The organism is Pseudarthrobacter sp. TE3704, from assembly GCF_056279405.1.
Genome location: NZ_JBWCCJ010000014.1, coordinates 1 through 44,873 on the forward strand (window position 1 = coordinate 1; position 44,873 = coordinate 44,873).

21 protein-coding genes and 1 pseudogene are annotated in these 44,873 nt (G+C 60.8%); 15 read left to right on the top strand and 7 right to left on the bottom strand.

Going from position 1 to position 44,873, the window contains the following annotated elements; genetic code table 11:
• Positions 1 to 67 precede the first annotated feature (67 nt).
• The 3 genes from ACZ9BC_RS22135 to ACZ9BC_RS22145 all read right to left on the bottom strand — a co-directional run bounded on the left by ACZ9BC_RS22135 (position 68) and on the right by ACZ9BC_RS22145 (position 5,893).
• Entirely contained in the window at positions 68 to 2,953 is a 2,886-nt protein-coding gene (locus tag ACZ9BC_RS22135) for a helicase-related protein (protein WP_476247836.1), read from the bottom strand.
• Between the two features lie 534 nt (positions 2,954 to 3,487).
• Entirely contained in the window at positions 3,488 to 5,203 is a 1,716-nt protein-coding gene (locus ACZ9BC_RS22140; protein WP_476247837.1) for a GmrSD restriction endonuclease domain-containing protein, read from the bottom strand.
• Between the two features lie 237 nt (positions 5,204 to 5,440).
• Complete coding sequence (locus ACZ9BC_RS22145; RefSeq protein ID WP_476247838.1) at positions 5,441 to 5,893, bottom strand: DUF1643 domain-containing protein; 453 nt, start codon at positions 5,891 to 5,893, stop codon at positions 5,441 to 5,443.
• Positions 5,894 to 6,196: 303 nt separating this feature from the next.
• On the opposite strand from ACZ9BC_RS22145, the gene pglW reads away from it, so the two are divergent.
• From pglW to ACZ9BC_RS22185, 8 genes are all read left to right on the top strand, one after another.
• Positions 6,197 to 10,363 carry a BREX system serine/threonine kinase PglW gene (pglW, locus tag ACZ9BC_RS22150; RefSeq protein WP_476247839.1) on the top strand — a complete coding sequence of 1,389 codons (4,167 nt, stop codon included), beginning with the start codon at positions 6,197 to 6,199 and terminating at the stop codon, positions 10,361 to 10,363.
• Positions 10,360 to 13,923: a BREX-2 system adenine-specific DNA-methyltransferase PglX gene (gene pglX / locus ACZ9BC_RS22155; RefSeq protein ID WP_476247840.1), complete on the top strand. Its 3,564-nt coding sequence runs from the start codon at positions 10,360 to 10,362 to the stop codon at positions 13,921 to 13,923. Before pglW ends, pglX (ACZ9BC_RS22155) begins: the two co-directional genes overlap by 4 nt.
• Before the next feature lie 72 nt (positions 13,924 to 13,995).
• Positions 13,996 to 17,598 (top strand): BREX-2 system adenine-specific DNA-methyltransferase PglX, encoded by a 3,603-nt coding sequence (gene pglX, locus ACZ9BC_RS22160; RefSeq protein WP_476247841.1) that lies wholly within the window; start codon positions 13,996 to 13,998, stop codon positions 17,596 to 17,598.
• Between the two features lie 64 nt (positions 17,599 to 17,662).
• Positions 17,663 to 21,532, top strand: a complete 3,870-nt coding sequence (locus ACZ9BC_RS22165) for a DUF6079 family protein (RefSeq protein WP_476247842.1) — start codon at positions 17,663 to 17,665, stop codon at positions 21,530 to 21,532.
• Positions 21,529 to 24,216 (top strand): BREX-2 system phosphatase PglZ, encoded by a 2,688-nt coding sequence (gene pglZ / locus ACZ9BC_RS22170; RefSeq protein ID WP_476247843.1) that lies wholly within the window; start codon positions 21,529 to 21,531, stop codon positions 24,214 to 24,216. Before ACZ9BC_RS22165 ends, pglZ begins: the two co-directional genes overlap by 4 nt.
• Positions 24,213 to 25,547 (top strand): BREX system ATP-binding protein BrxD, encoded by a 1,335-nt coding sequence (brxD, locus tag ACZ9BC_RS22175; protein WP_476247844.1) that lies wholly within the window; start codon positions 24,213 to 24,215, stop codon positions 25,545 to 25,547. Before pglZ ends, brxD begins: the two co-directional genes overlap by 4 nt.
• A 5-nt stretch (positions 25,548 to 25,552) precedes the next feature.
• Entirely contained in the window at positions 25,553 to 27,670 is a 2,118-nt protein-coding gene (locus tag ACZ9BC_RS22180) for a DEAD/DEAH box helicase (protein WP_476247845.1), read from the top strand.
• The gene (locus tag ACZ9BC_RS22185) at positions 27,663 to 27,803 is read left to right on the top strand and encodes a hypothetical protein (protein ID WP_476247846.1); all 141 of its coding nucleotides are present in this window, start codon (positions 27,663 to 27,665) and stop codon (positions 27,801 to 27,803) included. The genes ACZ9BC_RS22180 and ACZ9BC_RS22185 overlap by 8 nt, the downstream gene beginning before the upstream one ends.
• 67 nt (positions 27,804 to 27,870) lie before the next feature.
• On the opposite strand, the gene ACZ9BC_RS22190 is transcribed toward ACZ9BC_RS22185, so the two are convergent.
• The 3 genes from ACZ9BC_RS22190 to ACZ9BC_RS22200 form a co-directional block, all read right to left on the bottom strand.
• Positions 27,871 to 28,182, bottom strand: coding sequence for a hypothetical protein (locus tag ACZ9BC_RS22190; RefSeq protein ID WP_476247847.1), 312 nt, complete (start codon positions 28,180 to 28,182; stop codon positions 27,871 to 27,873).
• A 292-nt stretch (positions 28,183 to 28,474) separates the two neighbouring features.
• Positions 28,475 to 28,855: a hypothetical protein gene (locus ACZ9BC_RS22195; RefSeq protein WP_476247848.1), complete on the bottom strand. Its 381-nt coding sequence runs from the start codon at positions 28,853 to 28,855 to the stop codon at positions 28,475 to 28,477.
• Positions 28,856 to 29,189: 334 nt separating this feature from the next.
• Positions 29,190 to 29,861 (bottom strand): DUF6308 family protein, encoded by a 672-nt coding sequence (locus ACZ9BC_RS22200; protein WP_476247849.1) that lies wholly within the window; start codon positions 29,859 to 29,861, stop codon positions 29,190 to 29,192.
• 197 nt (positions 29,862 to 30,058) lie between these two features.
• Here ACZ9BC_RS22200 and ACZ9BC_RS22205 point away from each other — a divergent pair, with 197 nt between their 5' ends.
• A complete protein-coding gene (locus ACZ9BC_RS22205) occupies positions 30,059 to 30,607 on the top strand; it encodes a hypothetical protein (RefSeq protein WP_476247850.1) in 549 nt (182 codons plus the stop codon).
• A gap of 208 nt (positions 30,608 to 30,815) precedes the next feature.
• Here the strand turns inward: ACZ9BC_RS22205 and ACZ9BC_RS22210 are convergent, their stop codons facing one another.
• Positions 30,816 to 31,385 carry a hypothetical protein gene (locus ACZ9BC_RS22210; RefSeq protein ID WP_476247851.1) on the bottom strand — a complete coding sequence of 190 codons (570 nt, stop codon included), beginning with the start codon at positions 31,383 to 31,385 and terminating at the stop codon, positions 30,816 to 30,818.
• A 71-nt stretch (positions 31,386 to 31,456) separates the two neighbouring features.
• Here ACZ9BC_RS22210 and ACZ9BC_RS22215 point away from each other — a divergent pair, with 71 nt between their 5' ends.
• The 6 genes and pseudogenes from ACZ9BC_RS22215 (at position 31,457) to ACZ9BC_RS22240 (ending at position 44,776) form a co-directional block, all read left to right on the top strand.
• Entirely contained in the window at positions 31,457 to 31,618 is a 162-nt protein-coding gene (locus ACZ9BC_RS22215) for a hypothetical protein (protein ID WP_476247852.1), read from the top strand.
• Between the two features lie 349 nt (positions 31,619 to 31,967).
• Positions 31,968 to 32,656, top strand: a pseudogene (locus ACZ9BC_RS22220) (DUF6994 family protein).
• Between the two features lie 158 nt (positions 32,657 to 32,814).
• Entirely contained in the window at positions 32,815 to 39,294 is a 6,480-nt protein-coding gene (locus tag ACZ9BC_RS22225; RefSeq protein ID WP_476247853.1) for a DUF3320 domain-containing protein, read from the top strand.
• 125 nt (positions 39,295 to 39,419) lie between these two features.
• On the top strand, positions 39,420 to 41,273 hold the full coding sequence (locus ACZ9BC_RS22230) for a hypothetical protein (RefSeq protein ID WP_476247854.1): 1,854 nt from the start codon (positions 39,420 to 39,422) through the stop codon (positions 41,271 to 41,273).
• Between the two features lie 197 nt (positions 41,274 to 41,470).
• Positions 41,471 to 42,103: a hypothetical protein gene (locus ACZ9BC_RS22235; protein WP_476247855.1), complete on the top strand. Its 633-nt coding sequence runs from the start codon at positions 41,471 to 41,473 to the stop codon at positions 42,101 to 42,103.
• Positions 42,104 to 43,069: 966 nt separating this feature from the next.
• A complete protein-coding gene (locus ACZ9BC_RS22240) occupies positions 43,070 to 44,776 on the top strand; it encodes an ATP-dependent nuclease (RefSeq protein WP_476247856.1) in 1,707 nt (568 codons plus the stop codon).
• Positions 44,777 to 44,873: the final 97 nt, after the last annotated feature.

A 44,873-nucleotide genomic window follows, 5' to 3' on the forward strand; every position in this document is an offset into this window, starting at 1 on the left:
CACTCGATACGACAAACTCGCCATCACCTATCGGGCAGGCGTCGCACTCTACGCTTCCCTGATCTGGCTACGACAATAAGGAGACACGCCCTAGGGCCAACAAGTAGGTGCCTGGCCGCAACACTGGATCGGCCGTCGTGTTCAGCACGGCAAATCGTGGAACGTGATGGGGAGCGAAGTCATGGGCGGCCACTCGGACTAATGGGTGGTGCCCGTTCAGGAGCGAGCCGCCCTCGACCCGGGCTTCCTCGGCGTCCAGGCACATGATGAGTGGAATCTTCCCTTGCCCTGCCCTTTCGACGCGCGAGACCTCGGCTGACGTCAGGCCTTCCTTCCTCCGCCACTCCACGATCTTGATTAGCATCTCTTGGCTGACATCCACCCGTAGCTTCTTGGTCTTGGTGTCCACTTTGACAGAACCTCCGCGGAGGCGCGCCCAATCTGCAACGAGATGGGCAAGCTCGATCTGACCCAGATATCGACCACGGCTGATCCGCTCCTCAACTGACTTGATGCCGAACTGGTCCTCCGCCTGAAGTTTGGAGGACGACTCCTCCAGCTCGGCTGCGTCAGCCTTGCCCTGCTCGACGGCAGCGATGGCCTCGTTGATCCTGCGGTCCCGTTCGCTCGCGGTTAACCGGAAGTCCACAACGATCTCGCTTAGGCTGTCAAACTTTTCGGCGAGGATCGGCTCGAGTTCACCAATGGAATGCTCAAACACGCCGACACGCTTCATCAATTTTTCGAGAATTTCAGATTCAATCGTCCCCGGTGTGGAGAAGTTCAGGATGAAAATCTTGTCGGACTTTTGACCGATGCGGTCCAGACGCCCAATTCGCTGCTCGACTTCCATAGGATTCCAGGGAAGATCGTAATTGACGATAAGGGAGCAGAACTCGAAGTCCAAGCCTTCGCTCGCGACCCGAGTGGCGAGGACAATATCGAACTCCCCCGCCCGGAACCGCCGCATTATCGATTCCCGTTCTTCCGGCGGCACTCCTCCGTGGAGCGCTGCCACGCGATGAGTGCGGAACAGCTTGCTGTAGAGGTAGCTGAGGGTATTGCGTGAGAAAGTGAAGACCAGGGCAGAGCGCCCCGCCATGTCTGGGCTCTCGAGAGCCTTGAGGAACGCATCGAACTTTGTGTCCACCCGTGTGATCTTACGGGCGAGCGACTGAACGTTGGCCGGTGGGATTTCAGCTGCCATCAACTTACTTCCCCTGTTTGCAGATGGCGGCCCGTCGCCGTCGTTCGCTTGATCGCTTTCGAGCCGGAGGACCTGCCGTGCAGCCGCAGGAAGGCAGGAACTGGCAAGTCGAAGCGGCATCTGGAGAGCAAAACCGGGAGGCAGGTTTCGCTCTAGTGCAATCTGCCTTAGCCAGTCGACGTACGCGTCGTAGAAAGCCTTTTCCTCGTCGGTCCACTCGACAGCGGCATTCGTCGCCTCGCGCACTGAGCGGTCCGCGTGGACCTCCGTCTTTCGAGTCCGTGTGATGGCGGACGACAGGCCATGGAGCTGGTTGCAGGCGTCGCGGATAATTGGTGCCGATGCCACCGAGTACTCGTCGTTGTTGAGTAATTCTTCGAGTCGCTTGAACGCGGCTCTCTCGCGAAGGGCACGCCCCATGCGAGCGCCGGCAATTTCGGCGAGCCAGTCTCTACGCAATTTGTTAGAGATCTTGGGATCAGTTGCACTCTTACGTAGGGCCTGGAGTGCTTCGTGATGATCGATGCGGAGTTCGAGGTCCGCTTTGCTCTCAACTTCGCCGGGCATGATGAGGCGCATCATTGATAGCAGGTCGTTATTGCCGAGATTGAGCGGAGTGGCGCTGAGCAGCACCAATGAACCAGATACGTCTCGGAGGAAGAACCCAAGCCTGAGGCTGGCCGTGCCCTGATTACGCATCTGATGGGCCTCGTCGATGATGCACAGGTCCAGCGCGAAGTTGAGCTCTTCCATCTGCTGAAGACGGTCAAACGTACGGAACGTTTGGATGGAAACCACAGCAGCAAAGTTCTGGGGAAGTGTCCCTGCTTCAAGCCTTTCGACCACCCGGCGGAGGTCCGCGGTTTTGTAGAGTTCCAGCTCGAAGCCGAAGCGCTCGCTCATCTCACGTTGCCACTTGGGCACGAGTGCTGCCGGACAGACCACTATTACTCGGTTTGCTTGACCTCGCGCGGCCATCTCGGTCCAGAGGAGGCCGGCTTCGATGGTCTTGCCAAGACCAACCTCGTCAGCAATCAACATCCTTTCCATCGCCGAGTCCAGGTACTTCAGGACTGGCTTGAACTGGAAGGGGTTGATGATGGTCTTCGTAACACCGTAGGAGAAGATCGCGTCGGTGACGCCTCGGTTGAGCTTGGCTCTGGTAACCATGGCCGAGAACGCCTCCGGGGAAGCAGGCTCCTCATGAAGCCACGATACAGTGGCCATTATCTCTGGAATGGGTTCGAGTTCTGATTCGGAAACCGTCACCGTCCGCCCGTCCTGGCGGATCACGTAGGACCAGCGAGGCCCGGTCAGCTGCCGGCGCATGATGACGACATCACGGCCAGTGCTGCGGGAGACTGCCCCACCCGATGCTGGAAACTTGGGCGCCTTGACCTCAATGGCTTCGTCCCACCAGGAGTCGAGCCAGTCCATCCCAACTACTCCAAGTGAGCTGTCTTCTGCATCCGCAAGGGTGACCTGCTCGGCGGGAAGCGGCGTTCGACCAGGCACAGCTTGTCCCTCGACGACAAGGGCATCCATTTCACCGTTTACCTTTGCCCAGTAGATACCGGGACGAAGCGGAATCTCCTGACTTTGGCTATGCAGAACGCGATACTCGTGGTCTACGTTCAAGTCTTTCGGTTGCGGGGCCACGAGCAGGATTCTGCCGGCCCTTCCGTCATCAAGCACCCCGAGATCTGAAACCTGAGGGTGATATCCACAGCTATTGTCGGCGGCCACAAAAACCGCTTTCGCTCGTGGCCGCGTTGGTCCTACTGCAGATCAAAAGAAACACCCCCAAATCGACAACGCAGCGTGACTGAGTGGCGCACGGCGAAGTTGATTTTGATTGTAGGTTGAAGTCTCCAACTTCAACTGGAATGTTCAGCGTGTTACGGCCGCAACTTTTGCAACTTTGACTTTGCCCTGACGCTAATCAACCCCAGCAAATCGTCCTGCCGGGTCTGCTTTAGAGTCAGCCGGTACTTCGCCAGCCCATCGAGCAGCTGTCTGGTCCGGCGCATCTTGGCTTAACGGGTAGTACAGCAGCCGGCGCCGATTCTGAAACAGCATTGGTAGTCCCAGAGCGGGGTAGTCATGGAGCCTTGTGGCTTCGCCGCAAGGCGAGCTGCAGCAATGGAGAGCGATTTCGCCAGGGAATCGGGAGCCGGGTCTTTATTACCAACATCGGATTGCAGTCCCAACTGCTATTCACGGGCTGATGAACGGTTTCGGCGTTTTTCACTGGCGGCATCGTAGCCACAGGGCACCAGCCTATGGGTGGTCTCCAACGCACAACGACTGAATGACGGGCATCATCATGGAAGCGCGGGCCTGGAGGAATTGCTCGTAGTCCTCTCCGATCTGTCCTGAATCGTCCGGGCTGTAAGGCCCCGCTACAGCCAGTTCCTCGAAAGGAATCAGATGCGAGGCCAGCCGGGACTCTATTGCTTCCCGTCCAAGATCTGCGCGATCCGTGCGCTCCTCCAAATACTTCAGCGGAGGCTTGTTTGCAATATTCCGATTCGTACTCCAAGTGATTAGGGCACAGTTGAGAGCCCGCATTGATCGGTTGCCACTCACCTGACTTTCAACATTTAGGAGAGAGTCGGGGAAGAGATGGTGGTACTCCCGGAACTCCAGGTGCTCAGCAGTTACCGGGTGGTCATCAGCAATGTCGCGTGCACCGAGTCGAAGCGACACAGCGAGGATTCCCCGTGCGACAACCTCCCTGGTTTTCGGCCAGCCAGCAGTCGTTAAATCGAACTCCGTGGGGAGCGGGGTGACAGATTCGTCAAATATTGGTGCAGCAGATGCCCAATCAGATATGTCCCCACTAAGGATTTTCTTCAGCCCCCGGAAGTCCTGGTGTGCTCTTGAGCCGGCCGACTGATCATAACGGCGCGTAAGAAATGAACGCCATAAATAAGACCTGACGAGCTTCCTTGCGTTTCCCGCAGCGTCCAGCGACTTCGGCATGGATTGGTGTATCGCGGCTAGAACCGGCAGAACGACGACGGATGGCAGACGTTTAGCATCGAATACTTTTTCCGACTCCAAGAAGCCAATGGCCCAAGCGATACCTTCGACGATGTCGTCCCATTCCTGGGCGACCTCGGACAGGTCTAGTTTTTCATAGCTTCTCTGGCCCGCGGGACGACCAGATCGAAGTGAGGCAACATCCAGGGCCAAGTTTCCTGCGTCCGCGTAACGGTGGAGTGCCGGAACCTGGGCGCGAAGGTCATCGACAAGTTCATGCAGGGATTGGCCCACGGCTTCCTCGAGCTGAGCAACCACAATGTCGAAGGCGCTCAATCTCACGGAGGAGGTATTCATTTTGATGAAGACATCCAAGGCAACGTCCTTGGGCGTTGTCATGGGGAGGCTCAGATGCGGGATGTTGTAGTTTCTGACCTTGTTTCTGAGGTCGGCAATGTTCGTCTCGATGTCCCTGCTGATTCGAAGGTCATCTCCGGCGGCGGCGTCTGCCCAGGTCCGCACATCTTCATTGCTTTCGGGGTTGAGCAGGCGCAAGGGGGTATAACCCCGTTCGCGGCAGTCGATAGCACTATCGCACCATAATGGGTATCGGGTCTCACCTCGCCGCCAACGGTTTTGCGCGAGAACACGCGGGATTTTTTCACCCGTTGACTCGTCCTCTTCGTACCTGAGGAAGTACGTCCGATCTGGGTAGTTGTCGTGGAGAGACCGCCAGAGGGCTGTCAGTCGTTGCTGCCCATCTAAAAGGTGCTCGTGGACACGCTCTGAAGGAGCAGGGGCGCTCTCCAGCACCCGGGAAATAAATGGCTCCGTGTCCCCGACTTCGAGGATGAGCGTGGCCCCGGCGGGAAGTCCGCGGAGGACCGTTTCCATAAGGCCAGCGACTTCATTGTGGCTCCAAGCCTCGTGTCGCTGGAAACGCGGCAATCGAAGTTGGCCTGTTCTGACGCGTGTAAACCAGTCAGACAACGATCGATTACGTGCATCCATGCAAGCTTCCCCATTTTCTTCTCTTGTATTGACTAGAGCCTAACCACCTAGGTCCCCGGGACAATGAATCGACGTGCCAGTTCCCCGGGGGCAAACGGGGGAATCACGGCGTCCCGCAATACCGAAGGCAGCAAAGCTGGCCACCAGAATTGACTGCGCATGAGGGAAACCGGCTGGCCACTCTGGGTAGCGGAGCTCGTAGCCGTTCCTCGGGCGTCTCCCAGGGTCCCGCTCTGATCAGCCGTTGGGCGCCCGGATTGCCAGTGCAGTCGTTAGCGCATCCCGGAAAGGGGTTTCAGGATGCACTCGGTAGGTGTAACGGTGCCAGCGAGAAGGATGACGCGGGGCTTCACCGACCCACCAAACCGGAAGACCTCTCTCACCAATTTCGCTTTCCAGCCACTGCACCTGCGCTTCATGATGTTTGGCGGCTTCGCCGGATGGCTTACTGATTCCATAGGCCAAGAGGACGGCTGACGCGCGGTTGAGCGCCTCGGCAAGGCATGGCCGCGCGTCTAACCAGCCGCCGGGGGAGATCCCGGCAGTGGAGACGCCGGAGGTGCGATAGGTGGGCAAACTGAAGAGATTCACAATTTCACAGCGTTCGAAATTAAGAATATGGCGCGCCTGCTCCGCGCGTGCGACTGTGCGTTGCCCGCTGGTCGTAGGGGGGTTGCTTCCAATGATCAAGAGAGTTCCGGGGGAGGCAGGACGCGGTGCGGGAACTTCCGAAGGCATAGGAACAAACGTAGTGGATGCCGGAGACCGCCCGGCGTCGGGTGTTGGCGGAAGGGCCACCGAGAGGCCGGCCGTGGCGGGAGACCGGAGCTCAGGCTCCAGATGCACAGTCCTCAGCAGTCATTTTGCGACCTCCTTATAACGCAACTCGGGCCTGCTGAACTGCGCGCCCCAATACGCGCTCTATGATGTTGGTGCAGGACACTGACTTGCAGCAACATGGGACAGGCAATATGGGGGAGTACCGATAATCCGATGAAGGCTGATTCGCCCCACTGGAACGTGATGGGACCGGCTGCGACGCCCGAAGAGGCGGCTGCCCTCGAGGCGTTCCGTAAGGTTCTGCCGGACGACGGACGCACGACTGCCTGGGTCAACCTGACCTTCATCGACGCCAACAACCGCACAGCGGAAATTGACGTCCTGCTGCTAACTCCGGTTGGTCTCTTCTGTGTGGAGCTCAAGGGCTGGCATGGAACCATCACCGGCGACTCACAGCGTTGGTACCAGCCCGGGAGGACCCACCCCAACCCGTTCTTGGTAACGGACCGGAAGGGGAAGCGCCTCGCGTCGCTTCTGAAGTCTTATGCGCCGTCCCACGTCGAGCGGTCAGTTCCGTGGGTCACGGCTCTCGTTGTGCTGCACGGAGAGGGCTCCATTTTCGCGGTCGACCCTTCTGGCCGAGCCAATGTGGTCAAGCTTGATGGATACAACGTCACCTCCAGGCCTCCGCTGCAGCGGTTGAGCGAGTTCCTGGCGACGCCGCCGGAGAACCCACGGGACCTCATCGATCCCCAGCGTGCACGCATGGTGCGACAGCTCTGCGAAAGGGCAAACTTCCGTCCAACACCCAAAACTCGGATGGTGGGCGACTACGCTGTCGCTGAATCGGATCCAGTTGCAGAAGGTGTCGACTGGCAGGACGTTGTCGTTACTCACCCGAACTTGTCGAAAATTAAGCAGCGGTTGCGCCTGTACGACGTACCTCCCAAAGCGTCCGCGCTGGAACGCAAGCGCATTGAGCAGCTCGCCCAGAGGGAGTACCAACTTACCTTCGGCATCCGCCACGAGGGCATCGCCGTGCCGCATCAGTACTTGACAACCGATGATGGGCCGGCGCTCGTCTTCGAATATCAAGATAACGAACGTCCACTCGACGCATACCTCGTAGACGAGGGCGCAGTCCTGACATTGGACGATCGCGTAGCGATGACCGAGCAACTCGGGAACATCCTCCGGTTCGCCCATAACCGTCATTTGTTTCACCGCGCCTTGTCACCACAGCGGGTATGGGTGCGGCCATCACCGGACGGGCCCCGCCTTGAAGTACGGGACTGGTACTCCGCTCAGAAAAACAGCGAAACGGCCACTTCAACAAACTGGACAGTCATCAGCCGCGGTGTGACGGACCTGCTCGGTGTGGCAGGTGCTGTGGACCTGGTTTGGCTTGCGCCGGAAGCACGTCTTTCGGTGACTGACGTGCCTGGCACACCTCTGGACGTCTTCGGCTTCGGCGCATTGGCGTTCTTGATCCTGACCGGCAAGGCGCCGGGTACCACTATCGTCGAGGTTCAAGAGATTCAGCAGCAGGCTGGGCGATTCGATCCTCGTGCGGTCACAGCCGGTCTTCCGGACACCCTGGCCGAGGTTGTGGCGGAGTTGACCAGTGTTGACGAAACTGTCCGGCCCTCGTCCTTGGAAGACGCACTGGAACTTATCCGCATGGCATGGGACGAAGCGCGTCGGCCGGACACTCAAGCCCCGCCGGTCGAAGTTAAGGATCCGCTGGACGCACAGACTGCTGACATGATTGAGGGACGCTTCCTCGTGGTCAACCGCCGCGGTGAGGGGTCTTCCGGCATTGCCCTTGCAGTACTGGATGACAACTCGGGCGACGACAAGGAGGTCATCCTCAAGATCGCCCGGGACGACGCGGCAGGTCGAAGGCTCGACGTCGAGGCTGAGGTGCTCAAGGGTCTGGAACATCCGCGTGTCGTCCGGCTGGTAGAGACGCTCGAGCTCGGTGCCCGACGCGTGTTGCTCATGTCGGACGCAGGTAAGGAGACTCTCGCCACGCGTCTGGCTAAGGAAGGTCAGGCGACCTTGGAGCAGTTGCAGCGCTGGGGCACCGACCTCTTGGAAGCCATGGCCTACCTGGTCGATGCCAAGGGCGTCTTCCACCGGGACATCAAGCCTGCAAATTTGGGCATTGCCCCGGATCCTAAATACCGCAAGCCACACCTGACCCTATTCGATTTTTCGCTTGCTCGTGAGCCGCTGGACAACATCACGTCCGGCACGCCCGGGTATCTCGATCCCTATCTGGGCAGGGGGCGCCGCACCCGCTATGACCGGGCGGCTGAGCTATGGGCAGTATCCGCGACGCTGTTTGAAATGGCGACAGGTGTACTGCCTTGGTGGCCCAACGGTGCGAGCGCACCTGCAAGCGCAGCCGACCGGGCGGTCGTAGAGCCGACTTCATTCGATCCGGCTGTAGGAGCGCCTCTTGCCGAGCTGTTCCGCAAGGCGTTGTCGCCCGACGTAGAACAGCGTTTCGGCAACGTCGAAGACCTGCTGCGTGCTTGGAGCGGCGTCTTCGCAAGTCTTGACCTGAACGAAGACGCCCTGCAAAAGGACGAGGAGCTGGCATCCAAAGCGACCCTGGAGACGCCGCTTGAGCAGTCCGGCCTGTCGGCCCAAGCACTCTCCGCGCTGCGCCGTCTAGACGGCGTGGTCACTGTTGGCGATGTCCTCGGGGTCCACCCCGTCAAGATAAACGGCATCCGCGGCTTGGGTGAAACCTACCGCAAGGAAATCCAGAGACGCATCAAGCAGTGGCGCATCGCTTTGCGGCCTACCGAATCTGCTCCTGGGCTCAACGTAGCCCTTGGTGTCGACCGGGTAGTCGACAACCTCCTCGAGCGGCTTCCCGCGGCGGACAAGCCGCTCGCGCAAGGCCTGCTCGGCCTGGGCGACGGCCCTTCTTGGCCCACGGCGGCCGAGGTTGCAAGCAGTTTCCAGACCGCTCGGGAACGCGTTACCGGCATGGTCGATGACGCTGTCGCTGAGTGGTCGAAGGACAAATCATTCCTTGCCGCATGCAGCGAGCTGAGTAATATCGTGGCGAATGCCGGGCGCGTTATGACCATACCGGAGGTCGTCAGCGCTCTCCTGACTCTTCGTGGCTCTACGCTCGACGGCGCCGAACGTTTGGCCTATGGCACCGCATTAGTGCGGGCGATCATCGAGCTGGATGCGCGGAGCGGCCATCCGGTTTTCATGTTGCGCCGCCGTGCCGGTGCCAAGGTCGACCTGCTTGCATTGAGTGAGGACGACGACGTCTCCGAGGACAGCCCGGTGGCCCCGCCGGCCGACCTGCTCACCGACCTTGCCAGTGAGCTCGGCAGTAAAGCCGACGACCTGGTGATCGGTGGCGTCGTCGTCGCAAGTACAGCGATCGCTGAACTGCGCAGCGTGCTCGGTGATCTTGACGGCGTGGGCCAGTGGCAGGTGACCGACGCCCGCCTCCTGCGTTTGGCCGCGGCCGCAAGCCAATCGGCGGCCGTGTCGGGCTTCCATGAGCTGTACCCCCGGGGAATGCCTGTCAAGGAGGCATTGGAGCACGCGATGCGCGGCAAGCCCGGCCGTTCTATTAGCCAAATGGCGGTGCAGCGTACGCTCAGTGCGCGGTTCCCCCACCTGACCGAACCGCTGCCGACTGCCAATCGGCTCACCGCGCTCATGCGTGAGCTCTACCCCGAGCTTGTGTACCAGAACGGGGTGTTTGAGCCCAAGAGCACGGCTTTGTACACCACGGGCACGGTCTCGACGACGCAGTTTGCTGCTACACCCGCAGCCGAAATTTCGCGCAAGCTCGCGGAGTCGTTCCAAAGGCATGCAGCACTCACTCTGACTGTGGCACCGAAGCGATATGTTTTGGCCGAAAGGGTGTTGGCCACAAAGTTCGACATCGAGGTGCTCGACATAGCCGAGCTCGTCGTTAGGGCTACCAAAGAGCAGATTGAAAAGGCCGGCGGGATCTGGAGCGGCCTGCTCACCTATGACGCTTTGGACCGTGACAGCAAGCAGTGGAAGGCGCTCGCGGGGGTCGTCCAAAGGGCCGTCCAACCTGCGTGGGAAGAACGGCTCAGCTCAGACCGCCCCCTTCTGCTGACGAACGCCGGCCCGCTGGTCCGCTACGGGATGACCCCGCTTCTTGCGACCTTGCTGGACACGGGCTCCAAGCGGCAGGCCGCCCGCTGGCTACTGGTTGCCAAGGCTGGCGACGCCCGCGCCCCGCTTCTGGAGGGCCGTTCAGTTCCGCTCGGCCCCAGCGGCTGGATAGACCTTCCGCCTGACCTGACGCAGCTTGCTAACCACGAGACCACCGAATTTATGCAGTATTCCGGAGACCTTTCATGATTGACTCTTCCGCCCTCCTTACCGATCTCAAGGCCCAGTTGCGGGGGCTGCAGGCTGACTTGAAATCGCGGGCCGATGACCGGGGCACCGCGTGGGGGGCTGCCCTGCAGCGTGAGCATGCGGAGGCGCTGCGGCGTGAGCGCACCGGTTTGTCCTGGTCAGTGTGGCGGGACAACGAGGTTGACCAGGCGGCTGTCGCGTGGATCCTTGCCACGACGTTTGTCCGGTTCTGTGAGGACAACGACCTGCTCATGGGGGCCGTCATCGACGGCGTGCCCGTCCCGGTCAGCTGGATCGCCGGGCCCGGTGACCGGGTCCTTCGGGCACGGGAGAACCAGACGGCGTATTTTCGGGTCAATACCAGTCATCATGACCGTGACTGGCTGCAGCAGTCCTTCCGGGTGCTGGCGGCTCAGCCTGCCGGAGCATCGCTTGTTGATCCCCGGCATAATCCGGTCTGGACTGCGGAGATCAGTGCCGAGGCCGCCAAGGGGCTCGTTGACTTCTGGCGCCGCACCCGCGAGGACGGGGCACTGGTGCATGACTTCACCGACCGCGACCTGGACACCCGTTTCCTGGGTGACCTGTACCACGACCTGTCGGATCATGCGAAAAAAACCTACGCGCTGCTGCAGACGCCGGTGTTTGTTGAAGAATTCATTCTTGACCGGACCCTGACCCCCGCGATCGCCGAGTTCGGCGTCGACGGGCTGAAGGTTATCGACCCTACCTGCGGTTCAGGTCACTTTCTGCTCGGGGCCTTCGAGCGCCTGAACCGGCAGTGGGCCACTGAGGCCCCGGGGCTGGATCCTAGGCAGCGTGTCCGCAGGGCGATGGACTCCATCCATGGCGTGGACCTCAACCCGTTTGCCGTCGCCATCGCGCGTTTCCGCCTCACCGTCGCGGGGCTCCTGGCCGCGGGGGAGAAGTCTTTGGTCGGGCTGGAGGAGTGGGGATTCCATCTGGCAATCGGGGACTCACTCCTTGGGGAACAAGGCGTCACCAATGCCCTGTTCGGCGAGGAAGCCTACACCTACTCCACTGAGGACCTTGGTGAATACACCGACATCCTCAAACCGGGGCGGTACCACGTCGTCGTCGGAAACCCGCCCTACATCACGGTCAAGGACAAAGTCCTCAACCAGGCCTATCGGGAGGCTTACACCACGGCGGCCGGCAAATATGCGCTGTCGGTGCCATTCATGGAGCTGTTCTTCCGCCTCGCGGTCAAGGGCGGAGCAGGACAGGGCGCCGGGCACGTCGGGCAGATCACGTCCAACTCGTTCATGAAACGCGAGTTCGGCAAGAAGGTCATCGAGGACCTCTTCGCCGGATACCATATCGACAATCCGGTCGACCTCACCCACGTCATCGACACCTCGGGAGCCTACATCCCCGGCCACGGCACGCCGACCGTCATCCTCATCGGACGACGGCGCCGGCCCGTCGCCGACAACGTTCGGGCCGTCCTGGGCATCCGCGGCGAACCCGGCACACCAGAAGACGCCTCGAAGGGCCTCGTATGGACCGAAATCACCACAAATATCGACAACCCCGGATTCGACGGCTCCTACGTCAGCATCGTTGACCTAGCGCGGAGTACGTTGGCGACTTTTCCCTGGTCACTCAGCGGGGGTGGTGCGGGCGGCCTGATGACCGTTCTTCAAGGTGCCGGTCAGTCCTTGCTCAAGGACTCCGTTGAGTCGATCGGCTTCGGCGCTATCACGGGTGACGACGAGGTATTTATCCGGCGGGTACGTACCGCTGCTGCTAGGCAGGACGGCGTTCCGATGCGGCGGTTCGTCGCAGGGGATACCGTCCGCGACTTCCAGATTCGCGGCCACGATCTCGCCGTCTTCCCGTATCCCCTGGAGAAAGCGCAGGCAGCGGAGCGCGTTTTCTGGCCATTTCGCAACGTTCTCCGGAACGGCCTGGCATTCGGCAAGACGCGCGAGGATAAGGGCGCGTGGTGGGGGGAGTACATCCTCCCGAACTGGCCAAGGCTTCGCGCCGACATGCTCATCACCTTTGCGTTCGTTGCTACGCATAGCCACTTCGTGCTCGACCGGGGTGGAAAGGTCTTCAACAGAACTGCGCCGGTGATCAAGCTGCCGGAGGGATCTACCGAGGAACAGCACCTCGTGCTCCTTGGTTTGCTTAATAGTTCAGCGGGTTGTTTCTGGCTCAAGCAGGTCTGCTTCAATAAGGGCGGTCCTGGTGGTGGCAGTTCCAAGGACGAGAAGTGGCGTGACTTTTACGAGTTCACCGGTACGAAGCTGCAGGACTTCCCGCTGCCGGCCAACTTGCCCCATGACCGAGCAGCGGTGCTGGATTCGCTTGCGATGGAATTGAATGAGCATTCCCCTGAAGGAGTGCTCGCAAAGTGGAAAGACACGGCAGAGACCGGAGCTCTTGGGTCCCAATTGACGGTGGCCCAGAAACGATGGAAGTCCATCAGTCGCCAAATGATCTTTCATCAGGAAGAACTTGACTGGGAGGTGTACGCTCTTTTCAACATCGGGACGCCGGACCTCGTCTATAGCGGGAAATTCGACGAGCTCTCAGTCGGTGAGCGGGCATTTGAGATATTACTCGCGCGAAACGTGTTTAGTGGCGCCTTGAAGACGCGGTGGTTTAGTGATTTTGCTGAAGTCGAGACCACGACCATCCCAGACCTGTGGCCCTCGGACTACCGTGAACTAGTGCGGCAGCGTATAAAACTAATGGAAAATGATCGGGCGATACGGATCCTTGAAGGTCCAGACTTCAAGCGCCCATGGGACTTCGTGCCATGGGAAAAGCAGCTCCGTACGGCCCTGGCGGCGGCGGTTCTTGACCGTCTCGAGGACGCGGAACTGTGGCGCGACCATCAGGGACCTAGCACCCGTTCGGTGGCCCAGCTGGCCGACCTGTTGCGCAGCGACGAGGTCCTGCTTGAACTGGCACGAGAGCTGACGGGCAACTCTGAACCAGATCTTGGGGCGGTTATTGGCTCCTTGGCACTTACCGAAGCAGTTCCATATCTAGCAGCGTACCGGTACCAGCCCTCAGGCTTCGAGAAATTCTACGAGTGGCAGGGGGTCTGGGATCTCCAGCGGCGTGAGGACGCGGGGGAAAGGGTCACGATCCCGCTTCCGCCAAAGTACTCGCCGGCTGACTTCCAAAAGGTTGAGTACTGGAAGGCCCGCGGCAAGCTGGACGTGCCGAAGGAACGGTTCGTACTGTACCCCGGCGTCGGACGCGAGGGAGATAGCAGCCTCGTGCTCGGCTGGGCCGGTTGGAGCCACCGGGACCAGGCGGTCGCACTGGTGCGCGAAATCATGAACCAGCAGGCCCTTGGTGCGGCGAACGAAGCCTTGGTACCCATGGTTGCCGGGCTGGTCGAGCTGGAGCCGTGGCTGCACCAGTGGCACACCGAGCTGGAACCGGAATTCGGGTCCAGTGCGGCCCAAGCGGTCACCAGCCAGATCGACCAGCTCCTGGCACAGTTGCAAAGGACCCGCGACGACGTCAACGCGTGGCGACCGCCAGCGCTTGTCCGGGGCCGTAAACGTGCCTAGTGCCAACACCGCGGCGGCGCAGCTTGCTAACCACGAGACCACCGAATTTATGCAGTATTCCGGAGACCTTTCATGATTGACTCTTCCGCCCTCCTTACCGATCTCAAGGCCCAGTTGCGGGGGCTGCAGGCTGACTTGAAATCGCGGGCCGATGACCGGGGCACCGCGTGGGGGGCTGCCCTGCAGCGTGAGCATGCGGAGGCGCTGCGGCGTGAGCGCACCGGTTTGTCCTGGTCAGTGTGGCGGGACAACGAGGTTGACCAGGCGGCTGTCGCGTGGATCCTTGCCACGACGTTTGTCCGGTTCTGTGAGGACAACGACCTGCTCATGGGGGCCGTCATCGACGGCGTGCCCGTCCCGGTCAGCTGGATCGCCGGGCCCGGTGACCGGGTCCTTCGGGCACGGGAGAACCAGACGGCGTATTTTCGGGTCAATACCAGTCATCATGACCGTGACTGGCTGCAGCAGTCCTTCCGGGTGCTGGCGGCTCAGCCTGCCGGAGCATCGCTTGTTGATCCCCGGCATAATCCGGTCTGGACTGCGGAGATCAGTGCCGAGGCCGCCAAGGGGCTCGTTGACTTCTGGCGCCGCACCCGCGAGGACGGGGCACTGGTGCATGACTTCACCGACCGCGACCTGGACACCCGTTTCCTGGGTGACCTGTACCAGGACCTGTCGGATCATGCGAAAAAAACCTACGCGCTGCTGCAGACGCCGGTGTTTGTTGAAGAATTCATTGTTGACCGGACCCTGACCCCCGCGATCGCCGAGTTCGGCGTCGACGGGCTGAAGGTTATCGACCCTACCTGCGGTTCGGGTCCCTTTCTGCTCGGGGCCTTCGAGCGCCTGAACCGGCAGTGGGCCACTGAGGCCCCGGGGCTGGATCCTAGGCAGCGTGTCCGCAGGGCGATGGACTCCATCCATGGCGTGGACCTCAACCCGTTTGCCGTCGCCATCGCGCGTTTCCGCCTCACCGTCGCGGGGCTCCTGGCCGCGGGGGAGAAGTCTTTGGTCGGGCTGGAGGAGTGGGGATTCCATCTGGCAATCGGGGACTCACTCCTTGGGGAACAAGGCGTCACCAATGCCCTGTTCGGCGAGGAAGCCTACACCTACTCCACTGAGGACCTTGGTGAATACACCGACATCCTCAAACCGGGGCGGTACCACGTCGTCGTCGGAAACCCGCCCTACATCACGGTCAAGGACAAAGTCCTCAACCAGGCCTATCGGGAGGCTTACACCACGGCGGCCGGCAAATATGCGCTGTCGGTGCCATTCATGGAGCTGTTCTTCCGCCTCGCGGTCAAGGGCGGAGCAGGACAGGGCGCCGGGCACGTCGGGCAGATCACGTCCAACTCGTTCATGAAACGCGAGTTCGGCAAGAAGGTCATCGAGGACCTCTTCGCCGGATACCATATCGACAATCCGGTCGACCTCACCCACGTCATCGACACCTCGGGAGCCTACATCCCCGGCCACGGCACGCCGACCGTCATCCTCATCGGACGGCGCCGCCGGCCCGTCGCGGGCGAGCTCCGGGCAGTCCTCGGCATCCGCGGCGAACCGGGCGCGCCGGAAGACGCTTCGAAGGGCCTGGTCTGGACCGAACTCGTTAGAAACATTGACAACCCGGGGTTCGAGGGAAGTTACGTTAGCGTCGCCGATCTTGCACGCGAGACATTGTCGACCTTTCCCTGGTCACTCAGCGGCGGCGGCGCCAGCGGTCTGAAAAAAGCCCTCGACGACGGGGCCGCTCAAAAGCTTACGGCGGCAATCCGACTCGTCGGAGTGATGGGGATGACCAATATTGACGACGCATTTCTGGCGCCGCCTGAGGCGTTCGCCAGGAGGCAGGTCGAGAACGACCTCGTCCGTTATCTGGTGACGGGAGACGTAGTCCGCGACTATGGCATCAAGCGTGGCGACCACGTCTTCTTTCCGTACACCTCACGGGGGTTGCTCGACATTCATAAATTCCCCGGCGCGTACAGGTGGGTGTGGCCCGTGCGTACTGAAGCTTGGAACCGAGCGACATTCTCCAAGAACACGTACCGTCAAGAAGGGCGCACTTGGTGGGAGTGGCATCAAATCGGCCTTGATCGTGTCGATGGACCAGTTATCTCTTTCGCGTTTGTGGCGACTCACAACCACTTCGTCCTGGACCGTGGCGGGAAGGTCTTCAAGCAGTCCGCGCCGGTGATCAAGTTGCCGGAAGGCGCAACCGAGGAACAGCACCTTGAGCTGCTCGGCGTGCTAAATAGCTCGGTGGCGTGTTTTTGGCTCAAACAGGTTAGCTATCCGAAGGGCGGCGACCCAGTCGGCGATGATGGTGCACGGGTCAGCGCCGAGGGCTGGAGTGATCGCTTCGAGTTCACAGGAACCAAGCTTCAAGAGTTTCCGCTTCCTACGAAGCTACCGGGAGATCGGGGACGACTCCTTGACCAGCTAGCTCAGCTGCTCGATGCCGTTTCGCCTCAAGCTGTCATTTCTGCATGGTTGGCCGACACCGGAGGACCTGATCTGGGAGAACGCATCGCTGCGGCCCGACAAGAATGGGCCGAACTGTACCGTCGCATTGTGTTCGAACAGGAAGAGCTTGACTGGGATACATATAGACTTTACGGCCTCGCCGCAGAGGAAATGACGTATGGCGGATCGGCCATGGATCAGATCGTCCCCGGGCAGCGGTCCTTCGAAATCGCGCTTGCTCGCCGTGTGGAGCAAGGCACAGAGCTGAGCTCCTGGTTCTCTCGGCATAGTTCCCCGGCGCTGACCACGTTGCCGACCGTATGGCCGGAAGAATATCGCGACGTCGTGGAGAAGCGTCTTGAGCTGATCGAGGTAGATCGAAGCATACGCCTGCTCGAGCGCCCGGAGTACAAGCGTCGGTGGGCGACTGTTGCATGGGACAAACGGCTCAAGGATGCACTGGAAGCTTCTGTTCTCCAATGCCTCGAGCGCGTAGAACTTTGGCGCGATCATCAGGGTCCGAGCACTCGTTCGGTCGCTCAGCTGGCGGATTTATCACGAAACGACGACGTCCTGCTCAAACTCGCACGAGCACTGACCGGCAGTGCCGAGCCTGATCTAGCGGCGGTCATCGGTTTACTTGCTCCGATGGAAGCCGTTCCCTACCTCGCTGCGTATCGGTACAAGCCTTCCGGCCTCGAAAAGTTTAGAGAGTGGCAGGCTGTTTGGGACTTGCAGCGGCGCGAGGACGGGGGGGAGAAGGTGACGATCCCGGTTCCGCCAAAGTACTCGACACCTGACTTCCAAAAAGTCGAGTACTGGAAGGCCCGTGGCAAGTTAGATGTCCCCAAGGAGCGCTTTGTACTGTATCCCGGCGTCGGACGCGAAGGAGACAACAGCCCCGTGCTCGGCTGGGCCGGCTGGGACCACCGAGACCAGGCGGTCGCGCTGGTCCGCGAAATCATGAACCAGCAGGCCCTCGGCGCGTCCAACGAAGCTTTGGTGCCGATGGTTGCGGGGCTCGTTGAGCTGGAGCCCTGGCTGCACCAGTGGCACACCGAGCTCGAACCGGAGTTCGGCTCCAGCGCGGCGCAAGCGGTCACCAGCCAGATCGACCAGCTCCTGGCCCAGCTGCAGCTGACCCGCGCCGACGTAAACGCGTGGCGACCGCCGACGGCGGCACGCGGGCGGCGTCGCAGCACCTGAGAACCTTGGATTCACACCCCGTAGTAGACGAGAAAAGTATCTTGATGAACGGAAATCTTGACCAATGAGCACTCCAACCGCAGGCGCCTTGACGATGATGCTGCGTGACGCAATCCACGTACCGGAGGCAGTTCATGACGACGACTTCGTCATGCGCATCCACGAGGGCGTGCCGGCCGCCGAGCAAACCCTCAAGGACTACGTCGTCACGGAGAAAATCGCCGAGGCGTTCGGAGAGGGCCTCACCCTCGTGAAGTCCGCGCTTACCCGGGGCAACGCCAAGGGGGCGTTTATCCATGGCTCGTTCGGTGCCGGTAAGTCCCACTACATGGCCGTGATGCACTTGCTCCTAAGTGGAAACCCGCAAGCGCGGGCGCTGCAGGGGTTGCAACAAATCGTGGCCGAACACACGGACGTCCTTGCAAGGAAGTTCCTAGCGGTCGACTATCACCTCATTGGGGCCAATTCCTTTGAGGGTGCTCTGTTCTCTGGGTACATCAACACCGTAAAGGCTAAACACCCCACGGCGACCGTGCCTGTGCTGCACCAGAGCGACCTGCTGTTTCAGAACGCCCAGGCTCTCCGGGCACAGATGGGCGACGAGCTGTTCTTTTCGAAGTTTGCTTCTGACGTCGACCCGGTGCTGGGCTCCCTGAGCGGGGGAGGACTGACCGCGGCGGAGCTCGACGCGGCTGCCGATGGCACCGCGAGTGAGCGTGACCGTCAGGCGTTGGCGGCCACGTTGGTAGAAACTTATTTCGAGGCCTACACCTCCACCTCGGCCTGGCTTCCAATCGACCAGGGTCTTCGGATCATGACGGAGCACGCAAAGGGGCTCGGATATGACGGCATAGTCCTGTTTCTCGATGAGCTGGTGCTTTGGCTGGCCAACCACCTGCGCGACTCGGCCTTCATCCAAAACGAGACCTCCAAGGTAGCCAAGCTTGTCGAGACCGGTTCGGGCCAGATGGCGATCCCGATGATCTCCTTTGTCGCGCGGCAGCGGGCACTGAAGGAGTTCCTGGGCGGCGGCAACGTCGGCGCAGAACAAGTCGCACTGGAGGACTCGTTTCAGTGGTGGGAAGACCGATTCGACAAAATCACGCTTGCCGCCGCTGACCTTCCAGAAATCGTCAACAAACGCCTGCTGTCGCCGGCGTCCGAGAGCGGCAAGATGTCGATTGCTGCTGCCGTTGCCCGTGTGCGTGCAAATCCGACAGACTGGAAGCACCTGCTGACGGATTCAGTCGGCTCGGGAGCCGTGGACTTTGAAAAGGTGTACCCGTTCTCCCCGGCGCTCGTGGATGCCATGGTCGCGCTGTCGGCGATCATGCAACGCGAACGCACCGCGTTGAAGATCATGAGCGAGCTGCTGTACCGCGGGCGCGATGAGCTGACCGTCGGAGACGTGATTCCGGTCGGCGACCTGTTCGACGCCGTCGTGCTCGGTGACGCCAAACCCCTGACCGACGATATGGTCAAGGTCTTTGAGGCAGCATCATCCTTCTACCGTGGAAAAATGCGTCCGTACCTGCTGGACAAGCACCAAGTCGGCGACGCGGACGCCCGCAACCTCGATCGCAACCACCCGTTCCGCCGCGAGGACCGCCTCGCCAAGACCCTTCTTGTTGCGGCCATCGCTCCTGGGGCCACATCCTTGAAGGACCTGACAGCGTCCAAGCTTGCTGCGCTCAACTTCGGCAGCGTCGTGTCAATGTTCGGCGGCAATGTGTCCGGGCAGGTCGTGACCCTGGCCACTGAGTGGCAGGCCAAGTTTTCTGAAATTACGGTTGGCTCGACGGCGGACCCGGTGATCAGCCTTCAGCTGACGGGCGTAGACTTCGACGCGATCCTCGCACATGTCACGCAGGAGGACTCCCACGCGAACCGCCGGCGCCTTATCCGTGACACGGTAATCGCTGAAATCAATGCGGTTACCACGGGCTCGTACGCGGGCGAGTACGCGCTCGACCACATCTGGCGGGGCCAGAAACGTACGGTGGACGTCGTTTTCGGGAACGTCCGGGACAAAGCCGCGCTTCCCGTCGAGGCGCTCAAGGCGTCGGACGGTCGATGGAAGCTCGTGATTGACTTCCCCTTTGACGACGTGGATGACCGCGGCCCGTCGGATGATGTCGAGCGTATTTACACGCTTCGGCAGGACGGCGTCGTCAGCGACACGATCGCGTGGATTCCGCACTTCCTGACGGCACAGCGGATGGAGGACGTGGGCAAACTCGTCCAGCTCGAGTACTTGCTGACCGGTGACCGGTTCGACCAGTACGCCGCTAACCTGCCGGTCGGCGACCGGGAGCCGGCCCGCCGGCTTCTGACAGGTCAGCGCGACTCGCTACGCAGTCAGCTTGCCGCGCTGCTGCGCCAGGCCTACGGAGTGGACGCCAGAAACGAGGAGAACCTTGGAACCTTCGTTTCTGGGCCCAACTTTGCGACCCTTGCTGATGGGTTCACACCAACTCAGCCCTCGGTAGCCACCTTGCGGGATGCCGTTGCGAGCGTGCTCGGCTCGGCGTTGACCGCCCGGTACCCCAAGCACCCCGAGATCGAGCGTGGCATGGAGGAGGTCCGCAGAGCGGAGCTGAACGCTGTTCTGGAACTGGCACGCAAGGCCGTGGACGCCGGAGGTCGGCTGGCTAATGTTGACCGGGCCGCTGGAACCCGCGTGCGCCGCCTGGTGTCCGCTTATGGCGTAGGTGCACTGCGCGAGACCACTTATGCGCTTGATGCACAACACTTTGCGTTCTTTGACGAGTTCACCCGCGCCGCGGGCACTGGCGATGTGACCGTCGGGACTCTGCGCGGTGTGCTGGCCGAGCGCGGCATGACGACGGACACCATGGACCTCCTTATCCTGGCGTGGGCCAAGATCACCGACCGCGAGTGGCACCGCGCCGGTGCTCGCACAGCCGAGCCTGGCATCGGCGGACTGGCTCCGGACATGCTGCTGCGTGAGCCCCTGCTGCCGTCGGAGGAGGAGTGGCAAATCGCCCTGACGCGGGCCAAAACGCTCTTCGGCGTGGGCGCAAACGAGTATCACCTGTCGACAGCAGCCTTGGAGCGCTTGAGCGACGGGCTGGTGAGCAAGGTCCGTCCGGCGGTCCAGGCTACCGAGAACGCGGCGACGGAGCTGACTGCGCACTTTGAAATTCTCGGGCTCAATGAGACTGCGCCGCGATGGCAGAGCGTCACGCGCGCGCGGGACTTAATCGCTGTCCTTTCGGCGGCCGATGGCCCGGTGGCGAGGATCGAAGCCCTTGCACAATTCGACATTCCAGCCGAGCCTCAAACAATTGCCAAGTCGATCAGCGCGGCTGGCGACATTGTGGCTGCCATCCGTGGTGCGAACTGGTCACTCATCGAGAAGCTGCCGTCACTGGCTGGCGAGCGCGCCGCTCAGGGTCTGGCTCAGCTACGCGAGGCGGCGCCGCAAGCTGAGCTGCATGCCCCACTGAAAGCGGCCCTTGACGCTGCAGCGCAGGCAGCGACCGAGGCTCTCCTTGAGGACCCCGACGAGATTGCGCGGAGCCTACGTGACGAAGCTGAGCGGCGCCGTCGGGAGGAAGCAGAACGGCATGCTCGGGAGGAAGCAGAAAAGCTCCGCAAAGCGGAGGAGTCCGAACGCAAGCGAAGGGCGGACGAGGAGCGCGCAGCTCAAGAAGCTGCGTTGCAGAAAGAGAAAGAGCGGCTCGAGGAGCAGCGGCGGGAGCAGGAGGAGCGAGAGGCGGAGATCGCTCGTCGGATCGCTGAGCTGGACCGAGTCCGCCTGGAGGAGGAGCGCAAGCGGCGGGAGGAGGCTGAGGGTAGCCAAGTCATCGCGGGAGAAGCCGAAGTTCAACAGATACGGCAAAAGATCAGCGCTGCGCTGGCCAATCCAGTTGAGGGCAAGAAACTGCGGGTGAGCTGGAGGTGGGAGTGATCAGCACTGCAAACGAAGCGACCCGCGCCGTTGCCGTTTCTGAAGCGCTAGTGCGCTCGCGTGCTACTGAGCTGGTGAGCAAGGGCGGCGAGGCGCGGGTGCTCGTCATGCGTGCTCAACCGCGCTGGCACGGTGGTACCTTGACAGTCGATGGCCAAAGCGTCCGGGTCATCGAGGGTATTTCCCAGCTCGCTATTCTTGACGCTTACGCTGCACAGGCCGGCGACGAGTACTTGGTAGTGCTCACCGACCGGCCGCGGACCGACCTTGGCGACACGGTGCTGACCCGAGCTTACCGGCAGCAAATCGAAGACCCTGATGAGTGGGGGAGTATCCCGGCCTTGTTCGGTGGAGCGCGTGAAGTAAGCCGCGAGCTGCGCCGGCTCGAATGGGCTGCTACTGCTCTGCTCGACCACGAGCCTGTAGGGGGATGGTCGCCGTCGCCTGACCTGGCAGTGACGGCCGAGCACGCGATCGGCGGCCTGTTCGCGCACCTGCTGGAGATCAGCTCAAGTGATCTCGACGGGGTCATCATCCTCAGCGTGTTGAGCAGTGAGTCCCGGCTATCCTGGGCTGCCGTTGATCAGAAGCTGCAGAGCCATCTGATTGAGTGGGCTGAGCAGGAGTACGGCACCGCCGCCGGGTTCGCGCTGCGCACCGCCGCAGCGCCCTCTGGGCTCGTTAAGCCCCTTGCGCTTGGGCTGGCCATCGATGTGCTGTGGCCTCAGCCTGCGGGGGATCTTACCGAGGAACAGGTTGCAGCCCGCACGAGGTTGCTCGAGCGCTACGCGGGCGGCAGATCTATTACCCCACTGCAGGCACGGGAGATTGCCAACACTTCAGCTTCTGCTGTTCTGCGTCTGTCGCGAGAGGGGGACCCTGAAGGGCGGCTGGGAGTGGTCCTTGATCAAGCCGAGGCCCTGCTGCGTGAAAATCTCGGCTGGCCCGGCGGGGCCGACCGCTCCGCGATCCTGCGTCCGGGATTCACCAGCCGGTTACGGGCGCTTGTCAAGGCACTTGACGACGGTTCCGGTGCTGAGGAAGCTTTGGCCGCGGTACTTGACCACCGGGAGGCCGCCCTAGCCGGTCAGGATATTGCGCCGCGGATGGCCGTGCGGCTTTCCCGCTGGTTGGCATCGCCGGAGGCCGAACCGCACAGTCTCGCCGCCGATCTGCAGAGGCAACTCGATGATGGTGCGTGGGTTGACGCCGCGCTCGGCGTGTTGTGGAGCGGCTCGACAGACGCCGAGGTGGGTGCTGCTTATGGGAGGCTGATTGAGCGAGTTCGCGCCCGGCGCCGTCGGCGTGATGAGGTAGCCGTGGCACACCTGGCGGATTCGCCCGCCGAGCATTCCATCGCCGAAGCCTTGAGCAATGGACCAGCGCTCGGAATCGAAAATGTTCTTCGCGCCGTCGTTGGCCCCTGGAAGTCCCACGGCGGGGTGCTTCTAGTGGTACTGGACGGGATGAGCGCCGCAGTGGCCATCGATCTCGCCACCGAGGTAGGTCGTTCGGGTCTCGTGGAATGGGTACCCTCGTCTAAGCGCCGACTTGCTGCCGTGGCCGCACTGCCGTCGATGACGGGGGTCTCGCGCACAAGCCTGTTGTGCGGCGAAATTCGCAACGGAAATTCGGCAACGGAGAAGGCCGGCATCGCAACGGCATTCCCTGGCGCGAGGATGTTCCATAAGGGCGAGTTGCGCGCTGCCGGGGGATCCCAATTAGAGGAAGGTGTCGCCTCGGCGATTGCAGACCCAAGCGTTCCTGTAGTCGGCGTGGTCATCAATGCGATAGACGACGCGACGCATAAGAACGACACCGCCGGCCGGGCCTGGGTAATGGCAGACCTGGAACCCTTGCGTGCACTGCTGAATGCCGCATCAATCGCTGGACGCGCCGTAGTGCTCACTTCCGACCATGGCCACGTCGTGGAGCGGCGGACCGAAATGCTTCCCACTGTTACTGGGGGTGACGCTCGTTGGCGACCCGCAGCGTCAGGTCCGCCTCAAAATGGCGAGGTGCTGGTCAGCGGACCGCGTGTTGCGCTCGACGCCGGCGAAGCAATACTGCTGTGGCGTGATGACGCCCGGTACGGGCCTGCCAGGGCCGGCTACCATGGCGGTGCGTCACTGGCGGAGCTGACCGTGCCAGTACTGGTGTACCAGCGGTCGCTGGCGCAGACCGCACCAGACGGCTGGGAGCCGGCACCACCTCAGGCGCCGGCGTGGTGGAATGATCCGGTCGTGGAAACATTGTCAGCGCCTACGGTCGCTCCGGCGAAGAAGTCCCGCAAAAAGCCTGCAGTTAAGGTGCCAGCGTCAACGTTATTCGAATTAGAGGAGCCAAAAGCTCCCGGTGTGGCGCCTGCGAATGACCTCCTTACTCGAGTACTTGCTTCGACGGTCTATACCGCCCAAATGAGGCTCGCCGGGCGCGCAGCCGCGGGAGCCGCGCCGCTCGTGGAGGCGGTGCTGCGAACCTTAATTGATCGCGGTGGGCGAGCGCACCAGGAGACAGTAGCATCCGCCGCCGGGCTACCCTACGCCTCAATAGGACAAGGGCTGGCCGTCGTTAAACGTTTGTTGAACGTTGAGGGCTACGACATTCTGTCCTACGACAGTGACGGTGAAACGCTGCGGCTCGACGTCGATCTGCTCAAGGATCAGTTCGGAGTGGCGGGATGACGGATGTGGCGATCAGTCCCCGGCGGCGTCGGGAAATCATAGACGCACTACGTCGCGGCACCGTGCCCCAACAAGGGCTTGAGGTCATGGCCGTAGGGCTCGGCAGTTTCCAGACTGCCATTGACGAAGAGCTGAGTACAGTCAAGCAAGGTGCAGCGCAGTTCAAAGCGGTGCGCGGTGAATACGGCTCCGGCAAGACGTTCTTTTCCCGCTGGCTCACCGAGCGCGCCAAGAAGATGAACTTCGCTACTGCCGAGATTCAAATTTCAGAGACCGAGACCCCGCTGTACAAGCTGGAAAAGGTGTACCGACGTGTCGTCGAAAACCTCTCGACGCCGACTGTAGCCAGCGGAGCCTTTGGCGATGTCGTCGATGGTTGGCTGTACATCCTCGGGCAGGATGTTCAATCCGCCGGCCCGGCTGACGCTGCTGACCTCGAGGGCCGAACTGACGAGTTGCTCGAAAAGCGCCTCGCAGCGGTGTCGAAGGAAGCGCCTGCGTTCGCTATGGCGCTGCGTGCATACCGTCAGATGAGTGCCACAGCGAAAAACGCCGAGGCAGATGCTCTTCTGGCCTGGCTTGGGGGACAGCCCCATGTCTCTGCCAGTGCCCGCCGGGGCGCTGGCGTGCGAGGCGAGCTCGACCATTTTGGCGCGCTCGGATTCCTCCAAGGTCTCCTGACGGTACTGCGCGACTCGGACTACGCCGGGCTCGTTCTCGTCCTGGACGAAGTCGAGACGCTGCAAAGAATGCGCTCGGACGTCCGCGAGAAGTCGCTCAACGCGCTGCGCCAGCTTATGGACGAAGTCGACAGTGGACGCTACCCGGGCCTGTACCTCCTTATGACGGGCACCCCTGCTTTTTACGACGGGCAGCAGGGAGTCCAGCGGCTGGCTCCACTTGCCCAGCGGCTGCAGACGGACTTCGCAACCGACGCACGATTCGACAACCCGCGGGCAGCGCAGATCCGATTGCAAGGGTTCACACCGGACTCCTTGGTCGAGCTCGGCAGCCGGGTTCGTGATATCTACGCCGCGGGAACCGGGTCGTTCGACCGTATTCACTCCGTGGTGGATGATGCGTACATCGCTGACCTTGCGAGCGCAGTAGCGGGGGAACTGGGCGGCCGGACAGGGGTAGCCCCTCGTGTGTTCCTCAAGAAGCTGGTTGCTGATGTACTCGATCGTGTCGATCAGTTCCCGGATTTTGACCCACGCCATCACTACGAGCTCACTCTTAGCGTCTCCGAACTCACCGACGTGGAGCGGGAGGCCCAGACACGCGGTGATCTGCGAGCTGCGTCGGTCGACGATATCGACCTGAACCTCTAGCCGCAATGGCGGGCGACTCTGGCCTCGATGAGGCTATTGAATACCATGTGGTCAACTCTTTGGGGTGGCCCAACCTGCGCCCCCTTCAGGCGGCGTCAGTCGAGCCCGTCCGCTCGGGCGTCGACTGCATGCTCATCGCACCCACGGCCGGAGGCAAGACTGAAGCCGCCGTCTTCCCATTGCTTTCCTCTATGGTTCAAAAGCAATGGAGCGGTCTGTCCGTCCTCTATGTGACCCCGCTCCGCGCGCTACTCAACAACCTGCACCCGCGCATCACCAAATACGGTGACTGGCTCGGCCGCCGAGTGGGGCTCTGGCACGGCGACGTCGGCGACACCGCACGCAAACGCATTCTTGCTGATCCGCCGGATATTCTTTTGACCACGCCAGAGTCGTTGGAAGCGATGCTCGTGTCGCGGAGGGTTGACCACGACAGACTGTTTTCCGGACTGCAGGCCATCGTTGTTGACGAGCTGCACTCATTCGCGGCCTCTGATCGTGGATGGCACCTGCTAGGCGTTCTCGCTCGTTTGGAACGGATAGCGGGGCGTCCGATCCAAAGGGTCGGTCTGTCGGCCACAGTTGGCAACCCGCAGGAAATCGGACGTTGGTTACAAGGAGGAGAGACCGCTGCCGGACCGGGGAAGCGGGCGCTTCGCGTGGTCTTCGAGGAGACCCCGGCATCTGCACCAGAGCCCGAAGTGCTGCTGGACTACGTCGGCTCGGTGGCTAACGCAGCGAAGATCATTGCGGCACTTCATCGGGGGGAGAAGCGGCTTGTTTTTTGCGAATCACGCCGCGTCAGCGAGCAGCTTGCTTTCGAGCTCCGTACGCTTGGCGTGGCGACGTTTGTGTCCCACTCATCGCTCTCCGCGGAGGAGAGGCGCAGATCAGAGCAGGCGTTCGCCGAAGCTCAGAATACCGTCATTGTCGCTACCTCGACCCTCGAGCTGGGCATTGACATAGGAGACCTCGACCGCGTCATCCAGATCGATTCGCCCAGAACCGTCGCATCGTTCCTCCAAAGGTTGGGGCGAACGGGACGCAGGCCCGGGACGAGGCGAAACACGTTGTTCCTGGCCACCAGCTCGGACGCGTTCCTCGAGGCCGCGGGGCTCCTGCTGCTGTGGAAGCGCGGCTTTGTTGAGCCCATCACGCCGCCACCGCACCCGCGGCACCTCACTGCCCAGCAGCTGCTTGCGCTTGCGTTACAGGAGGGCGCCTACGGCGCCAGCCTCTGGCGGGAGTGGTGGGGAACTCTGGAACTGATGGACGACGGCGAAGAAGTGCTTAAGTACTTGCGCGACGAAGACTTACTCGCAGAGGACGGCGGACTGTTGATGATCGGGCCGGTCGCCGAGAAGGCGTTCGGCCGCCGACACTTTATGGACCTGCTCAGTTCATTCAATGCAGAAAAAGAATTGCGTGTCGTCAGCGGGAACAAGGAACTTGGCTTCATTTCACCACTCGCGTTGCCACGAGAAGGCTCCGAGAAGCTCGACGCCAAGCCCATCCTCATGAATGGGCGAGCTTGGCGTGTCGAGCACGTGAACTGGGAACGGTTTGAAGTCGTTGTCAGTCCGTCGTCCTACAAGGGCGACGTCCGGTGGCATAGCGACGCGATCGCGCTGTCATTTCAGATGATGCGAGCGCAACGCGATGTGATCCTTGGCGAGACACCAGATGTACCGCTGTCACGGCGAGCGAGCGAGCGACTGGACCTCGTCCGTGAGGCGCGGACAGATCAGGTCTCACAGAGCGGGCTCGTCGTCGAACAGTCGGGGCAAGACGTCCATTTCTGGACCTGGGCGGGACTCAAGGCGAACGAGACGCTACGTGCCGGCCTTGGAGGAGCGGAGGGACAGTCGTACAACGACGTCATGGTACTCCGCGGGGCGGGGACCCTGACCCGGCTGGCAGAGATCTCCTTCGACGACGTAGTCCCACGAATCCCGGTTGAGATGGTCGAGACCCTGAAGTTTTCGGCAGCGCTGCCCGAGGCAACGGCGGTCAAGACGCTCTCGGAGCGGTTCGCCGATAGGGCGGGTGCAGCAGCGGTCGCGACGGAGAGGTTGATACACGCCCGAAAGAATGAGTCCCGGATAGGGAAGCACTATGAATGAATTTGAGGCCGCTAGGATGCCTTACCGGTTCTCAATGCTGAACCAGTGCCCGCACCACCTCACGAACCCTGTCCGGTCGCCCCGGCGGCCAAAGTTCCAGGCAAAGCTCGACGCCGCACTGCCCGATGAATGAATATGCAGAAAGGCGCATAAAAACGCCAAAAGGAACTACAACGGTCTAATGCTTGCACACGGCGGCATCAGAGCTTGTCTATCCACGTATCTTCTTCTCGCAGGTCCCAACTGGAGGCGCCTGCTGGGCTAGGTTTAGCAGCAGCGACTTCTTTGATCCGTTTCAGAACGCGATGAGCTTCGGCTGCAGTTAGTTCCCTAAGTGCAGCAACAGGGCGCACTACGCAGCTCTGCACGATTTCCTTCCGTCGGTCCTGGCTATCTATTCGAGAAGCAGCGAACGCTTCGCGAATTGCAGCAACCTGATGGTCTTGGATCGGCGGCTCCACTGCTCCGGTTGTCGCTTCAGGTGACTCAAGGTTGAAAAGAGCATCATTCACAACGACGAGCGTACAGGCTCATAGCCGCTGTGTGAGCCTGTAGGAAGGGCACGACGACGGGGTCAATGCTGGACCACTCCCACGATTCCACGGTGCCGTTCGGCTCTTCCTGCCTAAACCGTCGATCAAGGCCCTGCGTACGGACTCTTTCTGGAAGTCGTTGGCCTCGTGGTGAACCTCAGGCCACAGTCACAACCCAAGCCTCGCACTTACGTCGACTAGGAGCCGGGCCGGGTGATCCAACGCTCTGTTTCAGCAGGCTCTTCGATGCAGTTCCCTGGAGACCCTCGGGTCATGCGGATTTTTGAAGCGCCTCAAGGGCTTCTCCAATGCATCTGTGCAGCTCCTCCAAGCCCGCCAGGCTTGTGGAGAGAGAGCAGGTTACCTCATCCACGGAGTCATCCGACTGCCAGAACGCCAGATCGATGACAGGTTGCTCCTGATCTTCGTCTTGGTACGCGTTGAGAAGGACGAGATCGACGGCGGGAGGAAACCCGAAGCTCTTCATCGAGGCTTTTAGTGCGTTAAGTGCCGGGTCCTGAAGTGAGTCAGACGTCACCACAGCTTCGTATCCCGCATCTTCCGGAACGTACAGTGTGCGCTTTAGTTGGCAAGATGGGTCGAATTCATCGTGGCCTTCACACCACGGCTGGCACTCTGTCGATTCGGGCACCGGTCCTCCTGAGTCAGCTGCGCCTTCGCTTCTCCATTCTGACACGTTGCACCGGATCATTAGGGCGAGAATGTTCTTGAAGCTGATATACCCATAGACGGTCAGCGAGGAAAAGTTTTGCCTGCGCTGTGGCCCGTGAACGCCGTGTCGCAGCGGCGGCTTCCGTCTCGAAATGCCGGCACTTCAGTATCCAGACGCTTGGCCCACAATTATGTCGCATGTTCCCGGTCAAAGTACTAGGAACGGGAGAGATCAGAGCTGACCGCAAATAACCCAGTGAGCCCATGGCCGGCTAGATGGGCGGAAAGTGTGAGGCTGGTACCATTCGAGCCCTTCAGCTTAGTTCGGCTGGCGGATTGCGCACTTCCCCAAGGCCCCAAGCCACAATGTCGAGCGCCCGCAGCGGTGTTATTCCCGGTTCAGAGGCAAGGGCTGCCAGGCCGTTCCACTTGTCTAATTGGTCCTGCAGGTCGTGTTGCACCGCTCCAATCCACATGGCAGCGTATCCTTCCCAACTTCTTCCCGCCTGGAAGGACAGACGTGGCTTGGCACCGGCAATGAAGTAGACCCGCTTAATGTTCTTGTCATAGAGCGGGATCAGGTGCGGTCGTTTTCGATGTAGTACTTTGGAAAGCTTTGTCATACCCACCTGAGGCGTTTTGCCCCTATCCAGTACGCCGAAGAGTTGGGCTACATCTTTGGGTGCAGCCTCATTGCCGTGGCTGAGAGTTTCATAATTTTTCTCGTCAAGCAGCACCAACCGCGCGTTGATCTCGGGGAGGAGCTTTGTGAGGGTGTAATAGGAAGTGATGGGTTTCTGGTGTGCATTCAGCAGCGAGGTCGCTAGCAGGTCTGCCGCCGCTACATCCTGGCTCGGTGAGCCAGGGTAGCTGTCGTAAGCGGGATAAGACCAGATTCCTGCGTTTCTTTGTACATAGCGAGAAACCCACTTCTCTGCTTTCGAGAATTCAACATTCAGGCCACCAACAGTCAACTTATTCCCCATGACTTAAAACCTAGCTCTAATTGCCTACAAATAGTGTTGCCCTTGGGTGGTTCCGCAGGACGAGCTGCGCCATACCCGCCACTGTCGGCCGGTCATGAGAACCGGGTTCTATCGTGAGGTTGGCACCAGCTGATTTGAGCTATTGTGCTTATAAAGAGTCGCGTGCCACCTGCGCGGGATGCGAGTTAGGGAAATGAGTGAGTACAGACACGCTCTTTGGGGCTTTTATCGGCTTGATCCTAGGTGTCGTGGGAAACTATCTCTTCGAAGGACTTGGTTTCAAGACGAGGGCTGCGAAGCTCTCGTCGAAACGAACGCGAGCACGCCTTAGTGTCCTTGGGAAGAGACTGCAAGAAGCGGAAAACTATCATCAGAACCCTCTACTTTTGCTCAGCCTTGTTGCGGGACGGCTGCTGCTAGTCACAATTCTGTGGGTGGCGCAGACAGCTGGCGATTATCTGCTCGGCCTACTCAACAACGGTCTCTACGCGTACAGTCGCTCCCTTGGCCCGTTATCCAACCTCGATGAGGACCTAACTGCCGTAACCGTAGGCATAACGTCATCGGTCCTAAGCGCAATTGCTCTGCTTATCACCGTCAAGCTGGCGCTGGACGTGTACGTGGTCTGGCGGCGCGTTCATCGGTTCGACAAATTTCAGCTGAAGATCAAGGCCGAGGTTGCAGAGTTGGAGGCGGCTTCGCAAGACAGTGTGGCGGTTGAGCAGCAAGCAGCTAGCACTTTTTGAAAGGCAAGTCACCAGCAGCGATGCGGTGAGGGGAACACCTGCATCCTCCTTGCGGTCGGCGGTAGAAATAAGTTGCGTGACGCTTAGCTAGAGCGAGTGCCTAGAAGGGGGAACGTCCCTTCCATCGATCGGTGAGGGTTCTTCGCAGCGAGGCCGCAGGGTTCGCCTTTAGGGCATGGCCCGTTGGTTGCGACGGGCGCCGAGACCGCTATCTCGACCAGCCGATAAAGGAATTGGTTCCGGTAGGCTCAACCTCCGTTGACAGCCAGCGGACAAGCAGCGCGGCGTCCCCGCTGGACCGAACCGCCGAGCCAACGGCCAGATCCAGCTGGTCCCGCAGTAACTCCCCTGCCAAGGCACCGGACCGGCTGAGCAGGGGAGCGATGTACTCTTCCAACGCCTCGGTTACACGCCCCTCACGCAGCAGCCGCAGCACCCGCCCCGAATCCGAACACCCAACCAGCCCCGCAACCAGCCGGTACGGGTTCGACTCCACAGCATCGCCCAGCATCGACCGATCCCGGAACTTCTCCGTCCGGATGACCTGCGGCGTGCCCGCGTCACCGTGCAGCTCATAGGCCAGCTCCTCGGCACTATACCCCTGCGAGCGGGAATCCAGCAGCGCCAGGATCTCCACCCGGCGCAGCGTCAGCGGCACCCGGCTTCCATCAGCAAAGACCGCGGTAGGCCGGTCACCGAGCAGCTCCAGCCGCTCCACAGCAACACCAAGCGGGCGGACACCCGGCCGGGACGCACGCACGGAAGAGGACGCACCCAAGGCGGCGCCGCCCTCGGACGTTCCCCTGCAGCGACTCCGCCACCCGGACCGCGCACTGAACCATTCGCAATGTGGCTACGCTGACGGTGTCCAGCGGTCCGGACACGTCCAGCACGCCCAGCAGCCGGCCAGTGGCGGGGTCCGTGATGCGCGCCGCCGTGCACGCCCAGTCGTCCGTCGTGGGTGCTGGCCAGGTGCTGGGCGGAGGACAGCTGCACCGGGCGCGCCGGTGACCAGTGCCTCGCTGATGGCGTTGGTGCCGATGTCCGTCTCGGACCAGTCCGCGCCCTCGGAGAACTCCAGCCGCTCCGCCGGGCGCAGCCCTCCCTGCTCCGCGCTGATGTCCAGCGGCAGGGACCGGCGCCAACGGCTCCGCCAGCGGTACGGGGATCTCCGGGCGCGGGACACCGGAGATGACCAGCCGTCTCCTCCGCAGCGCCGGCGTCCTTGCCGGCGGCTAACGACTTCTTCTCAGCATTGGCGCAGGAACACGGCAGCATTGAATCAAGACCGGCGTTGCCCGTGCGATCACGTGAGACGATTCCCGCACCACGACATACGCATCGAGCATGGGGGACACCGATGACTTTCGACTTCCACTCTGACACTCCGGCCGGCAAGGACCCTGATTCGTTCAGCCCTGCCCTGCGGAAGTACCACCAGCTGCTCTGGAGCAAGGAGTTGCCCACAGGTGCCCACTTCGACCTGACAATGCAACCCCGCGCGTACCTCGTGCACCGATCCTCTTCCGGTGTCTTCTTCCTCGCCAGTGACAGGATCACCACCAGGCTGCGGAAAAGGCTTGGAGGATCATACGCGAGATCCCGGAAAATGACCTACCCGAGTACCACGGCTATACGGCCGGAAGCACTCTGGTGTTCCCCGCCAACAGGATCGGCGGAAAGCCGACGATCAATGGTGCACGCGGACTCCATCCCAGGATCGCCGATCGCTTCGATCTGACCCTAGAGTGCATCCGTCGCCACTATCTTGGTGAGCCGAGCCCCCTTGCAGATGTCCTGCTCCGGTACGCGGAATTCTTCGCACTGTTCGGGGATTTCGCCGGGTACATCAAATTCTTCTTACTCGAAGACCTCGTGGAGGATGACGGCCAGAAAATCCGGTTCTTCCACCCGTTCGCCGACTTCAGCACACCAGCCGTCCCGAAGGACCGTAACGAATACCTCGAGTATTTACGGCTCAGCAACGCTTTCATCTCCGCACGTAATCGTAGGATCGACGAAGAACTTCAGGGGCGGATCGCACGGTAAACGGAGACCCACTGACCCGGGCCGTAACTTACCGGTTTCCGGACCGTTGAACGACGCCAGAACCAGCAGACAGGCAGGATTGTCAGCGCCGGATGCCATGATTGGTTGCATTGATTGAAAGACGGTACTGATGGCGGTGCCGTAGATGGGGGAATTTGATGAGGCTGTCCAACCGCGAGTACGTGGGCCGGGCGCTTGAGGCCTTGGCGGTTGGCCTTGAGCCGTACATCGCAGGAGTGCTCGGCGAGGTAGCCCCCGGTGTGGCCTGGACCAAGATCATTCAGCACAAGGACGAGAACGCCGGCCGGGCTGTACCAACCTACGCCCCCACCGATCTCAGCCTGCAGCTGCGCATCATGACTGAATCCATGGGATCACTCGGCTACCCCTTCAACCTCCCGCATGATGCGCGCAGCCACACCTCCGAGCTGCGCCAGGCACGCAACCTTTGGGCACACAACGAGTCCTTCGACGACCCCGATACATTCCGTACCCTGGACACTGCAGGACGGCTGGCCAAGATTATCGGCCTGACCGACACCCACAGCGAGTTGGCTTCGCTTCTCACCGAGTACCAGAATCGGTCTTCTCCCAACCCGGAACAACCGGAAGAAGACCAGGAGGCTCTGCCGGCCGCCGTCGCGCAGTCCGATCACCCGGAGGAAAGCCTTCCGGGTGAGCCCGCAGTCCACGGACCGGCTGCATCCGCTGCCCACGTTGTGGTTGAGGTGACAACAGCAGATGCCCTGAGCTACGCGATGGCGCACAACGGCTTCCGCTTCGTCAGGCAGGTCAAGATCACCAACAACGGCGCGGAAATCCGCGGTGCAGTGGTCCAGGTGGAGGCCTCCGCGCAGTCAGGCCGGATCTCCGGCGACTTCCAGCAGTACGTGGACCTGGCCGCAGGCCAAACCATCACGCTCGATGATCTCGACGTTCCAGTTCAGGCCGCCACCATGTATGAACTGGCTGACCGCCAGATGGGAAAGGTGCTGGTGACCGTCCATTCGGCGGGCGCCGATGCCGCCGTGGCGGAGCTGGGCCGCGCAGAAGCGGACCTGACGCTCCTGCCCGCCCAGTTGTGGATCGCTGGACGGGGACTCGTCTCCTACGAGTTCCTGGCCGCGTATGTGCAACCGCACCATCCCAGCATTGCCAAGCTCATGTCCGAGGCCGCCGACCTCCTCATGCAAACAACGGGCAGCGGCAGCTTCGACGGGTACCTGGAAGACGGGGACCGGGTTGATCAGATCGTGTTCGCCATCGCCCAGGCTATGAGCGCCCGTGACATCCGCTACAGCATGCCACCCGCCAGCTGGGGACTGGAAGGCCAGCAGGTACGGACGCCGGCGCAGGTCCTTGACGACCGTCTGGGCACGTGCCTGGACACCACGCTGGTCCTGGCCGCCGCCCTGGAATTCTGCGGCATCAGGCCTCTGCTCTGGCTGGTGGAGGGCCACGCCTTCCTCGGCTACTGGCGAGAGGAAGGCAGCCTCAGCACTGCGGCCTCCGACGACGTGCCCGAGCTGGTCAGCCTCGTACAGCGGGGCTTCATCGGCCTCGTGGAAACCACGCTCCTCACCGGCAGTCAGCCGATCTCGGCGGCCGCACTCCGCAGCAGCCCGCTGAACCGTTATGTGGAAAGCGGCAATGACGAGATCAACGCGGTGACTGACATCAGGCGCGCTCGCCTCGATGGCATCTACCCGCTGCCGGCCCGGACCACGTCCGACGCCGGAACCTACACCGTGGTCAACTACGTCCCGGAGACCAAGACTGCGCCGGCGCTGCCGAAGAAAGCAGCCTCAAGCGGGGGACCGGCCAGGACCACATCCGATGTTCCACCCCGGGTGGTCCAATGGAAGAACGCCCTGCTGGACCTGAGCCTGCGGAACAGGCTCATCAACTTCACTGACACGGCCCGGTTCCCACTCGCAGTGCCCACCGCGTGGATGGGCGCCTTCGAGGACCTCATCAGCAAGGGCACGTCCGTCAGCCTGCTTCCGTCCAACCAGATCAGTGCCATCCACCAGGAGCGCGGCGTCCGCTTCGGCAGGGACCTTCCCCAAGACGAACTCGCCGACCTGCTCAGCTCCAAAAAGGCCGTGTTCGCGGAGGTCAGCGAAGACGGCTACAACGCCAAGATGCGCGGGCTCGCCTACAAGGCGAAGACCCAGCTGGAGGAAACGGGAGCCAACAACCTCTATCTGGCCCTTGGCAGCCTGATGTGGGAACTGGACGGCCGGGCGCTTCGGTCCCCGCTGGTTTTGGTCCCGGTGAAGCTGACTTCTGCAGGGAAAAACGGTCTGTACCGGGTCACACTCGATGAGACCGGCCAGTCCACACCAAACTATTGCCTCCTCGAGAAGCTGGCCCAGTCCCACGACCTGCGCATCCCGGGCCTCGCCGAGCCGGAGGAAGACGGATTTGGAATCGATCTGGACGCCGCTTTCGCAGCTGTCCGGGCTGCCGTTTCGGCCAAAGGCCTGGCTTTCCGCGTGGAAAACACCGTGGACCTGTCCATGTTGCAGTTCGCCAAATTCCGCCTGTGGAAGGACCTTGACGAGAACTGGAAGGAATTCACCGCCAACAGCCTGGTCAATCACCTGATCAGCACCCCCACGGAACTCTATTCAGACAGCGTTGCCGTCGCGCCCGACGTCGACCTAGATGCCTTGGCTGCCCAGTGTCCAATACCAGCGGACTCGTCGCAGCTGGAGGCAGTCGCGTCTGCGGTCGCCGGCCAAACGTTCGTCCTGGAAGGCCCTCCGGGCACCGGAAAGTCCCAGACCATCACCAACCTCCTGACCCGCGCCATTGTTGACGGCAAAAGGGTCTTGTTCGTCGCGGAGAAGCGGGCGGCACTCGACGTTGTCCAGAAGCGGCTCGACGACGTCGGAATGGGACCGTTCTCCCTTGACCTGCACGACAAGGGCAGCAAACCTGCGGTGGTCAGGGCACAGATCAAACATGCCCTGGAGCTGCGCCTGTCGGCGAATAAGCAGCAGCTTGAGACTGCCTCCAGCGATCTTGCCTCGGCCCGCCGTGGGCTGGTCCGGTATGCCCACAACGTCCATGAGGAGAATGGCGCGCAGCTGTCCCTCTACAGCGCGCGGACCAAGGCGCTGACCTACGAACCTGATCACGCCACGGTTCCACTCAGCCCGGAGCTGACCGCGTCCTTGAATAATTCCACCCTGGAGTCGATCCGGCAGGTGTTGCGGGAACTTCCAGAGTTCACCGACCCCGTCCGTCCTGGACCTGATCACCCATGGCGGTTTACCTCTGTCGCCGGCGGCGAGCAGCAGGAGCAGCAACTGCTGGCTCTGGGACGTCGCCTCAACGAGGCGCTGAACGCCTTGCGGCCAACGCCCGGACTGCCGTCAGTTCTGGACGCAGCGCAGACTCCGGCCGACGTCGCAACGCTCGCCGCACTGCTGCAGGACCGGGACGTCCCGTTGGGGACCCTGGATGTGGTCCGCTCCAGCGACTGGTCGGTTGATGCTGAACAGCTGGAGAAACTGGTTACCGCCTTTGCGTCCGTTCAGCATCCGGGTCTTGAGCAGGTAGCGCCTGCGGCTATGGACCTTCCTCTGCCAGAAATCTTCGGCCGCGCACAGCAGGCCGCAGCTTCCAGTTTCTGGGGACGCAAAAAGCGCTTGTTGGCAGTGGCCGCCGAACTGGCTTCCGTTCTTGTTCCTGGAGCTGAGATCCGCCACAAGGAGCTGGTGCCGCTGCTGGAGAAACTGGTGGCCGTCCAGCACGAGGTCTCCGGCCTGCGGGCAACGCGAGGCTCTTTGCCTGGGCTGCCCGCGGACCAGCAATGGAACCCTCTGACGCCGGACGCCCAAGCCGACCTGCGACACCGCATCTCCTGGCTGCGCTGGGCCGCGAAGGCGGTGCAGCCGGCTCCGGAGCCCGCCGTCGCGAGCTTCCAGAGCGAGCTCCGTACCTTCCTGAAAGATGCCCCCGACGTTCACCAGAACGTTGTCGGCTGGCTGCGGGAGCTTTCCCATGCCTGGGAAGAATTCTTGAAGATCCAGGGTGTGGGTAGCGATGACCTGCGTGCGTGGACCGGTGGGTGCGGCTTCCTGGCCCGATGGTGGGAAACGTCCGTGCCGCGGCGACTGGATGCGGCGGGGTCGGTACCGCTGACGCGGTGGCTCGAGCTGGTCCGTCATGTCGAACCGCTGCGTGCCGCGGGACTAATTGACGCCCGTATTGCCATCCTCGACGGCGAGCTGGAAGCAGATGACGCAGCAGCAGCCTTTGAACGGGGCTTGGCTGAAGGGTCGCTGGCCGAACGCCGCATCGCTACAGGGTTGGCCGACTTTGATGCCACAGTGCACGAGCGCACCATCGATAGGTTCACCACGCGCGCGGAAACGGTACGCGAGTTGCTCAAAACCAACCTGGCGGCCGGGGTTCTGCGCTCCCGGACGGTCTCGTCGTCGTCGACCTCCGGGCGCATGGGCGAGCTGCAGCGGCAGCTCACCAGGCAACGAGGTGGGTTGTCCGTCCGAAAACTGATGGAACACTATGCAGACCTCATCACGGGGATCATGCCCTGCACGCTGGTCAGCCCGGATTCGGTGGCGCGGTTCTTCCCTGCCAAGGCCGATCTGTTCGACATCGTGGTGTTCGATGAAGCCTCACAGATCCGGGTTGCCGACGCGGTGGGTGCCATGGGCCGCGGTGCGTCAGTAGTGGTGGTGGGCGACAGCAAGCAGATGCCGCCCACGTCATTCGCGGAGATTTCCTCCGACGCTGGCAGCGACGGCGACGCCGAGATCTCCGTGGTGGAGGATATGGAGTCGATCCTTTCCGAGTGCGTGGAAGCGCGGGTGCCGCGGCAGTGGCTGTCCTGGCACTACCGAAGCCAGGACGAATCGCTGATTGCTTTCAGTAACCAGCAGTACTACGACAGCAAGCTCTCCTCGTTCCCGGGCCCGTCCCACGGCGCTGCAAATGCGGGCGTCCGCGGACATGGCGTGAACTTCGTCCGCGTGGATGGCCAGTTCCACCGCTCAGGACCATCCAAGGTCCTTCGTACCAACCCGGTGGAGGCTGCTGCGGTGGTGGCCGAGATCCGCCGGAGGTTTGATGCTGATTCGGCGGGGACTCCCTCCGTAGGTGTGGTGACGTTCAACCTGCAGCAACGTGCCCTGATCGAAGGGCTGCTGCGCGACACCGAGGTTCCCCGGATCGTCGCTGCCCTGGACGAGGATTCGGAGGGGCTATTCGTCAAGAACCTCGAGAACGTGCAGGGTGATGAGCGGGACGTCATCCTGTTCTCAACGGGGTTCAGCAAGAATGACAAGGGATACCTGCCGTTGAACTTTGGTCCCTTGAACAGGTCGGGTGGGGAACGGCGCCTCAACGTTGCCGTCACCCGTGCACGCCGGCAAGTTATTGTCTTCTCCAGCTTCAACCCGGCCGATCTGCGCTCCGAGGAAACCAGCTCCGTTGGCATCAAGCACCTGCGGTCCTACCTTGATCTGGCCGAGCAGGGGACCGCTGCTCTGCCTTACGACGGGCGCCGCGCTGCCAGCATTGACCTGCACCGGGAAGAGATCGCGGACGCGCTGCGGGACCGCGGTTTTGTGGTTTCTTCAGATGTGGGGTTGTCCGATTTCAAGGTGGACCTGAGCGTTGCGTTGGCCGAAGATCCTTCCCGCCAACTCATGGCCATCCTGTTGGACGGTCCTGCTTGGGCAGCACGCCGGACAGCGGGGGACCGGGATGGACTGCCCCGGGATGTCCTGACGCGGATGATGCGGTGGCCCTCAGTGGAGCGTGTGTGGCTGCCGGCCTGGCTGGCCGACAGGGACGCGGTGCTGGACAAGCTTGAAGCTGCTCTGGAGGAAGCGTATGAGGCGGCAGCTCCTGCTTCAGAACCTCAGGATCCGTTGACAAGTGGAACACCCCCGGTGACGCGCTCCGGACGACGGGCGGCAGAGGCCGCCGCACCTGAGCAGGAGTTCGTCCTGGTCGCCGGCAAGGACACTTCGCGGCTTGGCCAGGGAACCCTCCTTGAGGCCGTTCAAGCGAACCCTAGGCCAGCCACGCTTGTTACCGCATCCGCCCAGTCCAGTTACGAGCCTTGGACTGTCCGCCCCTTCGGCAGCCTTGAAGTACTGGACACGCTTCACTCCCGCCGCTCCGTAGCAGCCGTACGCGAAGCTATCCAAGATGTAATCGCAGCAGAAGGACCTATCCACCAGGAGCGGCTCGCCAAGCTCGTCTGCGCTGCTTTTGAACTCAACAAGGTGAACTCGCAAAGGGCAAATTCCGTACTCGATATTTTGGACGAATCACTCCACTACTGCGACGCCGACGGTTTCATCTGGGACGCCTCGGTTGACCGGGAGATGTGGGAGCAGTTCCGCCCGAACAGCGCTGACATCACGAGGAAGCCTGAGCACATCAGCGTTGTCGAAATTCGGAACGCGATGGTCGACGTCGTGCGGCTCTCCGGTGGCATCGCAGTGGACGAGCTCCACCGAGAAACCGTCAGGACTTTCGGGGGCAAGCGTTTGACGGCAGGTGTGATAGCCCGCCTGAACGAAGGACTGCAGTATGGCGTCGACACGAAGAGGCTTGAGCTTCGAGGTGCATTCGTGCAGCTGGCTAGCTAGGCGAATAAGGCGTTTAGCAATCATTGATTTTTCCCAGAAGGCATAGCAAGCGGGCCTGCAGATGCCGATAGCTAGCTGGCGCTCGCACCCTCAACAAATTGATTCAAATTTTGATCGGAGTTCCCATGTCCCAAGAACCCACACTGCTCTTTCTGCACGGCGTCGGAGACGGAAACAGAGACCGTGCCTGGCTGACTGGCCTTGAGGCGGCGTTATCGCGCCTGGGGTATCCGGCCATAAACCCTGAACGCGTACTTGCACCCAGGTATGCTCACGCACTCAGGGACATTGATGAATCCTTCCCTCTTCCGAAGATCAACGTGAAGCAGCCTGCGAGGGACAAGGTCCGCCAGAATCGCCGGGATTTTGAGCGACGCACAGCTGCGCTGGAGTTTCGGTTAGGAAGACATGACCACGGGACCGGCTGGGGTGGCGCTGAACTAGTGGTTAACGGGGCGGCGAACCTTCCCGGTTTCGCGCAAGTCCGAAAGTACCTCGGTGACGCTGACGTCAGAGCACAGGTTCTGCGGCTCATCCTCAGCAAACTGCCCGCAGCCGGCCGGATAGTAATTGTTGGTCATAGCCTAGGGTCAGTAATTGCTGCAGACCTGATTCAGCGGTTACCAAAAGAGCTCGAGGTGGTCGGCTTGGTCACCATCGGCAGCCCACTGGCGAGCGGCAGATTCAATGTCGACAAACTGCGCGAAAATATGCAGGAGCCACCCACCAACTTGGCTTGGTGGGCAAATTTCTGGAACGTGCTGGACCCAGTAGCGGCCCACAGGGGTCTGTCGTCGGTGTACAACTGGATGCTTGACTTCCGAATTGGAACTGGATTCAACCATCACGTACACGACGCCGAAACGTACCTTTCACACGATGCCGTCGCCGAAGCCGTGGGGTTTGGGCTCTTCGGATCGAAGTCCAAGGAAATCGTTCTCGCGGAGCGAGGTCTCGATATTCCACTCGATGCGTCTGAACTGACCGCCTTGGTGGCACTGCGTTATGCCCATCTGCTCAAGGAACGGCTTGACGGCGAACAGGGTATTCGATTTGCTGGAGCGTTAAGGCAAGTGCAGGCCACAGTCGTCGATGAAATTCGTCAAAGGAATAAGGAAGCGGGGAGGCCGCTGCCCTCTCAAGTTGCAAGGCTGGCCTTTGACGCATCAGACTCGAAAGCGAACGTCCCTGAGCCCCTGCCGAGCCGTCATCTCACTAAAGAGGACGCGGTAACGCTACTGACAGTTCTGGCATCCGAAAATGTGATCCGGCCGTTTGATATCAATGTAGACCGCGGTAAATGGCTCGGCGCAATGCGGGAGCTTACCTCGGAGATGGGGTTGGGTAGCAAGTACGGTACTCACGTTTTTGAGGCTGCCAAAGAGGCCCAAGATGTGCTCAGCGGAGCGCTGGTGATTGATTGGAAGAAATGGGGAGCACTCGGCGCGGGTGCCGTTGCACTAGTTGTTGCTACCGGCGGCCTGGCCCTGGCTGCGGCACCTGGGGTAGTCGGGGCCGCAGTCATCACGAGTGCCCTGGCCGGATTTGGTCCTGGAGGAATGATTGGTGGACTTCTAACTGCGGGAACGCTGGTGGGTGCGGGTGGCGGTGGCATCGCCTTTAGCCTTGCCAGCCCCGGCACTTCAGCCGAAACCGTCGAAGCGGTGATTCAGCGCCGCTTGGCGGCCGCAATACTTCGCCAGCGGCAGAACCTTGAACCGGACTATTCGTTGTGGAGCATCCTAACTTCAAATGAGATAACAGTCCGCCGCGAACATGAGCGGCTGGACGAGTTCTCCGATGAGTCCGCTCAGGCACTGAAAGAGCTGAAGAAGAAGCTTGAGACAATTGGAAGGGCAATGAAGTACTTGTCCGAGAACGGCCTTGAGCCGAAGCTGGTTGAAGATCTAGCGGAAGTTGCAGAGGACCTGGCGGAGAGCCAGGACACTGCTGCGCGCCAGCCCTCACCACTTAGCTAGGCGTGCTGTTCACCGAGGTTGGGAACGCACAGCCCACCGCCTTATGCCGAGGGCCGGTGGGCGTGCCATAATCGCCCAGCTCTTGATCTTACAAATGGTCTGAGGGGATTTGGCCCGGCGATCTGTTACGGCCGGCCGGCCGTTCCGTACTGTAACCACCCGAGGGCGTTTCGACGTCGAATGAAGATGGAGACTAAATGCTCATGAAGTTGTTCAAAGCACGGGTTTTGCTTTGGCAAGTTCTGCTGATTATCGTGCTAGTTGTTGCGGGAACGGGCGCCGCATTCGCGTCCGGTGCACTTAACGCGCGCGCACTCAGTTCGCTGTTCACCAGCAGCTCACACGAACGCGACTCGCAGGTGGTTCAGTCTGTTACGCGCTTGCAAGAGGTCGCGCTGCTCAGCCTTCACATCGAGGGTATCTCGAGGCACGAAAGCAATGGAGAGATTTTCGGTGTGGCCGTACCCGCGAGCGAGAAAACGACCCTGATCCAGTACAAGTTTGACGCGAAATTAGGCATCGATGGGTCACAGGTGACGATCGAGCCCACTGGCCCAGAGTCGTTTAGGGTAACTATCCCTCAATTCATTGGTATCGGCTTCGACAAGCCTGCGTTCGAGGACCCCCTCGAAAGCAGCAACGCACTTGGCTGGCTGGCAACGCCTGCCGTTCAAACTCGCATGATGAACAACATCCTGAGTGACGAGAACAAGCAGAAGTACATCTCCCAAAACGAAGCAGCGCTGAGGGAGCAGGCCAAGGCTTTTTACTCCGGGCTCGTCGCAAGCGTTGATCCCGAAATCACCGTCGACTTTGCGTTCGCAGGATAGATGCCGCAGCGCTCCGTCCTTGCCGCATGGATGGAAACCCCGTGAGCGGGAGTGCCAGTGGCGCTGGCCGACACATCCTGCTGCTCCACGCAGGGTCGAGTGGCTCAAAGCCTCCCGCACGTTTTTCTCGTGACCGTCGGGGACGGGGATTCTGGTCGTATCGAAGGCATTGTTTGTGACCGACAGCCAACCCTGCGGCCCCGGGAGCGGTGGAGACCGCCCACCCTGCCGTTGCCGGCTGCGTTCGGGTAGTCCAGGTCCGCGAAAAGTCGCGAGCACCGTTGACCCGACCAGCTGGTCCTGCAGACCGCCAACGCAGCCGGGCACGCGGCGACAGTGCTGGTGGACGACCGGATCGACGTGTTCCTTGCTGCCTGCGCCGACGAGGGCAGCCGTGCACGGAGATCATTTTGGGCAAAGTGGTCTTCCCTGGCACATAGCCTCGGTTGGTACTCCTGGTCTGGGTAGTTGGTGTAGTGAGACTCAGCGTCCACGAAGAGACGAAATCCAGTGTCCGCGATGTAGCGAGAAAGCACACCAACAGCCCGGAACGCCCCTACCAACTCACGCTGTCTGCCATCCTGCGCGGCTGCTGCTGGCGGGGCTTGGTGTGGCCCATGTCCATCCGCTTCAGCGCTGCAGCGATAGTAGTCATCTGCTCGGCTGCTTTGGTTCGAGTAACATCATAGGACCTCGCCAAATTTAAAAACGTTCTCAACAGAGACGTATTGAGAAATAGAGGTCGCTGAAGCACTTCAGCGACCCTTTTGTGTCTACGGTACGCTTTCGTAATGACGGATCGGCTGCCATTCTCCGCTACTATTTGGTTCGAGTCCTGTAAGGCGCCTTGGCTGCTGTACCGATTCCAATCTCCCTTTCTTTAGCGCAACTACCCCTGTTGTCTATGCCACCCATGTTGATACCAATACAACAGTGACGAGCGCGGACATAAGATAAGATAGCCAAATGAGCAATCTCAGGGGAGTCTCCCTCAAGGTTAAGAATTACAAGTCCTTCGGGGAAATTCCACAAGGATTTGATCAGATACTTCCGATTAACCTGATCATTGGGAAGAACAATGCTGGCAAGTCCGCCCTCTTGGACGCCATTAGCTACGCAGCAGTGAAACAACAAAGTATCATGCCGAACCTTCATAACAATGGCAACGCTCCAGAGATTCACATGTCTCACCCCATGGAGGAAAGTACCATCGAGCAGGTCTTTCCTCGGGACACCGGCGGCGGACCACTTCCTGGCAATCATTATGAATATGGTAGTCAGTGGATCGGAGGAAGGATCACTACCTCGGAATCCTTCACCGCCGACAGTAGATCATTCGTTGCAATGGTGCCGGACTTTCCAGAGCAATTCATCCATTCATTCGGCGCGCAGCTTGCTGCAAGATCTTCCAACCCGCTAGTGGGCTATAAGGTGCGCCGCCTTGCAGCAGACCGCGACATTAAACCCGAAGGTGAAACTAATGCCGCAAATCTTCAACCCGGCGGAGAAGGCGCAACTAACACGATTCGCTTCTGCCTCCATGATGCAGACGCCAATGCTGGCCATCTCATCAAAAAAGATTTGTTGAATGCGCTCAACTTCGTATTCGAAGGTGAGACTGTCTTCACTGACATTAACGTCAAGGTGCGCGTTGGTACATGGGAAGTTTACCTTACCGAACAATCAAAACGAGACGACATCCCACTCTCAAACTCCGGTAGTGGCCTCAAGACAATCATTCTTGTCTTACTACAACTGTTGGTAATTCCGGTTGCAGGAGAGCGGGACCCCGACGCAAGGTATCTGTTTCTTCTTGAAGAAGTGGAAAACAACCTTCATCCGGGCCTGCTTCGCAATCTTCTACGCTTCATACGTGAGTATTCGGAGGAAAAAGACGCGCACTTCTTTATCACTACTCACTCAAGCGTTACTATCGATCTCTTCGACAAGGACAAGAATTCCCAGATAGTCCATGTCCGCCACGACAGCACATCCTCCAGCGCAGCAAGCATTCAGTCATTTAATGACAAGCGAGGCATCTTAGACGACCTTGATGTCCGTGCAAGTGACATCCTCCAATCGAATGCAATCATTTGGGTCGAGGGACCCTCCGACCGAACTTATATCAAACACTGGATCGACCTCTACTCGAACGGCGAACTTCGGGAAGGCGAGCACTTTCAGTGCGTCTTCTATGGCGGACGACTACTAGCGAGAATCACTGCTGATCCCGAAAATACAGATGACGCCAACATCCTCAAAGTAAATCATCACGCCATCCTTGTTATGGACAGCGACATCACTATGCCGGATGGCAAGATTAATGAGACCAAAAAGCGTATGCAGGGGGAGATCGAGTCGGTCCATGGACTCGTCTGGATAACTCACGGCAAAGAGATTGAAAACTACCTGCCCAAAGAGGTATTTGAAGCCTACTTCGACACCGCAGCGGATAAGCGGTTCACTGCACGAAGCAAGATCCAGCCCTACTTGAATTCCATCAAAAAAGGTGCAGGAGATGTATTCGTCAGAAACAAAGTTCTATACGCAGAGGAGTTCATCCAGCATTTTGATCGCGATATGCTCGAAGCTGACACGGAGCTACATGGCATGATCGCTGAGGTTTGTACACGTCTGAAAAAGTGGAACGGCACTCAACCTCCGCGCGTCTAGCTCTAGGGCGTGTCTCCTTATTGTCGTAGCCAGATCAGGGAAGCGTAGAGTGCGACGCCTGCCCGATAGGTGATGGCGAGTTTGTCGTATCGAGTGG

Excerpts from the sequence above, each read along its gene's own strand:
- ACZ9BC_RS22180 (WP_476247845.1), top strand. The coding sequence starts at position 25,553 with ATGGCGGGCGACTCTGGCCTCGATGAGGCTATTGAATACCATGTGGTC.
- ACZ9BC_RS22230 (WP_476247854.1), top strand. The coding sequence starts at position 39,420 with ATGTCCCAAGAACCCACACTGCTCTTTCTGCACGGCGTCGGAGACGGA.
- ACZ9BC_RS22185 (WP_476247846.1), top strand. The coding sequence starts at position 27,663 with ATGAATGAATTTGAGGCCGCTAGGATGCCTTACCGGTTCTCAATGCTG.
- ACZ9BC_RS22240 (WP_476247856.1), top strand. The coding sequence starts at position 43,070 with ATGAGCAATCTCAGGGGAGTCTCCCTCAAGGTTAAGAATTACAAGTCC.
- ACZ9BC_RS22200 (WP_476247849.1), bottom strand. The coding sequence starts at position 29,861 with ATGGGGAATAAGTTGACTGTTGGTGGCCTGAATGTTGAATTCTCGAAA.
- brxD (WP_476247844.1), top strand. The coding sequence starts at position 24,213 with ATGACGGATGTGGCGATCAGTCCCCGGCGGCGTCGGGAAATCATAGAC.
- ACZ9BC_RS22165 (WP_476247842.1), top strand. The coding sequence starts at position 17,663 with ATGAGCACTCCAACCGCAGGCGCCTTGACGATGATGCTGCGTGACGCA.
- pglW (WP_476247839.1), top strand. The coding sequence starts at position 6,197 with ATGAAGGCTGATTCGCCCCACTGGAACGTGATGGGACCGGCTGCGACG.
- pglX (WP_476247840.1), top strand. The coding sequence starts at position 10,360 with ATGATTGACTCTTCCGCCCTCCTTACCGATCTCAAGGCCCAGTTGCGG.
- ACZ9BC_RS22235 (WP_476247855.1), top strand. The coding sequence starts at position 41,471 with ATGCTCATGAAGTTGTTCAAAGCACGGGTTTTGCTTTGGCAAGTTCTG.
- ACZ9BC_RS22225 (WP_476247853.1), top strand. The coding sequence starts at position 32,815 with ATGAGGCTGTCCAACCGCGAGTACGTGGGCCGGGCGCTTGAGGCCTTG.
- ACZ9BC_RS22140 (WP_476247837.1), bottom strand. The coding sequence starts at position 5,203 with ATGGATGCACGTAATCGATCGTTGTCTGACTGGTTTACACGCGTCAGA.
- pglX (WP_476247841.1), top strand. The coding sequence starts at position 13,996 with ATGATTGACTCTTCCGCCCTCCTTACCGATCTCAAGGCCCAGTTGCGG.